Source organism: Mesorhizobium sp. WSM3868, assembly GCF_002294785.1.
Taxonomy (GTDB): domain Bacteria; phylum Pseudomonadota; class Alphaproteobacteria; order Rhizobiales; family Rhizobiaceae; genus Mesorhizobium.
On sequence record NZ_NSGB01000026.1, the window covers coordinates 1 to 57,671 of the forward strand.

A 57,671-nucleotide genomic window follows, 5' to 3' on the forward strand; every position below is an offset into this window, starting at 1 on the left:
CTGGGGCTCGATCGGGTCGGCCGCCACGACCACTTCTTCGAGCTCGGCGGCCATTCGCTGCTGGCGGTGCGGCTGCTCAGTGGGGCCTCAAATCTTGGGCTGCAATTCAGCGCCAGCGATCTGTTCCGGACACCCATTCTGAAGGATCTGGCGTTGAAGCTCAATTTGGGACCACAGCCGAGCAATTCAGGAGTGATCCCCATTCGTGCGACGGGATCGCAACCGCCGCTCTTTTTTCTTCCGACGGGGAGGGGCGATTGTTCCTACGCCGTCAAGCTGGCAAGCGAAATGGACATAGACTGTCCCGTCTATGCGGTACCATGGCCGGATTTCAATGAATTGTGTGCCCCGACTCTTGAAGAAATGGCCTCGCAGGCGATCGGGGTGATGAAAGAAATCCAGCCGACGGGGCCGTATCGCCTCGCAGCGTATTCTTCAGGCGGAATATTGGCCTACGCAATTGCGTGGCACCTGTGGAGGTTAGGCGAAGCTGTCTCGTTCATGGCCTTCATCGATGTTGCGCTACCTGCAAATGGCTCGACCATGTCATCCAACCAAATCGCCAACGAACTGGTTCTGGAAAGCCTCGAATGCTTGGACGACGAGCGCTTTGCAGAGCTCGAACGTTTCGCTGAACAAAGCTCGATCGCCCAGCTGCTCGAGAAAGCGCAGCAAATCGGAGCGATCCCGTTAAATCGTGATCTGCAAAACGATGCGGTGATTTATAAAAAAATTGCTCGGTTTCATGTAGCGCTGCAGGGGTATGAACCTCCATCCTTGCCGGTAACAATACACCAGTTTTATGCCACTGAAACTAACCTTCCCCGGAGGGAACACGCCAAGAACTCCACAGACCAATACGCAACGTCGCCAATGCGGGGATGGGACCGGGTTTTGGATGCGTCGGCCATTCATACCGTGCCGGTTCCAGGCGGTCACGAGAGCATGGTGGCGAACCCGGGAAACTGCAAAGTTTTGGCTCAAGCCATTTCAAAGGCCTTCGGCAAATCAGATCGGCAACGGCGCGCCATTGCACGCTTGCGGCCTCGGCCGTCTCCTGGGCAAACGCGGTGGCGATGAAGGCCGAGACGACCCGGCGCCCGCTCTTGCCGGCATGCGCCAGCACGTTGCGCATAAAATGCACGTTATGCCGACGTCGGCATAAGGTCCATTATGCCGATGTCCGGATTATGCCGACCTTGGGGGTGGATGTCGGCTTCGGAGGCGGTGATCGCTGCGATGGGGTCGGCATAATCAGAGCGCCTCGAGGAAAGCGAGAAGCTTGTCGGGCGGTCTGTAGCGTCCTGGCGCCGTGTTGGCCGGCGTGGTTTTCGCCAGGGTGCGTTCTTTAAGTTCCAGATCGGCGTGCAAGTAGATGTGGGTGGTCTCGATCTGTTCGTGGCCAAGCCACAGCGCGATCACCGAGGTGTCGACGCCGGCACGCAGCAGTCGCATTGCCGCGGTATGACGCAAGGTGTGCAGTGTGACCCTTTTCCGCTGCAGCGACGGCCAGTTTCTGGCAGCGATTTCGACATACCTCGCGAGCCGGTGCTCGAGAGCGTCGCGGCTGATCATCCTGCCGGTCTGTGTAGGGAAGAGGGGATCGGCCGGCTGCCCGGCACGTTCGGCCAGCCCGACGCGCAGCACGGCGGCCATGTTGGAGGTAAGGGGTGTGATCCGCTGCTTTCGCCCCTTTCCGATACAGCTGACATGAGCGCCGGAACCGAGATGGATATCGGCGCAGTGAAGGCCGATCAGTTCGGACGCCCGCAGGCCGGTTTGGGCGGCGAGCCGAAGCAAGGCGTAGGTCGACCGCGCGGGGGCGGACAGCAATACATCGAGTTCCTCCTCCGTCAGGAACGTCACAAGCCGTCGCTCAAAACGCTTAGGCGGAATCGCGAGCACCCCTTCGATTGTCGCGGCGTACTCGGGGTAACGAAGGGCGGCGAACCGGAACAACGACCGGATTGCGGCAAGCCGCGCATTCCGGGTCCGCGCGCTCGATATCGGCGTCGTCGAAGACCAGGAACGGCGCGTTGCCGCCGAGTTCCATCGACACCTTCTTGACGGTGACGGACGACTTCTGGATCAGGATCTGGCCGACCTCGGTCGAGCCGGTGAAGGTGATCTTCTTGACCAGCGGGTTGGCGCCGATCTCGCCGGCCCGCCGGTCAGGATGTTGATGACGCCTTTGTGGTGATCAGAATCGGCTCGAGCTTTGCCGCAGCTTGCCTTGTCGCGCGGCAGCTCTACACCGTCGGCCGGATTCCAGCCGATCTGCGCTCTCGCCAGCCGGGTATCCCGCGTCCTGACGGTTTGAATCCTTGGCCACGAGCACTTCCCCACTCGGCAAGGTTAGGTGGAGGCCGACGTGATCGCCGAGATAGACAACTCGGACACGCATGCGGAGATAACAATATCGCGCTTCTATGAACGTCTTTTCGCACTTGGCGCTTTCATGCGAGCGGAGCTGGACGGCATTATCGATCGCCTTGGCCTGCCCGCGCAGAGCGCTGGGTTTGGCTCGGTCTGGCTGATCTATTTCCTCAGCGGTCCCTACGGAGACTACCAGGACCTGCTGCGCAACGACGATGCCTTCGATCTCGCATTCCGCAAGGAGATGATAGCGAACCGTCTGATGGGTCAGCCGCTCCCGCTCAAGCGTCTTTAGCAAACGCGTGCCGCAGGTCGTGGAGCCGTGGTCGGCAACCTGCCGAGCGGGGGGCGATAACGACGCGACAGACGAGCTTCTGGAACGTGTTTTGAACGTTCACATAGAGCAGCCTCGTGCCGGCCGGTGAGACGAACAGGGCCGGCGTGTTCGGCGGCCGGCGGGGTCGATCGCGCCGGCGCAGATAATTGCCGAGGGCCGCAACAGTGCTCGGATGTAACGTCAACTCGCGGGATTTTCCGGACTTTCCGCGCCGAATGGTGAGGCCGCCGCCGACCGCATCGAAGTCGTCGCGGTCCAGGCCGATCGCTTCTCCAACCCGCATTCCGGTCACGGCCAGCAAGCCGATCAGGGTCCGGTAGGTTGCTTCCCGATGCGGCGTGCGCAAGGCCGCGGTTGCCGTCATCAAGGCGATGACGTCCTCCTGCGAATAGAGGTAGGGCGTCGCTCGGCAAGATCGCCCCGGCAGCAGATCACACGGCGGCACCTCGGTTGCCGGCTCGATCCCGCGCAGATGGGTCGCAAAGCCGCGAACGACGGAAAGTCGCGCCGACATCCAGCTTCGATCCGCGCCTGCCGGCAGCATCGCCCAAGCGAGGGCCGTCTTGGTGGTCAGGTGGTCTTCGCCTTGCGCCTCGAGATAGGTGAGGAACTGGGCAAGAAGCTTCTCGGACCGAACAAGCGTGTAGCCGAGGGCGCGACGCATGGCCAGGTAATCGGCCAGGGCCTGGCGAAGGCGCTCATGCCACCTCTCCCGGCCAAGGGCGGGCGATCGTTCGCAGGCTTCGCGATCAACCTTGGCATAGATCGCCGTTGTCAGGGCGCGGCGATGACGCAGGACCTGCCCGACCTCCGGTTCGACGCGCCGGCGCGCAACATCGCCGACGCCGCCGTATGGCGCAGGCGTGGGCGTGGATCCGGCCGAGCCCGGTGCGGCAATCGGCGGCGGCCACGATTTGCGACACGCCAGCGCTTGTGAGGGCATCGTGGGGCGCCCTGACTCGCACAAATACTGTCCGGCCCTGGGCGGTCCGGGGACGGCCGTGGCGCAGATAGGCCGCTACCGCTTCGCCGACATCGGCCGGCAAGGGAAGGTGTTCGATGCAGCTTCCTTTGCCCCGTACGAGAATCTCACCGGTCCGCCAATCCAGGTCGTCAAGCTTGAGCTTGGCGACTTCCCCCGCCCGCAAGCCGAGACGAACCAACATAGTCAGGACCGCGAAGTCGCGGCAGCCGTTCGACGTATCGCGGCCGCAGGACGTCAGCAGGCGCTGAACCTGGTCGCAATCCAGTCCCTTGGCAACCCAGCCAATCGCCGACCGGCGACCGAGGGCACGCAAGCGGCAAGAGATCGCGCGATGAGACCCTCGACATGAAGGAACGTGAGCAGCGACCGCAGCGCCGTTACAGTCAGGCTTGCCGCGCCGCGGCTCAGCTGAGGGGAACGTGCCACGACAAAGGTGACGGCTCGGTCGCGGCCAAACCCGCAAGGTCCAGGGCACGCCCGTCGGACGACAATCGATGACGCAGAAAGGGGCGCACCATCCGGGCATAGACATCGGCGGTCGCTATCCCCAAACCGCGCTACCCCGATCGCCTCCGTCATCTCGGCTTCCAAAGCCTCCTGCACGACAGTCTGCAATACCTTGCGAAAGCCGTCCTCATCTGACAACAGCAACGCTTTCAACTCGCCTCTGCTCAGTCTAATTTCTCGATTGGTCATGGCACTTACCCTTCCACGGGAATCGGTGATCGCAACGTCACCAGCGTGCCATGGCCGCCTCGCCTCAGGGCAAGGGCTGGTCTCTCTCCAGAACTTTTTGCAGAACCTTCAGGACACTATCTGTCTGAGCTTAATCCGGTCGACCCGCCCTGGGACGTGATCCGTGTATCCGTGGTGTGGGAGGGTCGGCGCGGCGAGGCGTCCCCCTATCCCGATCAACGGCCCCAAACGTAGCCGCTCAAAGACGCATCATTGGAACGTCTGCTCGTCGCGCATCCTTCCTGTTCCCAGACCGTAGAGATTGATCCTCACGGCTCATCGATCAGATCGAGCTCAAGACCCAGGGTTTCAGGTAGGGTGGAGAACCTTCCGCGGCACTCCCGCGCTTCCCGCCGCAATATCGCCTTGCCGGCTTCACACAACTTTACATTCGCCCGCAACAGCCGAAACATTGGGCTCTCAGATTGGCCCAGTCGCGGCAGAGATGCCGCAGTAGCGAAAGGACCATCATGACGTACGATCACGACACCACGCAGAAGAAGGGCTGGGGCAAGCGCATCGCCATAGGCGGCATTGCGATAGTAGCGCTTGCCGCCGTCGGCGTCACTGGCGCGCTCAGCCAGGATTGCGGGCGCATGCAGCGCTTCGGCATGGACGGGGGCCACGGCGGACCCGACATGCACATGCAGGCCAACTTCAGCTACGAAATTGGGTTGAGGCATCACTTAGAGTGCATGCTCGATGATATCGACATCACACCCGAGCAGGAAGACAAGTTGGAGGCGATCATGGACAAGCTCGATCACGATGTCCGCCCGATCATACGCGGCTTCCACCACGCGCAAGACGATTTCGCCAAGCTGCTCGGCGCCGCAACCCTCGACCGCGAGGCGGCGGAGGAGCTGCGCGCTGAGCGCGTCGCGGCGGTCGACGAGGCCTCGCGCAAGCTGACGACGGCGCTGCTCGACGCAGCCGCGGTGCTGACGGCCGAGCAGCGGGCGGAGCTGTTCGAACTCTTCTAGGATCGCAGCCACCGACGCTGGTAAGCTCTGTACCGGCACAGGTTCGAATCGGAGCAGACAAACGAGCATGGCGGACCAGGTTCTCATCATCGACGACGATAAGCGCCTGTCCGCCATGGTCGCGGAATATCTGACGGGCAACGGTCTTCGTGTGGTAACGGCGGATACGGCGGGCGCAGGCCTTGCCGAGATCGCGCGGCTGTCGCCCGATGCCGTGGTTCTCGATGTCATGCTGCCTGACATGGACGGCTTCGAGGCGCTCAAGCGCATCCGCGCGAAGTCCGACGTGCCGGTTCTGATGCTGACGGCGCGAGGCGGCGAAACCGACCGCATCGTGGGGCTGGAAATAGGCGCCGACGATTATCTGTCGAAGCCGTCCAATTCGCGGGAGTTGCTGGCGCGGTTGAAGGCCATCCTGCGCCGCCGTAACGCCGGCGCGAACACCTCGCCGCGCATCATGCGCTTCGGACGGCTGGAAATCGACCCTGCCTCGCGTTCGGCCCGCGTCGAGGGGCGCGACTGCCCGATGACCAGCTATCAGTTCGATCTCTTGGTGGCGTTCGCCGAAAGTCCCGGGCGCACGCTGTCGCGCGAGCAGCTCATGGACATTGTCAAGGGAGAAGCGTTTGACCGGTCGATTGACGTGCATGTCTCGCGCATCCGCGCCGCGATCGAGACCGATCCGAAAGATCCTCGCCGCATCATTACGGTACGCGGCGTAGGCTATGTCTTTGCCCGTTGCCAGGACGATGACAGATAAGCCATGCGCAACAGCCTTTTCGTCAAGATCTATCTCACCGTGCTCATCAGCCTCGCTGCAGTGACGATCGCCAGCGCGATCTTCGTAGAGGTGGGCCAGGAACTCGAAAGTGCCGCGTTCGGCCCGGCAGGCTTTTTCGCGCTGATCGCCGCGGTGATAGGGCTTGTCGCCTTTCCAGTCGTGCGTCATCTCACACGCCGCCTTGAGGCATTGCGCAAGGGCGCGGATCGCTGGGGCGCAGGCGCTCTCGACACGCGCGTCGCCGTGCGCGGTAGTGACGAGGTGGCGGCGGTGGCGGCGAGCTTCAACCGCGCCGCCGAGCAGATCGAGCGGCTGCTTGCCGCGCATAGCTCGCTGCTTGCCAATGCCAGCCACGAGTTGCGCTCGCCGCTTGCGCGGCTGCGCGTGGCGATCGACCTCATCGCCAACGAACAAAGCGGCCCGATGCGCGATGAGATCGTGCGCAACCTCGCCGAACTCGATGCGCTGGTGGAGGAAATCTTGCTTGCCAGCCGGCTCGACCACATCGAGAAGCTGGAGCAGGTGGAGCCGGTGGATCTACTGGCGCTAACGGCCGAAAAAGGCGCACGCTTCGGCGTCGACGTCTCAGGCGAACCTGGCGTCGTTGTGGGAGACCCGAAGCTGCTCATGCGGCTAGTTCGCAATCTCATGCAGAACGCGCAGAGACATGGCCGCCCGCCGGTTAGCGCGCATGTGGGGATCGAAGGCGGTTCGGTGGTGCTCAAGGTGTGCGATCACGGGCCGGGCCTGCCGGAAGGAACCGGTGAGCGTGTCTTCGAGCCCTTCTTCCGGCCACAGGGCAGCAGCGAGACGGCCGGCGGCTGGGGCCTCGGCCTGTCGCTGGTGCGTAAGATCGCATTGCGTCACGGCGCAACCGTGCACCACGAATCGCCCTCCGGCGCCGGCGCCTGCTTTGTCGTCACCTTTCCGGCGTATCTTGATATGGCGGGCGCATATCCTTGTGAAAGTGGCCGGTCAGCTTCCGCCCTTCCGTCGCTTAGAGAGTGAAGTGCCACCATGTCCGAACACCCCTTGCCGACGCTGCGATGTGGCGCGTCGATCACATCGAGCCCTCGCCCGAGATGCTGGCGCTACGCGCCAACGGTCCGATCCACCGCGTGCGCTTCCCGTCCGGGCACGAAGGCTGGTGGGTGACAGGCTACGACGAGGCCAAGGCGGCGCTGTCCAACGCGGCGTTCCGGCCCGCGGGAATGCCGCCGGCGGCATTCACCCCGGATTCGGTGATTCTCGGTTCGCCGGGGTGGCTGGTCTCGCACGAGGGGGGCGAGCACGATCGGTTACGTACGATCGTGGCGCCGGCCTTCAGCAACCGCAGGGTGAAGCTGCTCGCGCAGCAGGTCGAGGCGATCGCCGCGGAGTTGTTCGACAAGTTAGCTGTCCAGCCCCAGCCCGCCGACCTGAGGCGCCACTTCTCCTTTCCGCTTCCGGCCATGGTCATCAGTGCACTGATTGGCGTGCTCTATGAGGATCACGCCTTTTTCGCCGGGCTGTCCGACGAGGTGATGACGCACCAGCATGAAAGCGGTCCGCGCAGCGCATCGCGTGTGGCCTGGGAAGAACTGCGCGCCTACATTCGCTGCAAGATGTGGGACAAGCGCCAGGATCCGGGCGACAACCTGCTGACGGATCTGCTCTCGGCGGTCGACCAGGGCAAGGCGACCGAGGAAGAGGTGATCGGCCTGGTTGCCGGGGGCGCACACCAACAACAACACGTGAGCTGGCGCGCCCCGTCTGGGTAAGGGAGAGCGGCGAGAGCCCATGGCCTGCAAAGAAGCGATCAAGGATTGCAATCGTGGACCCAAGCTGCCCGGCCGCATCCGGAGCGCAGCCTTCAATATCAGCTCGCCTTGGAACCGGCCTTGCAGGAATTGGCTGAGCGCGCTGCGGAATCTGGCTGGGACCGAGGACGAGATAGCGTACGCGCTCCTCGAACTCCCCGGCCCACCTCACTGAATGCCAGCGACAATTTTGAACGAAGGATGGCGCAAGCTGCCGTCGCGGGTACGCTCCGCGATAGGCGATGTCGACGTAAACGACAGGGCTACACAATCGCGCACCGAGATGGGCGTTTCCGCAGCAGTGCCTTGGCGAACGGCGCATCGGGCGGACGATGATGTCTAGCGCGGCTGAAAGCCGGGTGGCCGTTTTCCAGCTCCAGCTGTAACGACGTTGCGGGAGCGGATCAGCTCATCGCCGCGCACCGGTGTGGATTATGTCGCCGATGATGGCCTGCGACAACGCCCGAAGCTTCCGCCTCAATGACAGCAAAGCCGGCGACGCTAGAGACCAAGTCCGCCGATGCAGACATATTTGGTGTCGAGATAGTCCTCGATGCCTTGATGTCCGCCTTCCTTGCCGAGGCCCGATTCCTTGACGCCGCCGAACGGCGCCTCAGGCGTGGTGATGAGGCCTTCATTGACCCCGACCATGCCGCGCCTTCTCGGCCATGCGCCGCGGCTTCGCCGCTTGCTCGCTCCAGCGCTGTTGAGGGCGCGCTCGCGAGCGGCTTCGTGACCGCCGAGCTACACCACGCGGTGGGGCACGACCTACAGAAGGTGCTCCAGCAAACTCCCTGGGAAGGCGATAAGGCTTTTATCGCCACGCGACTGCCACCTTCAGATGTCCGATCGGATCGGCAGCAGGCGTTAGCGTGTCTTTATTTCGTAGCCGAGCCGATTCGGTATGACAGGTGAACGCATGCCGGCCTATTCGACAAAGATCCTGCCAAAACTCGGTTGGGGCTGGCCGACGCGACGGCGCTGGACTTTGCAACTGGCGCGGCGCCTAAGAAAACGCCTGCCGGTGGCTTGGCAGATGGGGTGGTTGCCTTCCTCCCTTACGGTTCAATAGCGGTCGCGAGTAACGCCATCGACAGCTCCTGTCGCCTTTGTCGGGCCTGCGACATAAGTTTATTTAGCCAATTTAATATTTTCGCCAAATGTTAAATAGCTGAAAAGCAATCATAAAATTTCTTTTTCGATCCAGCCGGACAAATTGGCACGAGTTTTGAGACGATCTGTGCGAGGCGCCGGATTCTGCCGACCGGACTTCAAGTCGCGGGTAGCCGCTATGGATGGAAAGAAGGAAGGAAGCAACATGTCAGGTCTGCGTCAGATCGCATTCTACGGAAAGGGAGGCATCGGCAAGTCCACCACCTCTCAAAATACGCTCGCTGCCCTGGTCGACCTCGGACAGAAGATCCTCATCGTCGGCTGCGACCCCAAAGCCGACTCTACCCGCCTGATCCTGAACGCAAAGGCGCAGGACACGGTTCTGCATCTCGCCGCCGAGGAAGGTTCTGTGGAGGACCTCGAACTCGAGGACGTGCTCAAGATCGGCTACAAAGACATCAAGTGCGTGGAGTCCGGCGGGCCTGAGCCGGGTGTCGGCTGCGCCGGCCGCGGCGTCATCACCTCGATCAACTTCCTTGAGGAGAACGGCGCCTATGACAATGTCGACTATGTCTCCTACGACGTGCTGGGCGACGTGGTGTGCGGCGGCTTCGCAATGCCGATCCGGGAAAACAAGGCTCAGGAAATCTACATCGTCATGTCGGGCGAGATGATGGCGCTCTATGCCGCCAACAACATCGCCAAGGGTATCCTAAAATACGCCCATTCGGGCGGCGTGCGGCTCGGCGGGCTGATCTGCAACGAGCGCCAGACCGACCGCGAGCTCGACCTCTCCGAAGCGCTGGCCGCCAGGCTCAATTCCAAGCTCATCCATTTCGTGCCGCGCGACAACATCGTCCAGCACGCCGAACTGAGGAAGATGACGGTAATCCAGTATGCGCCGGACTCCAAACAGGCAGGGGAGTACCGCGCGTTGGCCGAGAAGATCCATCTCAATTCGGGCCAGGGCACCATCCCGACCCCAATCACCATGGAGGAGCTCGAGGACATGCTGCTCGACTTCGGCATCATGAAGAGCGACGAGCAAATGCTTGCCGAGCTTCAGGCCAAGGAAGCGAAACTGTCCGTCGCTCAGTAACCCCGCTACCAACAGGGGCGCCGACCATGACCTGGCGCCCCTTTCTGCGAAACAAGGCCTCGTTGGCGAGGCGTTACCCGAACCTTGAAAGGGGCAGGTCCCATGGGCCTCGACTATGAGAATGACGGCGCCTTGCATGCGAAGCTTATCGAAGACGTGCTGTCGCAATATCCAGACAAGGCGGCGAAGCGTCGCAAGAAGCACCTCGGTGTCGCAATGAGCAAGGACGAAGCCACAGCGGAGGACAAGGGCCTTTCCGAATGCGACGTCAAATCGAACATCAAATCCATTCCGGGCGTGATGACAATTCGCGGCTGCGCCTATGCCGGCTCCAAGGGCGTGGTGTGGGGTCCGGTCAAGGATATGGTCCACGTCTCGCACGGGCCGGTCGGCTGTGGGCAATATTCCTGGTCGCAACGCCGCAACTATTATGTCGGCACGACCGGCATCGACACGTTCGTGACAATGCAGTTCACCTCCGACTTCCAGGAGAAGGACATCGTTTTCGGCGGCGACAAGAAGCTGGAAAAGATCATCGACGAGATCGAGGACCTGTTTCCGCTCAATGGCGGCATCTCGGTGCAGTCCGAATGCCCGATCGGCCTGATCGGGGACGATATCGAGGCAGTGTCGCGCAAGAAGGCCAAAGAGCACGAGAAGACGATTGTACCGGTGCGCTGCGAAGGTTTCCGCGGCGTTTCACAATCGCTCGGCCACCACATTGCAAATGATGCGATCCGCGATTGGGTCTTCGGCAAGGAAGATGTCGAGTTCGAGTCCGGCCCATACGACGTCAACGTCGTCGGCGACTACAACATTGGCGGCGATGCCTGGGCGTCGCGTATCCTGCTCGAGGAGATTGGCCTTCGGGTGGTCGGCAACTGGTCGGGCGACGCCACGCTCGCCGAGATAGAGCGCGCGCCCAAGGCCAAGCTCAATTTGATCCACTGCTACCGGTCGATGAACTACATCTGCCGGCACATGGAGGAAAAGTACGGGATCGCCTGGATGGAATATAACTTCTTCGGCCCCTCCCAGATCGAAACTTCTCTGCGCAACATCGCCAAGCATTTCGGCCCGGAAATCGAGAAGAAGACGGAAAAGGTCATCGCCAAGTACCGGCCCTTGGTCGATGCCGTCATCGCCAAGTACCGACCGCGCCTCGAAGGCAGGACGGTGATGCTCTATGTCGGCGGCTTGCGCCCACGCCACGTCATCACTGCTTACGAGGACCTCGGCATGGTGATCGTTGGTACCGGCTACGAATTCGCCCACAACGACGACTATCAGCGCACCGGCCATTACGTGAAAAATGGCACGCTCGTCTACGACGACGTCACCGGTTACGAGCTGGAGAAGTTCATCGAAGGCATCCGCCCTGATCTCGTTGGCTCCGGTATCAAGGAGAAGTACCCGGTCCAGAAGATGGGCATCCCGTTCCGCCAGATGCACTCTTGGGACTATTCCGGCCCGTATCACGGCTATGACGGCTTCGCCATTTTCGCCCGCGACATGGATCTCGCCATCAACAACCCGGTCTGGGACCTCTACCGCGCGCCGTGGAAGAAGATGAAGGACGCGCCGCCGACGGCGCTCGCCGCCGAATGAGGACTGGCCTCCCTGCCAGGCAGGGAGGCCGATAAATGCTTGGGGCGCGCTCGATCCGAGGCAGGCCCTTAACGTCTTGATGTCCCTGTGCTGCCGCTTGGCGCGGCCAGATGGAAAGGTGACCACCATGCCGCAATCGGCTGAAAAAGTTCTCGACCATGCCCCCCTGTTCCGCGAGCCGGAATACAAACATATGCTCGCCGAGAAGAAACTGAATTTCGAATGTCCGCACCCTGATCAGATCGTCGCGGATCAACGCGAATTGACCAAGACTTGGGAATACCGCGAAAAGAACCTCGCTCGCGAGGCGCTTGTCATAAACCCCGCCAAGGCATGCCAGCCGCTCGGCGCGGTATTCGCGGCCGCGGGGTTCGAGCGGACCATGTCTTTCGTCCACGGTAGCCAGGGCTGCGTTGCCTACTACCGCTCGCATCTGTCGCGACATTTCAAGGAGCCGTCGTCAGCGGTTTCCTCCTCGATGACCGAGGACGCGGCGGTGTTTGGCGGCCTAAAGAACATGGTTGACGGGCTCGCCAATACCTACAAGCTCTACGACCCCAAGATGATCGCCGTCTCGACCACCTGCATGGCTGAAGTCATTGGCGACGACCTGCGCAGCTTCATCGAGAACGCCAAAAACGAAGGCTCGGTCCCGGGCGACTTCGACGTGCCTTTCGCTCATACGCCTGCCTTCGTCGGCAGCCATGTCGATGGCTATGACGGCATGGTCAAGGGTGTGCTGGAGCATTTCTGGAAGGGCAGTGAGCGCTCCCAAATAGATGGCACCATCAACATCATTCCAGGCTTCGACGGATTCTGCGTCGGAAACAACCGGGAACTCAAGCGCCTCCTCGACCTGATGGGTATCACCTATACCTTCATTCAGGACGCTTCCGACCAGTTCGACACACCGTCGGACGGCGAATACCGCATGTATGACGGCGGCACAAAGATCGCAGACGTGAAAGGGGCACTAAACGCGGAGGCGACGCTGTCGCTGCAGCATTACAACACCCGAAAGACGCTGGAATATTGCGGCGAGGTCGGGCAGGCGACGGCGTCCTTCCGCTATCCACTAGGTGTCCAGGCGACCGACGAGTTACTGATGAAGGTCTCGGCGATTTCCGGCAAGCAGATTCCCGAGACCATCCGGATGGAGCGCGGCCGACTGGTTGACGCGATGGCCGACAGCCAGTCATGGCTGCACGGTAAGAAGTACGCAATCTATGGGGATCCGGACTTCGTCTACGCCATGGCCCGCTTCGTCATGGAGACCGGCGGCGAGCCGACACATTGCCTCGCGACCAACGGCACATCGGCCTGGGAGGCCGAGATGAAGGAATTGCTTGCATCCTCGCCCTTCGGCCAGGATGCGCAGGTCTGGGCGGGCAAGGATCTCTGGGCAATGCGCTCGCTGCTCTATACAGAGCCGGTGGACCTGCTGATCGGCAATTCCTACGGCAAGTATCTGGAGCGCGATACCGGCACGCCGCTGATCCGGCTGACGTTTCCAATCTTCGATCGGCACCATCACCATCGCTTTGCGCTCATGGGCTACCAGGGCGGTTTACGCGTGCTGACGACGATCCTCGACAAGATATTCGACAAGCTCGATCGCGAGACGAGCGAGACTGGCGTGACCGATTATTCCTATGACCTCACCCGCTAAGAGCCGGTGCCGGCTTTCCGCCGTGGCCGCCCCGCCCAATGAGTTCGGAGATTGACGCAATGACCTCGCTCAGTGCCAAGATCCAGGACGTTTTCGACGAGCCCGCATGCGATAAAAACCGCGGCAAGGATGCCAAGGCGCGCAAGGAGGGCTGCTCGAAGCCGCTGACCCCTGGGGCGGCAGCCGGCGGCTGCGCCTTTGACGGCGCCAAGATCGTCCTGCAGCCGATCACCGACGTTGCGCACCTGGTCCATGCGCCGCTCGCCTGCGAGGGGAATTCCTGGGACAACAGAGGCGCAGCTTCGTCCGGGCCAACCCTGTGGCGGACAAGCTTCACGACCGACCTCACCGAAGTCGACGTCGTGATGGGGCATGGCGAGCGGAAGCTGTTCAAGGCGATCAGCGAGATCAAGGAAACATACGCTCCACCGGCAGTCTTCGTCTATTCGACCTGCGTGACGGCGCTGATCGGCGACGACATCGAGGCCGTGTGCAAACGCGCGGCCGAAAAATTCGGTCTGGCCGTGGTGCCGATCAACGCGCCGGGCTTGGCCGGCTCCAAGAACCTCGGGAACAAACTCGCCGCCGAAGCGCTGCTCGATCATGTCATCGGCACGGTGGAACCAGACGACGCGGGGCCCTGCGACATCAACATCCTTGGCGAATTCAACCTCTCCGGCGAATTTTGGCTAGTGAAGCCGCTGCTTGATCGGCTCGGCATCCGGGTGCGCGCCTGCATTCCGGGCGATGCGCGTTACATCGACGTTGCATCCGCGCACCGCGCCCGGGCGGCTATGATGGTGTGCTCGAGCGCGCTCATCAATCTGGCCCGCAAAATGGAGGAGCGCTGGGACATCCCGTTCTTCGAGGGGTCCTTCTACGGGATAACCGATACTTCGGAAGCACTTCGCAACCTGGCTGAGCTGCTAGTGAGGAAGGGCGCCGATGCGGAGATCCTCGATCGCACAGAGAGGCTGATTGCTGAGCAGGAGGCGATTGCGTGGAAGAAGCTCGAGGCCTACCGCCGGCGGCTTCAAGGCAAGCGCGTGCTGCTCAACACAGGCGGTGTGAAGTCCTGGTCGGTCGTCAACGCGCTGATGGAGATCGGCATGGAGATCGTCGGCACCTCGGTCAAGAAATCCACCGTCGAAGACAAGGAGCGGATCAAACGGATCCTCAAGGACGAAAACCACATGTTCGAGCAGATGGCAGCGCGCGATCTTTACGCAATGCTCTCAAAAGACAAGGCCGACATCATGCTGTCGGGCGGGCGCACGCAATTCATCGCGCTGAAGGCGAAGACACCCTGGCTCGATATCAACCAGGAACGCCAACATCCATATGCCGGCTATGACGGCATGGTGGAATTTGTACGGCAGATCGACCTCGCCATTCATAACCCGATCTGGGGCCAGGTGCGTGAGCCGGCGCCGTGGGATTGCCAGCCTGCCGTGAAGGACGATCTTTCGAGCACGAAGGACGGGACCGCGAGTGTGAACGCTTTCAATGAATTAACCGGCGCGACGGCTCAGCGCTTCGGCGAGCGTTGAGGACATCCGATGGTCCGCATCCTTCGCAATACCAAATCAGCGGCGGTCAACCCGCTGAAGTCGTCACAGCCGATGGGTGCCGCCCTCGCTTTTCTCGGAGTCGACGGTGCGATGCCCCTGTTCCATGGCAGCCAAGGCTGCACCAGCTTCGCGCTGGTGCTCTTTGTGCGTCATTTCAAGGAAGCGATCCCCTTGCAGACAACGGCGATGGACGAGGTGGCCGCCATACTCGGCGGAGCGGACCATCTGGAAGAGGCGATCCTCAATCTCAAAACCCGCACTAAGCCAAAGCTGATAGGAGTGTGCACGACCGCGCTGGTAGAGACCCGTGGCGAAGATTGCGCGAGCGATATTGCCAACATCAAGCTGAAGCATGTGGAAGAGCTCGCCGGTACTGAAGTTGTGCTGGCCAACACGCCGGATTTTGACGGTGCGATCGAAGCAGGCTGGGCCAAAGCTGTCGCGGCGATGATCGAAGGGATTACACGGCCGGGCGTACGGACCAGACAGCCAAAGAAGATTGCGATCCTGCCCGGATGCAACCTCACTGTCGCCGACATCGAGCATTTGCGTGACATGGTTGAAAGTTTTGGGCTCAAGCCGGTTATTTTGCCGGACGTCTCCCGCTCGCTCGACGGTACGGTTCCTGACCGCTGGGTAACGACCACCTATGGCGGCACCAGCGTCGAGGATATCCGGGAGCTGGGCACCGCCGCGCAATGCATCGCCACCGGCGAACACATGCGTCACCCGGCGAAAATGCTGCACGGGTTGACCGGCGTGCCTTACGTGGTGTTGCAGTCGCTGACCGGATTGAAGGCTGTCGACCGGTTCGTCTCGTTGCTGTCGTGGCTTTCGGGCGCGGTGGTGCCGGCCCGGGTGCGCCGTCGCCGGGCGCAATTGCAGGATGCGTTGCTCGACGGACATTTTCATTTCGGAGGCAAGAAAATTGCGATCGCTGCTGAACCAGACCAACTCTATCAACTCGCAACGTTCTTCGCCGGCATGGGCTCCAAAATCGCGGCGGCGGTCACCACGACCGATATGTCGAAGATTCTGGAAAAAGTATCGGCGGAGTGGGTTCAGATCGGCGATCTCCGCGATTTGGAAGCTCTTGCAGCGGGCGCGGATCTCCTCGTTACGCACTCCCACGGTCGCCAGGCTTCGCAACGCCTTGGCATCCCGCTCATGCGCGTCGGCTTCCCGATCTTCGACCGGCTCGGCAGCCAGCACAAGCTCAAAATCCTCTATCAGGGGACCCGCGACCTGATCTTCGAGGTTGCCAACATCTTCCAGGCCAATCAGCACGCGCCGACGCCTGAGGCGCTTGATCCATTCCGAAAACGAGAAATGCCAGATGAGCTACGTTCGTCGCCTATCACTCGTCACTGACGAGATTCACCCACGCATGCCTCGACGACGAGCAGGCGCATTACGCGTTGCCATCGCCACGCAAGACATGAAGAATCTCGATGCCCATTTCGGGTCGGCCAAGCGCTTTGCTGTCTACGACGTCACGCGCGAGGAGTGGCATCTCGTGGAAGCCGTGGCCTTCGATGACGTTTCCGATGAGAGTGGGGAGCATCGGACCGAAGGCGATGACCGCATCACGCCAAAGGTGGAGGCGCTGAAGGGCTGCCAGCTGCTGTTTTGTCTGGCCATCGGCGGGCCTTCGGCAGCTAAGGTTGTTTCTGCCAAAATCCATCCGATCAAGGTGCCGCAGCCACAAACGATCCAAGCGGTGCTGTTGCGCACGCAGATGATGCTGAGGACATGTCCTGCGCCCTGGCTGCGCAAGGTGCTGGCTGACGCTGGTTTCGCCGAAAAGAACCCCTCCTTCGAGGACGAGGACTGAAACGAGGAAGAGCAAAATGTTTGAAGTCGCCATCACCCCTGCTGTCAACGATGACCAGGCGGCCCTTGCCAGCCCGTTCGTCAAATGCCTCGTGCGACTGATCCGTGCGCAGGATTCCCACGGGTCCTGGGACGGCAAAGCGGACGCCGAGCTGCTGGCCGACTTCATCGTCAGCAAGGAACAGCGCCGTGCGATTCCAATCATCGGCGATCCCGATCCGGACGTGCTGTGGAGACTCGACAAGTTTTACACTGCCGTCGCCCTTGCGATCGAGGAGCGCTCCAGCCTGATGGCATCGCCGATGATCGAAATGAGTCATGAGGGCTTCGGGCGCGTGCTGTTCACCGCCGGGCGGCTGGTTGTTCTGTCGAAGACCCTGCGCGACGTCCATCGGTTCGGCTTCGAGACGTTCTGCAAACTCGCCGCGGCCGGTACAAAACTGGTCGACGATGCCATTGCAGCCATCGACGCCTATCCCGAGGTGGCACGCGCATGAACCGGATTTCGAGCAAGAGAAACCATGTCAGACGTTGAGGAGCCGCTTGGGCCAGCCCACGCGGCCAACGTGGTCGAGGCCAATTTGGTTCTCGGGGTAGCACCAATGAAGCCACTCGTCCTGATCTGTTCGCAAGATGCGGAGTTCTATCTGTTCCTCAGCCACATACTAGAGGTGGACGGCTTCGCCAGTGAGCTGGCAGGCGGCGCGAAGGAGGCGCTTGCATTGGCCGACGATCGGGAATTCCAGGCCGTGGTGCTGGACTGCGGTCCAACGAGCCTTACCGGGTCCGCAATCTGCGCCCGGCTCAAGCGGGAGCCCCGGACCGGCGGTCTGCTCATCATTGCCCTGATCGCGCCTGGCGCCGAGAACCAGCACCTCGATCTGTTGAAGGCAGGCGTTGAGAGCTTTGTGCGGCCGATCGACCCGGCCAAGCTGCTCGATTGTCTGCGGACGAGGCTGGCGCTGCCGAAGCCGGGTTCAAACGGGGTTGAAAACGGCAGCTGGCTCTCTTTTGGCAACGTTACGATGAATCTCGATGCCCGCCGGGTTTGCGGCAATGGCCATGACATTCATCTCGGACCAATCGAGTTCAACTTGCTGCGGCATTTGCTGGAAACTCCCGGCAAGGTCTTCAGCCGGGACGAGATGATCGCCGCGGCTTGGCCGGCCAATATTCATGTCGGTGAACGCACAGTCGATGTCCACATCAGTCGGCTCAGAAGGGCGCTGGAGACGGCCTCGACCGATATCGTCATCCGTACAGTGAGGTCGTCCGGCTACTCGCTCGAGAAGCTGGACGGCTGATCAAGTCGCTGGTGTGGTGCCACTCCCTTTTCCTCGCGCGGTGAGCCGGTCTTGCGGCCTGAAACGCCGTCAACGAATACTCAGGAAGAACTAGGAAAATGGCCTTTAGAACCGTACTCTGTTTGACCGGCGCTGACCATTCCGATCAGGACGTCAGAACTGCTGCCCGCTTGTGTGCGGAAATCGGCGCTTATCTTTCCGTACTGATTATACCCCATCCGACGCTCCTTATGTGGCGGATCGGAGATGGTGTCCTCGAGTGGCCGGTAGGACGTGGACTGGCAAGTGCCAAATTGAACAATCAGTTGCGGCAAATCGATCGATTTGCACAGGACGCGGTCAGGCTGGAAAAGCGCTCCAGCGATATCCAGAAACTGCTGGAATCTATGTCGCTCAACTATGACGTTGACACCGACTATTGCGATCCGGCCAGCCTCGGTGAAGCGGCACGACAGCGGGCGCTCTGCGCCGACCTGACGATCATCGGACCAGGGCTCCTCAACGACGAGAATCTCGGACCTCCTGTGGTCAACGGCTGCTTGTTCGAAACGGGAACGCCGGTGCTCGTAGTGCCTAAGGGTGCTGAGGCGACGCTGTGGCCACGGCGAGTCCTGGTTGGTTGGGATTCGCGAGTGGAGGCCTTCCGTGCGGTTCGAGAAGCGCTGGGTCTCCTATGCGTTGCTGAGGAGGTTCGTGTCGCCCTGGTCGATCCGAAGGTCGACTACAACGGCAATGGCGCGGAGCCTGGAGCCGACATCGCTGCCTATCTCACTCGGCACGGTGCTCGGGTGTCGGTTGACCTACTGCCAAGTGCCGGCAAATCGGCGGCCACGGTGCTTGCGCAGCACGCAATCGACATTTCTGCCGACATGATAGTCATGGGCGCCTATGGCAGCCGTCGGCTGCGTGAGCGGCTCTTTGGCGGTGTGACCAGATGGATCTTTGATAAGCCGACATTGCCGCTGTTTTTGGCCCGATGACGGTTCCGAAGCGGCACCGATGCTGTTCGAAGCTCCACTGTGCCTGTGACATTCGCAATGCCCAATGCGGGTCGCTGCGAAAATCCCGCTGAGTGGAAAACACTCCCAGAGGAGCAAGATAAGTGGAGTTCTTTTGCGTTGGTCTCGGTGCTGGCCCATCCAATTTGAGCCTTGCGTGGAAGATACTCGAAGAGATTGAGCAAGGGGCACTGATCCTGGGTCGGCACTTCGATTCCGCTGGCACCTAGGCAGCGCAATGAATGAGGCCAAGCGGCGGCGGTTTTCGAACAAATATCGTCACTGACGTGGGGCGGCTTAATCTGCTGGTGCGCCGCCTGCTCGACCTGGCGCGCCGAAAATCTCGCGCCAGTGGCGAAAGCACGTCGATTGGTGCCGGGCTGGCGCTGCTGCAGGCCCAGGACAGGCCGGCACTTCGCGTCGAGGCCGGCGGAGCGACCGGCCTGCGCATATCGGCCGAGAATGCGGATGTGCTCGCCAATCTCATCGACAATTCGGCGAGGCACGGCGCCACGCTGGTTTTAATCACAGGGGCGACGGGGACGGCAAGGCCATTGTCCTGGTGAGCGACGAGGGCGGCGGTATTTCGCCCAGCAACCGGACCCGCATTTTCGAGCCATTCTTCACCACGGTTTTCGGAAAAGGCGTGCTCCATTCAAATTAACCGGCAGGATGATCTCGAAGCGCGTAGCGCGCTCAACCAGGCGGTTCATGCCATCATGCGCCTCAGGAGGGCCAGCACGATGCCGAGGCAGGCATGCCGGTGCCGCAGGGCGACAGTGTTACCAGGGCAAAGCTCGACAATGGCGAGCGGCTCGACGCGGGCATCGTCGTCAACGCCGCCGGGCCGAATGCCGGCAAAGTTTCAGCAATGGCCGGACTGGCGCTGCCAGTGGAATCGCGCAAGCGCAATGTCTTTCTCTTCGAGGCGCGCGAGAAATATGACGACATGCCAATACTGGTCGATCCGACCGGCATCTAGTCAGACCGGAAGGCTCGGGCTACATCACCGGCGGGGCCGAATCGGAAGAGGGCGACGGCCCCGCCGACCCCAACGGTTTCGAGCCCGACTGGCCGCTGTTCGAAGAGATGATCTGGCCGGCGCTGGCGACCCCCATTCCCGCCTTCGAAGCCATTAAGCCGACGCGCGCGTGCCCTCACGACTACAACACGCTCGACCAGAACGCGGTGGTCGGGCCGGATGCGCAGGTCGACAACTTCCTCTTCGCCAACGGCTTTTCCGGCCACGGCCTGCAGCAGGCGCCGGCGGTCGGCAAGGCGCCGTCGGAGCTCATCGTGCATGGCAGCTATCGCACGATCGATTGCACGGCGTTCGGATATGAGCGCGTCGCGGAGGGGCGGGCGTTCAGGGAATTGAATGTGATCTAACACTGGCGGGACAGCACCTCCTCTGCCCTGCAGCATGATGCTGGGGAATGGGAACGCACCATGCTTGGGCACGAGGGCCCCGAGCCGACGCACATCGCGCCAATCGGCGTCGTCACGTTCGAGATTCAGCACCGGCTGCTCGGCGCTTTTACCGCGCATATGCGCCGGCATGCCGCTCGCGATTGCCGACGAGGGCTGCTCGTTCCACGAAAAAACGATCAGCGCGAGATTAATGGGCAACCTCGTCGGGACCGAAAAGAGCGCTAAACCGGGTTGCTAGATCAATCCAGGGTGCCGCGTCGCCTCTCTTTGAAGCTATTCGAACGACCGCCGCCAGATAGCCGGTAAAAGCCTTCAGTCTTAGGGCGCGTTGCTCTGAGAGGTAGTCAATAGCGTCAACCCGCTGGTGAACGGCAGCGAGCATATGTTGCACCAAAAGGAGGGAGGATGGGCAAGGGCAATCACTCTTGTTCGCGAGGCGCCTGCACTCGCTGCAAAGCGGCGGAATGTCCTCCAAGGCTAGGTCGCCGGAAAGACGTTGTACGAGATTGTCAGTGGCGTTCCACAAATTCGCTCGCGTGCAGTACGGAGTGCAGCGTGACGCCATGTTGGGCTAGCAGGGCCGTAGCTCCCTCGTCACGGTCCACGAGGCAAGCAGCGTCACCCACAATGCCGCCGACGCGGCGAACCTCTTCAATCGCCTTCAATATCGACTTGCCGCTTGTGGCAACGTCGTCAACGATTAGGACCACTTTTCCCTGAAGATCTTCTTTAGGCCCAAGACCTTCAATCACATCCCTTGTGCCATGGGCCTTTGGAGCCTTGCGAACGAAGATCGTGTTTATGGGATTGTTCATCACCGAGCTGACAGCCGCCATCGATCCGATTACGGGGACCGCTCCCATTTCAAGTCCGCCGACGTACTCTGCTTTCACTTGCATAGCTATTTTTAGGAACTCAAGAGCGGCAAGTTGCGCGCCTCGCGCCACCATCATGGTAGGCTTCATATTGAAATAGATGTCGCTCTCTATGCCCGACGAGAGCGTGTAGCGTCCGAATCGAAAAGAGCGCTCACGGACAATCTCGCGGAGTTCGTCCTTGTCGTGTTGGCCGGAATCAACTGGTCTGAATTTCGCCAGTGCCGCCATAGATCAGACCTCGCCCCTAGGGAAAATTTGGGTGCGGCATGCACCTAGTCACTACCGCTATGTGGCTTATGCAAGTGTTCGCGGGGAGTGTCAATTAATGTCAATACCGGTGCGACCGTTTCGCGCAGATTTTTCCATTATCATTATTGGGTGCCTAAAGCGTGATCACGGGCCTCGCCACGGTTGGGGAGCCTTGGCTACCCTTGCCCCGATCTCAGCCAGACACGAGTTTTCTCGACGCGCGCCGTCTCTTTAAGGATTTGCGCGCTTTCATCCTCGTCCCCTCGAGTCCGCCTCGCTCGGCTCCGTTGCGCCAGCTTCTTAACCAGGTTGCACATTTCGGCCGCCGTGTCGGCCCCCTTGTGGTACGATTGGGCAAGGCCGCGCTTTTTGTGCAACCTCCTCGTAAGGCGGTAAAGTTCGAGCCGGCGAGAATTTCGTTCATCGCACCGCGGCGCAAGTTGGCTCGCTTCGTCTGACGACCGATCAGCAGGTCCAACCTCGATTGGCCCGAAACAACGTTGTCTTTTTGGATCAGCGCCTGGTTATTCCTGCGTTCGCGGCCCAACCCTTCAACACTTCGCCTTCCCAAAATATCTCCTTGCGGACCCGCCTGGGGCAGCCTCCACAAAGCTGCGGATCGAATGCGTCTCGCTGGTCACACGAGCACCGTCAGGCTCGTGGTGCTGCAGGATGTGGCACACGGCCTCGACATAGTGTGACCGCCTTTAGCTGGGTTCTGCGTCTCAAAATCCGGATCTCTTCTCAATCTTCCGCAAGACGGGAGAGACCTCGTGGGACCCCGGCTTCCAAAGGCGCCTTTTCAGATTTCGGCCGCGAGAAGGGCAAGAGCCTTTTACCGCGCCACAGTCCGTGAACCTGGGTTGCTGGCCGTCCTGAGAGAAAATTCCGATGCGGAGCTGCCCGATTAACTAGCGGCTCATGGCAAGAGGACGGCGACGCGGCAAATCGGCCACCGGCGCAAGGTTTCCCGCCTCATTGTCGGATACCCGACAGGATCACAAACCCGCTAACCGTTGCTTCCATGAAAGTTTCCTTCTGGCACGTTTGATGCGGGGGATCTTCCGAAAAACATCAGCGGATGCCCTCCTATGAGCAGGCTCAATGTCGCCGCATTCGAGACCGCGCCCTCGCCGATCCCCAAGTCGGTCGAAGGAAGGCGTACCATTGTGGAGGCGGGCGGCTTTGCCGATTGAAACACGGAACAAGCCTCGAAAGCATGTCGCTGACCGAAACGCGATCATCGAAGCGGGCGGAGATACGTCGATCCCGTCCACGCCCACAAGTCGTGGACATAAGTGTCGATCGCATCACTTGGCCGGGATCCATGTGGGCTTCATACCCGACCATACGAAAGCGGGGACAAAATCCAGCAAATCCAGCGGCACCGAAGTCGAGATCGTCCGCGTGGAGACTGAAGCCGATGGCCAGAGCCGATATTCCTCGCGAACATCGCCTAGTTGGGAAGCACCTAAAGGAGCAAGACAAGTGGAGCTCTCTTGCATTGGAGTGGGAGCTGGGCCGTCGAATTTGAGCCTGGCGTGCCAGATGCACGAGCAAATGGGGCAAGGGGCACTGTTCCTGGATCGGCAAGTCCACTTCCGCTGGCACCCAGGCAGCGCATTCGATTCCTCGGAGCTCCAGGTCAGCCACTTCAAGGATTTGGTCACGCTGGTGAACCCGCGATCAGCCTACACTTTCGTGAACTACCTCCATGAGAACGGGCGTCTGTACCACTTCCTGAATGCACACTTCGAAGCCGTGCTCAGAGCTGAGTTCGAGCAATACCTGAACTGGGCCTTCCACAAGAACCCGCTTGTCCGCGGCGGCGAGACCGTGCGCGAAATCCGCTTTGACGGCGAGTTTCGGGTGCGCACCGATAGGGCGGTTCTCGGTGCCAGAAACGTCGTGGTCGGCATTGGCAAGCAGGCGCATATTCCGCGTCAGTTTCAGGGCTGGATTGGACGCAACCTGTTCCACTCATCTGAATTGCTGCACATCCATCCTGAGGTGCACAATAGCCATGTCTGCGTGGTCGGCGGCGGACAGTCCGGAGCCGAGGTGCTGTTGCACCTTGTTGGCCTGCCAAAAGGACGGCGGCCTGTCTCGATAACCTGGGTCTCACAGCGGGAAAACTTCCTTCCCATCGACAACAGCCCGTTCACAAACGAGTTGTTCATGCCCTTCTTTTCGGATCGTTTGGCGTCAATGCGCGAGTCGCAGCGCAAGCTGTTCCTGCGGCGCTTCGTGCTTGCTTCGGACGGCGTTGCGGAAAGCACGTTGCGCGCGATCTATCAGGCGCTTTACCGCCACGCGTTTCTAGAGCCAAACCGATGCGAAATCACTCTGCGGCCGGGCTGCACTGTCTCGCACTGCATCAACGCCGGCGCGGGCCACAGACTCACCCTGCAGCACGGCATGGAGGAGTCCGAAGACGTCACGGCCGACATCGTCATCCTGGCCACCGGGTACGAGAACGCGGTGCCAGGCTTCTTGGAACCGATCGCGAACCGGCTTGAAAAGATCGACAATGAATTGGCTATTCGCGAAGATTTTTCGGTGTGCTGGGACGGACCGTGTGACAGCCGCATCTTCGTACAGAACGCGAGCCTAGGGCAGCGTGGGCTGGCTGATCCGAATCTAAGCCTGCTGGCCTGGCGAGCGCGTCGCATCCTCGACAGCCTTCTGGGGCGCGCGCCGCGCGCCAACCCCGAGCATCCCGGCTTCATCGGCCCTACCTCAGTCGAGTGCTGGTCCGACACCGTTGCAGAAGAAATGGGCAGCGGGATATGACCGGCCGACTGCGGATCCTTGGCGGTGGCATCCAAGGAACGATCGACCGCCAAAAATGCGCGGAGCATTGCGTTCTGATTTGTGGCTACTGGAGTATCGCAGCCCCGTTACGACGCGTCGGCACGTCGGATAGAGGTAGCCACCGGCGTCCAAATTCCTACTGGCGCGCAGTCTTAGCCCGCCCCGGCTAAAGCCGGATTGTTCTCGCGGGGGCCGCCAACCGGTCCGGGCTGCCGCCTCTCTTCGCAACTTGCAGCAGAGGCTGTTGCGTTCGCAGCCGAAGATACCACTGCTTCAACGGCTGAGCTTCGTCATGCGCAAATACAGGTTTTCTCGAACGGAGCTGTCGCGTGCGTTCGGTATCGACATAGCCACGCTTGGAACGGGAAGCGCGGGCACCGGGTTTTCATTCGGCAAGGTGGCACCAGGGGTCACATCCGAGCCTCATCGGCACGACGAAATCGAGGCCTTCGTAGTCCTGTCTGGGGCGGGCAAGGTCAGGACCGACCTTGGGGAAATCCCGGTCAAAGCCGGCGACGTCGTTCTGTTCCACCCCTTTGAAGCGCATGTGCTGTGCAATGATGGGGATGAAGACCTAGATTTCGTCGATGTCTACTGGCGCGACGGCAAGGCCGCCCTCGAAGCTGCTGCACAGGTCACGACTCCCCGCAGGCCAATCTTCGTCTTCTCCACGCCGCCGACGCCCAGTGGCGATCTGCAGCTGGGGCATCTTTCAGGCCCGTATTTTGGCGCCGACGTGTACACGCGTTTCCTGCGCATGACTGGGGCCGAAGCCTACCACCTGACTGGGAGCGACGATCACCAGAGCTACGTCGCCACGCGTGCCGATGCCGATCAATCGACGCCCGCAAAGGTGGCGCGCCACTACGCCGACGAGCTCAGAGCCACGCTTGCGCTTCTCGACTGTGAGGTCCACAGCTTCCTGCCCACGTTGGGGGACGACGATTACGCAGAGTTTCAAGCCACGTGTTTCCGCACTCTTCTGAGCAGCACGGCGGTAGATCTGCGCCAGAGCCCTGCGCTATTTGATGCAGTGACAGGCGATTACCTTTACGAACCGGATGTAAGCGGCCTCTGCCCCGATTGCGGCAGCTCGGCTGGTGGCAAAATCTGCGAGGAATGCGGCGCGCCGAACCTATGTCACGACTTGGGTAGGGCCGGGTCGCGGCACTCGGTCGAGGCGCCGATGGTCGGCTCCGTGCGTCGCGCCGAACTTGCGCTGCATCGATGCTACGACGAGATCGACCGGCATTTAAGAGCGTCGGGCGCTCCCGCTCGGATTTTGGATCTCTTCGCGCGTGTACGCCAACGCGGCGACTTTTGGGTGCCCATCACCCGCCCCTCGGACTGGGCCCTGCCGGCCGAAGGGCTCCCGGGGCAGGTGATGTGGGTTTGGCCGGAGATGGCTTTCGGAATCCTTTACAACATCCAGGCGCTAGCTCGCTTGCTGGGGCGCGACTGGAATGCGGCGATGCCCAGCAATGACTGGCAGATTGTCCATTTCTTCGGCTTCGACAATTCCTTCTACCATGCGCTACTTTATCCCGCGCTTTACGCTGAGGTGTTCTCCCGCTGGACGCCGCGTATCCGGTATCATGTGAACGAGTTCTATCTGCTCGACGGCCAGAAGTTCTCTACCAGCCGTGGCCATGCGGTCTGGGGCAAAGAGGTTCTGGGCCCAAAGACAGTCGACGCCGTGCGTCTTCATTTGGGCCTGACACGCCCGGAAGGTGAGGGGACGAACTTCACACTGGACGCGTTACGCCGCACCGAGCACGAGGTGTTCCAAGGGACCTGGCTGAAATGGCTTGATGCGCTTCACCGGGAAATCCAGCAGGACTTTAGCGGCTGTGTGCCCGACGCAGGCGACTGGGGTCCCGCAGATCGCGCTTTCTTTACTCGGATAGAGTTCCATCGCGCGGCGATGGAACGCGCCTATTCGGATGATGGCTTCTCGGTCCGGCGCGCGGCCGCGCAGGCCTGCGATTTCGTGCGCGATTGCCTGATCTACCGTCAGGCGCAAGACTACGAAGCGGCGCGACGTCTCTATCCCGCCCGCACCCGGACCTCGCTCGCGCTTCAGGCTACAGCCGCTGCGATCCTGGCGCAGACACTCGCACCGCTGATGCCCCGATTTGCCAGCATGCTTGCGAGAGGCATCGGCGTCTCAACCGAAAAATGGCCTGCCTCCGTCCGGCGCCTTCCGCCAGGGACAATCTTTGATATCCGACCCGTACTGGGGTTCTACGGGAGCCGACAATCCTTTGCTCAATGAACCGAAGGCCTATAGCCCATCCGAATCTTGACGAGATCTGCGCGGCATAAGCCGACATCTCTACGGGCCGCCACCAGACAATTGAGACCAGACTGGCCCAGCTCGACCCTCCGATTCAGCGAAGCGGGCGCGAATGCCCGCAACAGCGGGTGGTCTACGCAAGAAACCTGCAATGCTTCCAAAGCTCTTTCACGAAATATCGGCTGGTGAATGCGGGATCAGCCGTCTCGCGAAACATCATAAGCGGTAACGGCGGCGGCTCGCAGTCTACGCGCTGGGCCTCACCGCCTCACCGACCCGGCCCAAGAAGGAGGCTCAGCCATCAGCAGGCCAGGACGCAGTGGCTGCAGGCGGGAGCCGGTCGTGGAGATCGCCGGCGCATTTTCGACCGGCCCCGAAATGATGCTGTTAGACGGGCCGACGCCGAACATTGCCCCAGGCGAGACAGCCAAGCTGTCTTCGGTTCTCAAGCGTGAAGCATCAGTGACGCGTGTCGAAAACCAGACAGCGGCAGGAACCATGTCGGGTTCAAAACAATCGACCGCCTTCTACGCCCAAAGGTTTTCCGAGCTAACCACACACTTACGCTCACTAAGCGGGCTGGCACGACCATTGCTGGTTGAGATGCGGCAACAATGGGTGAGGACTAGCCGCATGCGAACGCGCAAGACGAGTGCTGGTCACCGAACCGGTTTCTTCCATTTCTCAGAGGAGAACCGGCTCGTCAGAAACGCCCGAAAGGTGTGAGAATAGAGCTTTGGAGAACAATATGGTGTTGCATAAGGAGTCCCCGGCTCCTCCGATCAAAGTGGACGACTGGCTGCGTGGCGAGCCCCTCGCCAACTTTCACCCCGGCAAGGTGTACCTCCTAGAATTTTGGGCGACTTGGTGCGGACCCTGTGTGGCGGTGATGCCCCATCTGACGCAGTTGCAGGAGAAGTATCAAGACAGCGGATTTGAGGTCATCGGAGTCGCAGCTGGGGAAAAGGGCCCGACCGCGGAGGAGACGCGGACTAGCTTGGATGCTTGGCTGACAGAGAGGTTCCCGAATCTGAATTATCGCATCGCGTTCGATTACACAGGCGAAATGAATAGACTATGGATGGAACCCAGTTCATCTCTCGGGATTCCCGCCTCGTTCTTAGTCGACCGCGACGGCCTCATCGCTTTCATAGGACATCCGGCGGAACTCGATGACGTTTTGCCAAAGGTTCTCAACGGCAGTTGGCGCAACAGCGATGAAGCTCAACGCGCCGATGCAAGGCGGATCGCTACTAACCAATCCAAGGCACGCGAGCTAGCACTGACCCGACCGATTTACGCCAAGCTTCACCCGGCGATGCAGGCCGAGGATTGGACGGCGGCGGTCTCGGCCATCGAAGAAGGCCTCGCCTTAGTGCCCGATTATATCGGGTTCCGGGAAACGCACGCGAATCTACTGCTTCACAAGCTGCGCGACATGCAGACCGGCTTGCCCGTCATGCGCCAGTTGGTCGAGGACGCCATCGACAAAAAATTCGATGCCGTCTCTTGGATGGTCATGGCCCTGAACCAACTCTTCGATCCCGCGATTGACAACTCACATATCCCCCGTGCTGAACGCTTCGCGATGGGCGACGAGCTCTCGGAACAGATACTGACACTGAATCCCCCATACGGCGAGGGGCCTCTTAAATTCCGGTGGTACGTCCCGGTCGCTCAGTATTATTACGAGAGCGGCAACAAGGGTCGAGCAATCGAGTTGATCGAGGTGGCGCTGAAATCTCTGGGGAATCCAGGGATGATGCCGGACCATATCAAACAATACTACCTTACCGCATTGCTCCAAGCCCTGGCCAACTACACGGGTGAGAACGCATGCTCCGGGGATCTTTGCGTGGTTCCGCAAAACACGGCCGCTGAAAATCAAAGCGCAGTCGCCTGAGAGCGAAGAGACGACAAGTGAAAAAGAACCCTGGTCAATCCGCCAATTTCTGCAGCGCGCCCGCGGCAAGTATGTCCAGGCAGCACAGGGTTGGATCGTTTGCTCAACGTCAAGGCTCGAACCTGAGTACCTCTCACCGGATCGGCGCGGAAGAGATGCCCGAGCCGACTTGGGCCTATCGGAAGACGTCACGACCCGGGACGTGGTCAGCCCAGGGGAAGGCATCGACGTGGGATCCGCCCCGGCCAGGTCGGACGTCGGCTGCGCAACCGGGCCCGGGGTCGGCGAACCCGAAAGCAGAAATCGAGCACGGAAATCGAGGAAACCAAATGTCGCACGCGGCGCATCGCCCTGCCGTCAAAAGGACGGCGAGGCTCTCGCCCGCCCGTCCGCCTCCCGCGGTTAATCCGTGCTCGCCTTCAATGGCTCATGCCAAGAAATCGGACACCGGGTTGCTGGCCAATTTCATCATCATCAAGGAACTGCAGCGGAATATCCGATCATTGGCGATCCGGATCCGGTCGCGCTGGGCGGCTCGGCATGTTTTAGACCGTAGTGGAGCTTGAGATCGAGGAGCGCTCAGACGTGATGACATAGTCAACAACCGAAATGAAGACGACCGGTGCTCTTGGCGCGTGCTTTTCACGGTCGGGCAGTTCGTCGGTCTGTCGAGGCATCTATCGGTTCGGCTTCGAGAATCTCCGGAAACTCGTGGCTACCGCGGCGAAACTGGTCGGCGATGCGACTGCAGCTATTGCCTACCGGGACGTGGCGCGGCGTGAAGAAACCGATTTTCGAGGAAGGATCATGTCAAATCTGGATGAGATGACGAAAAAAGTCCGAAAGCTTCAACTGCGCGCGACAATCGCCAGGACGAATTTGGGCGACCTTGCCGAGGATCTCCCGGTCAAATGGATTGAGATAGAGGATGTCGCCGAGAGAAAGCACGCCGTTTACGGCGAGCTGGATGGTGCAGGAGAGAGCTCGCCAAAATGAAGACTTTGCGATGAGGAGCACATTCATCAGCCGCGACGGCTCCTTATGGGTGCCGCAATACCTGACAGCTATAGATGGCAAGATCTGTATTGGCTGCGGCCGCTGTTTCAAGGTCTGCTCGCGAGAGGTCATGCATCTTTAGCGTCAATGACGCGGGTGAAATCCTCGGCGCCTGCGACGGCAGTGACGACGATTTCGATGGTGAGCTCAATCGCATGGTCATGGTTGTCGACCATGCCGGCCGCTGCATTGGCTGCGGAGCCTGCAGCCGCGTCTGCCCAAAGAACTGCCAGACCCATGTCGCGGCCGACCAGATCGCAGCATGAGCTGCATGATTGACGAGACGAAATCAGGAGAACGGCATTGCGCTTCATCACCTTTTGTCGGCTCGCCGGGCTGGTCCTGTGCGGCAGCGCTATGACGGTTTACTTCGCCTCGCATTCGTTCCGTCTAGCAGTGATCACGACGCTGGGCTGTTCGCTACTTCTTCAGCTGGGCTATTTCGCAAGTGTGCTCTTTCTGATTTGGCGATCCAGCTGCGCGGGCAAAGCCCGGCAAGGGGCTGAGCTTTTCGATAGGTTCCAGGAGGTTCGGTGCCAGTCGGGCGACGATGAGCATATAAATGAAACTCAAGATGTGCCACAGCGCAATCAAACGCTCGGCATATCGCTGCTCCTCCCTTGAGGCGCCGCAACAAGATCAGAGCTCCGATTCGTCACTTTGTTTCAAGTTGATTATCGAGGTCAGGAGCACCGAAACGGCAAGCAGGGACGCATCGCTGACTACCTCGCCCACCGTCGTCGTCCTCGACGATTCGACTATGTCCCCTTCACCCGCAGCGGCGGGCAGTTTCTCTTCCATTTCATCAGTACGAACGCACATCCATCATCGTCACCACCGACCTGGCATTCGGCGAATGACCGAGTTCTTTGCCAGCGACGCAAAGATGACACGGCGCTGCTCGACCGCCTCACCCATCACTGCGAGATCATAGAGCCGGAAACGAACCCTGGTCGCCTGACAAACCGCGCCTGACGCGCCCACCGCCCAAACAATCCGCGCTCGCCGGGCTGCGCAACCCGACCAGCTCCGCCCGGCGATCGCTCCTCGTCGCGCTTATGCAAGCGGGGCTATTAAGTCGACGCCGATCAGGGTCAAAGTTCGGCGCCGATTGGCAGGTCTCTGCTACCGTGCGTCCCAGAACAGCTGTCCGCATCCTCGTCGACATCGCCGTACCGCCATTCGAGCCCTCCGCATTGCCATGTCGTGCGACGGCCCTGCTGTCGCCCGCTCGCCATCTCAGGCGAGGAATCTTTCACCCTATTTACCTCCGAGGCGACCTGACCCGCGATGCTTCCGAAGCCCGCCTGAGGTGCACTCGAGTGCCTCAATCCTCTAAGTCTGGGCCAAGCCGGAAAAACGCGTGTAACCTTCGTTCTTCGTGCGCTCGCGGCTTACTTGCTGGGCGTCACATCGCGAGATCCCCGGAGTACTGATTGGCCCACGGCGCGTCCATACCGATCGTGGCGATCGCGATCAACTGCCCGACCGCATTCGCCGCGCCATCTCTCGGGGCCGCACGCTGTCTCTTGAAGAAGATACAGACAGCTCCTCTTTAAAAGCGACATCCGCCCTGCCGTCAGCCGGCGAACAGTTCGGGTCTAAAACCTGTCACCACCAATTCGCCTGGTCGAAATGGCAGCGAACGATTTTGCGGGTGCGCTCTGGTTCAGACGTAGGTCGATGCCGAGATCACGTTCGGCATTGTCCGATAGCCGACAATGTCGGGTACGCAACGTGAGGAAGCTGGCCCTCGGGGTGTTTTTTAGGCGCTTTTGGCTTGGCACAGTAAATGCTCGCTATTGCGCAAAACGCTCGGATTGAGTGGTCCCACCGCGACGAAAGTCGCTAGCTTACGCCACCTCCCAAGGCGAACCCGGCCCGGCAGAGAGCTCCGTCTCTGCCGGGCATGCCAAATTTGGGCGGCGCAATTTCCGGGCTGAAGAGGATTGCGTCGAATGGAAAATGAAGGCCTTTCGAGGGCTCTCAGATGCATGGCCGGAGCGAGAAGGGAGTGTTGGCCCATGGGGGTGGGTTATGTTCAGCGTGTTCGTCGACATCCGACAATTGGGCCGGCTTTGTCGGTTTGACGACACAGCCTTGGTTGGCCGGCATCTTGGACGTTTTTGTCTAAGCCGCTGAAAACAATCCTACAATCTTTTCCGTTCCACCGTCACCCGGATTGGCATGAATTGCGCTTAATTCCCTTGAGAGGACGGGAGCTGCTTGCCAGGGAAGAGCGAAGAGATGGCTCGGCAAAATTGAAGGACGGGAGATCACAGATTTGTTGCGAATGAATACGTTGCCCGCTGGCGGCCATGCGTCTGGGGCTAGAGCATCCGGATGGGTTGAAGATGCGGCGAGGGACTGCAGTACGCGTCCCGATCCCACATGAATTGCTGTCGGGCCCAACAATGGGCGTTGCAGGTGTGCGTACGGTTCGGGGCCGGTTACGTCTTGTTCGTGATGGCATTCTTCGTCAGCGATATGACTGCGAACGGACAGGAGACCAGCCTTGTCGGCATTTACCAGGGTTCGGAGCTAACCGCGGCCGCCAACCATCTGGGACGAGGCGGATACGAGCTGTCGGACGGTACCAAAGTGTCTTTCGACAAATGGTACCATAGCAAATGGATCGACATGCGATTTGAAATGTTGACACAACTGTCGGATGATTTCGGTCTCCTGTGGGGCGCGAGCACCGGCCAACGTGCCGAAAAGGTCCGAATCGAGCCAAGTGTGAAACTCGGCTTTATTCTGCAAAAGCGACCGACGCTGTCCACCACGCTTTCTCTCACCGTCACTTCGATTTTGGGCGGGAACCTGACTGAACGACCTTGCACGGCTGACTATGGCGCCATCGGCGGCTTCCAGACAGTGAATTGCCGGCTGGCCGCCTCGCAACTCCGACCTGCGGACACGTTGAAATATATGGCAAACATAAATCCAAGCCGATTGAAACTCGATCTCCGGTTCACAGGTAAGTTCTAGCAATAGTGAAAGGCATGCGGGGTACGTTTCGTTGATGAAGAACAATCCAGACAGGAAGTCTATTGTGCACAAAACACAATTGTTCCCGGTAGGTCTCGTTGCCAGTTTTTTCATGTGCCTGCTGACGGCACCCAGTTTTGCTGGCGATCTCGATGCGAGGGTCAGCGGCAACGGGAGGGCCGGAAGGCCAACCACGGAAAGCAGCAGCGTAGGCTGCCCACAAAATGCCGATGGCACCTTTTCCTGGATGAGCCCGGATATTGGTGAAGCATGGGCATCGGGCTATACCGGTTCCGGCGTATCGGTGACCGTCATGGACGACTTCACGGGACAGCCATTTGATGCAGATCTCGGTCGCGGTCGGCAGACGCGACATGGAGATTGGGTCGCTGAAATTGCCGGCATGGTCGCCCCTGGCGCAAACATATTCAAGTATGGCTATCTCGAGCGGTCTTCGATCGGGCTGCAGGACGGCCTCAATATCATCAATGCGAGCCACCACATCATAGAGCCACTGAGCCAGCATCCGCGCGAGCAGGCGATTGTCGATGCCGCCTGGGCAGGCACTCCCATCGGCACAAAGAGTGCCGGCAACCGCAGCAACGAGGTAGGTAGGCCCCACGAGGGGCATTTCGATGGACTAACCCTCGGGCTGATCGGGGCGCCATCGGCAATTCGTGGGTGCGCTCGACCATAATGGCACTCCCGGCAACAAGACGCGGCTGGCCAGATACTCGAATTATCCCGGCTCAAACCCCGAGGTGCGGAACCAGTTCCTAACCCTGGGTGTCGAGGGTGACAAAACTGGCCTATACGGCACGTCTCATGCGGCACCTGTGGTTGCAGGCTATGCCGCCATCCTCGGGAGCAAGTTCACGTCCGCAACTCCGACACAGGTGACTAATCAGCTGCTGGATACAGCCAGGACCGATACGCTCGTCGACTACAATCCGGCGACTTATGGCCGCGGCGAAGCCAGCCTTTCGAGGGCGCTGGCACCCGTTTCGATTCACTAGACTGCCACCCTACCCTCATGCGTCCGAACGTGGGTGGATCGCGGCGCCCAGGCGGTGAATTGCCGTCCGTGGCGTCGCTGCTCCGGCCGGCGGACACATTCAAATACCTGGCGAACGCTCATCTGAACCTGCTGAACATCGGTCTTTGGTTCCGAGGTCGTTCTACCCAATGGTGAAATGCTTCGTCTTGTTGATGAAGAACAGTTCAAACAGGAGAGTTGAATGCAGATAAAGCGATTGTTGCCGGTGGCGTACCTTGCCAGTCTTGTCCTATGGACGTCGGCACCACCCGGTTTCGCCGATGACCTCCAATCCAGGCTCGCCGGCGATGGCGGGGCTGCGAGGCCAACCATGGACGGCAGCAGCTCGCGTTGCCCACAAAATGCCGACGGCACCTTTTGCTGGATGAGCCCGGACGTCGGCGCAGCATGGGCCTCGGGCTATAATGGGTCTGGCGTGTCGGTAACTATCATAGATGACTTCACCGGTAACATGGGACAGGTGGGGGATCTCGGCCATGGCTCCCAATGGCGGCGACATGGGCAGTGGGTCGCTCAAGCAGCCGGCATGGTCGCGCCTGGCGCAAACATAACCGAGCTTGACTATTCGGAACAAGTTCCGCTCACGCTGAAGCAGGGCCTCAATGTCATTAATCTGAGCTATGGCCTTGAGGAACCAGTGAGCGGGTACCGGCTTGAGCAGTCGATTGTCGATGCGGCTCGGGCGGGTGCTGCGGTCTTCACAAAGGCAGCCGGCAACGGGTCCGTAGCGGTAGATACCCTTGCCGATGGGGATATTGATTTCCTTGCTCTCGACCTGATTGGGAAGCAATCGGCAATCTTTGTGGGTGCGCTAGAGCGCAATGGCACTCCCGAAAACCAGACAAGGCTCGCCTCCTATTCGAATTACGCCGGTTCAGATTCGGAGGTGCAGAACCACTTCCTGACGGTGGGTGTCGAGAGCGACAAGACTGGCCTAACCGGAACGTCTGTCGCGGCATCTGTGGTTGCAGGCTATGCCGCCATCCTTGGCAGCAAATTCACGTCCGCAACACCGACACAGATCACCAATCAGCTGCTGGATACAGCCAGAACCGACACGCTCGTCAACTATGATGCGGCGACTTACGGACGCGGGGAGGCCAGCCTTTCGAGGGCATTGGCACCCGTCGTGATCAGGTAGACGAGCACTTCGATTGAGCAGCTGAAACTTCTGTGAGGCGTTGAGCGCCACAAAATCGCCTCGCAGAAATTCGGCTCGGCAACTGGGCGGTTACTGCCGGTCCAATCACAAAAAAGAAGCCATTGCTTTTTATCGAAGTCTGTTGATTTGGCGGTCTGGCTGCGCTCAGGTGCCGACCGGGTGCCGTCGGTTTCCTGGGTGATGGTCGGCTCACCCGCAGCATGCCGACATGTGGATCGCTTCGTCTCAGTCGCAAGGAAAGCGCTGGAAATCCCCAAGGCTCGGATGGGGGGTCGAAGAGCGCGGCCGACCAATCCCAGCAGCGCTTATGAGACGAGTTTTGCGTGGCTATTTCACCTGAATGATCATCGCCGGAGGAAATATGCTGGAAAAATTCGAGCGTTACCCGCTCACCTTTGGACCCACACCCATCGAGAAGCTCGACCGGCTCGGCGAGCATCTGGGCGGTAACGTGGAGATCTATGCCAAACGCGAGGACTGCAACTCCGGTCTGGCGTTCGGCGGAAACAAGCTCCGCAAGCTCGAATACATTATCCCCGACGCGATCGCATCGGATGCCGATACCCTTGTCACCATCGGTGGCGTGCAGTCCAACCACACGCGCATGGTCGCTGCCGTTGCCGCCAAGATCGGCATGAAATGTCTTCTGGTTCAGGAGAGCTGGGTTCCGCATGAGGATGTCGCCTACGACCGGGTCGGCAACATTCTCTTAAGCCGCATCTTGGGAGCAGAGGTGCGCTTGGTCGACGAGGGCTTTGACATCGGCAGTCGCCATAGTTGGGAAAAGGCGCTCTATGAGGTCAAGGCGAGGGGCGGCAGACCTTATGCGATACCAGCGGGCGCATCTGTTCACCCGAATGGCGGACTCGGCTATGTCGGGTTCGCCGAGGAGGTGCGCGCCCAGGAGAAACAGCTTGGGTTTGCCTTCGACTACATCGTCGTTTGCACTGTCACCGGTTCAACACATGCCGGCATGATCGTCGGGTTCGCCGAGGACGGTCGACGGCGCAACGTGATTGGTATCGATGCCTCCGCCACGCCTACAAAGACAAAGGCGCAGGTGCTTCGTATTGCCCAACATACAGCGAGGCTCGTTGAGCTGGGAACGGACCTCGTCGAGGACGACGTGGTGTTGCTCGAAGACTATGCGTATCCGCGTTATGGCATTCCGTCCGAGGAAACGAAGGAGGCAATCCGCCTGTGCGCTCGGCTCGAGGGCATGATTACCGATCCGGTTTATGAGGGAAAATCCATGCAAGGGATGATTGACCTCGTCCAGAGAGATTTCTTTCCAGGGGGATCGCGCGTCCTCTATGTCCACCTCGGCGGCGCGCCGGCGATCAACGGTTACGGCTATACCTTTCGCAACGGCTGACGCTCGACAGGTCTCGACGTGCCGTGTCTGCCGTGACAGCGCTGCGCCAAGCTTGTCCGATTGCAGTTGGAAACCCTGTGGGCTGATAACTGCCGCCACGACGTGGTGGTCGTGGCGCTGGCACGCTTACCACTTTTTGCTTGTGCTCAATGTGGGCTGGAGCCGCATAAGAGACAGCAGACATGGCCGTTTAATTTTTTTTGTCATTTAGCGGATGCGGCAATGATCGCCATGAATTTGATAAATTGCAAACCACGAAACTGTCGCGCAGGCGTTGAAGCATCTACTTGATCAGGTACCGAAGCTGTGGCCAAGCGTGCTCGAGTTGGTCGTGCTCGGCGAGCACATCGCCGGACACCCTGGCGCGGAGGTGAACCGGGCCAGCATGGGCGGGGGAAGAGGGGTCCCCCGCGAGCGTGAGAACAGGCAGGTCGATATCCGGCTTAACGGCTTAACGAGGGGTTGCTAATAGCTATTGCGAGCGAACAGACCGTCGTCCCTTCATCTGTCTTGACCGAAACGGCGCGTTCAGCCGGCGCGCGTGACCTTCGAGCAGATTCGTCCATCTGGCGCTCTTTTGGCACTCGGCGGAGCAGGGTTTGGGGCTACGACTTCACCGAGCCGCTCTGTGGCAGGGGCGCGCGAGCGGAGGCGACGATGAGGTCGAGTTGTCCCCCGATCGCCTCTAAGTAGCTCTCCGTGTCGACAGCACAAATATCGGCCATGCTCATCCCTCTTCGAGACCCAAGGTGATCTTAGAGTCGGAGACAATCTCTGCCTGAGCCTTCCCAGCCGCACGGCGCGGCTCGCCGAAGCTCTCGACCTTCGTCCTCTAACTCTTCGAAGCATGCCTCGACACGCTCCCGACACTCCACAGCGAGGCTGCGATCACGTCAAGCTTGCGTTCCATCATTTTCTTCTCCTTCTTCGCCTGGCGGCTGAGATCTCCCCCTGATAGCGTTTGTTCTATGGTGTGCTGATTTTGGCCCCGAACGGGAACTCGTATCGGGCCAATGCCATCACCCGCGCGCTCATCCGCGACGGCCGGCGCGGCCGCTTCTTCGACGCGACAACGACCGCACTGCTCTCCATCTCCCGCATTATTGCGAGATTATCGAAATCGGACATGAATCCTGGCGCTTCAAGAACCGCGGCTGATCCCCACACTAGTCCAAGACGATCCGCGCTCGCCGGGCTTCGCAACCCGGACCAGCTCCGCCCAGCGAGCGCTAAGCGCGAGGCGCTGCAGTCAATTTTAGTCGGGGATATTCGCTGCGGCCAAGCAAGAGGGATACCTTCTCAAAGCGAAACTGGCTTATTATCGGTGTAGCACGGCCAAGGTGCTCTTTGGGCGCATTTGCAGGGCGCGATTGACAAATCGTTTGGGACGAGGTGGGCCAGAGAGCGATATCCGCAACATCGCTTCGCCGCAGGAGCCTGCCCCCGCCCGGCTTACGCAGGCGCCGGCATGATTGCCGATGCGGTCGTCATTCGTCGCTTCAATGGTGCGGCCATGCTGGTTATGGACGTGTATCGACGATCTCCACATATCAGCAGGGTGGAGCATCAACCGCCTCTCGTCGAAACAGCACAACCTCTCCTTTTCTCGGCAGTACGCTCCACGCTCAATGCGACCGGGATCAAGAATAACGATCGCAGTCTGCTCGCCATGGTGCTGCCAAAACAGCGCCACGCGATCGGCGAAGATCATCAAGGTCGATGGTATGGGACAGCCCTTCGAAACGGCATCGAAGGCGCGTACCTGGTCGTGCTGAACACCACAAGAGGAGGAAACGATCTATGGAACAGTTGCCACCGTCGGTCTGGAACCGGGCGCTCACGTCAATTCATGGGAGGCCAAGGGTCCTTCTTTGGAGGATCGGAATTGCTCCCATCCTGCTGCGCGAAGATTACACTCGAAGCAGGTCCCGCAACCGAAACCCCAGCTATGTCGATGCTCGCGGTCTCCGCTATAGCAGGTGTGACTTTCTTCGCAGATGAGCTTCACCAGCGGCTCGCCGCCCAGCGAATCCGCCAGCGCCCAGGTCTGCGCCTTGTCCAGCCGCATAAGGGGTGTGTGAATGACGAAACGCGTCTCCATACCAAGGTTCAGGGCAAGTTGCATCGCTTTAACTGCGTCATTTCGACAATCCGGGTAGCCGAAACGATCCATCTCGGACACGCCGATCACGAGGTGTTTTGCGCCGATCCGGTAAGCTATCGCGGCCGCAAAGCCGAGGAACAGAAGGTTGCGGCCAGGCACGAAGGTATTCGCTAGGCCGTTCGCGTTCACTGCGAACTCGACGTCGCGCGTGAGCGCGGTATCACTGATTTGGCCGAGCACGGTCATGTCAATCATGTGGTCCTCGCCTAGTCGTCCACCCCAGGCCGGAAAGTCTTTTCGAATGCGCCCGAGCAGGTATGGCCGCACATCGAGCTCGATCCGGTGCTGCTGTCCATAGTCGAAACCGATTGTCTCGACGCGCTCGAAGTTCTCCAGCGCCCAGGTCAGGCAGGTTGTCGAATCCTGCCCGCCGGAGAAAAGCACGAGTGCGGTTCCCGAATCTCGTTGCATCAGGTCAACCCTCGTATTCAGCCCAGCACAGTGGCGTCTCATAGACCGTTACCGAGCACATCTGGCCAATAAGCGGCTTGGTTTGGTTCCAGATCCAGACCGCAATGTTTTCCGCGGTCGGATTTTCGAGACCCTCAATCTCATTCAGATACTGATGGTCGAGACGTTGCAAAAGCGGTCCGAACACAGCCTCAACATCGAAGAAATCGATGACAAAGCCCGTGTCTGGATCGACAGGCCCTTCCAGACGCAGTTCCACACGGTATGAGTGGCCATGCAAGCGGTGACAGCGGTGGGTCTCTGGCACACGCGGAAGACGGTGCGCTGCCTCGAAGGTGAACACTTGCGTAATTTTCATGGGATCCCGAGAAGCTTGTGGGTTTGCAGGCTCAAGCGCCAACGTGGGTTGGCAAGACAATAGGCCACTGCGGCGGCCGTGTTCGCATCGCGCCCTGGCCCGTCCATTGGCTGAAGCAAAAGGTGCTCAAACGAGAGAACTTCGAAATGTTCGGGCTCGGCGCCAATCTGAGGGTATACAAGCTTTAGCTCGTCCCCTGCCGTGACCACGAGGCGTGCATTGCATTTCGGACTGACGCACAGCCAGTCGATGCCGGCGAGCGTGGGAATGGTTCCGTTGGTCTCAACGGCAATCTCAAACGCCACGGAATGCAGCGCTTCCAGGAGTTGTTTATCGATCTGGAGGAGGGGTTCTCCTCCGGTGAGCACGACAAGACGCTGCCCAGCTCCCGACCCGCGCCAGGCTTGCTCGACCGCCAACGCAAGCTCCCGTGCGGTGGCAAAATGTCCGCCACCGGGGCCATCTACCCCAGCGAAATCAGTGTCGCAGAATCCGCAGAATGCTCTTTCCCGGTCGCCTTCACGTCCCGACCAAAGGTTACAGCCGGCGAAACGACAAAATACGGCAGCCCGCCCGGCATTTCGTCCTTCACCTTGAAGAGTGTAGAAAATTTCCTTGACCGCATATGACATTGCTTAGGCGGCCCTCGAGTGAGCAATGGAACATCTCTGCCGGCTTCTGAGACGCGGCAAAAGGTGGGAGATGACCCACCGCACGCTTTCCAGCTCGTTCCACCGTCGGGGCCCGATGCGGAATACCCACACGCCCGAACTCCGGGCGGAAGAAGGTTTCAGCGGGTGGAAGCGGTGGGGAAGGGTCTCTGGCTCCTCGAAGCCTATCATGATGAGAAATGGTTCGATCACGTCGCTCATGGCGATGACGCCTTGACGAGGACCACCCGTGAGAATCCTGGCGTCTCGTCGGAAGCCTGCCTCACAGCACGGAAGAACTCGCCCATCAGCCGCAAGCCGCGCTCCAGAATGAGGCGGTCGAGCGATGAGTATGTCGTGTGCGACGGCATAGCGCCGAGAAAATCCGCCATGTCCTCATCGGCGATCTGAAGGACTTCATCGATAGTTTTGCCGACGATGAATTCGGCAAGCGGCGAGGAAGCGGTTATGTCGGAGCCGCGGCCGAAGGTCTGGAACGTTGCGGCGGAGATCGTTTGCGTCTTACGGTCGAAAGCCATCGTCAATTTAAGCCCATCGCCGTAGGCGACGGCGCCGACCTTGCCGGCCGCTTTGGGGATGTCCAAAGCGCCGACATTGTTGGGGTTGATGAAATAGACCTTGTCGCTGGTGAGGCAGACGTTCTCGGTATCATCCCGCACGGCGCCGATCCTTGTCGTCATGGCGCCTTGCGGAAAGACTTGCCGCAGGCGCATTTGTCCCCAGTATTGGGATTGTCAAAGACAAAGCCCGAGGACTCCAGGTTGGTCACGAAGTCAACGGTCATGCCGGCGAGAAGGGGCTGGGAGCTTGCGTCGATGAACACCTTGACCCCGTTCGCCTCGATGAGGGCATCCCCCTCGCGCGAGACGCTTTCCAGACCCATCTGGTATTTGAGGCCGGCGCAGCCCCCCGGCTCGACCATGATGCGAAAGCCTTCCGCCGGTTCGTCTGCGCGGGAAAGCGCGGCCTTGACGGCGGCGACGGCGTTTTCAGTGAGTGTGATCATAGGAATATTCTCGCTGATGCGTTCGCAAGCCACGCTGCACAGAACGTGCCAGATAGGAAATTGGATTAAAAACAACGGGGTTGGCTGATTTGGCCCCGTGTCTCACATCCAACAATTTGTCGGATGTCCGACTGAAGTGAAACCTAGCGTACAAAAAGCGGCATCGGACAGATCGCCAATGTCGTCGCCTGAGCCAGCCTGCGTTTTCGATCATATGAATGTGAACCGGATGGGAACATTTCAGTTGTGCTGCGCTCCAAAGCCCCGCCGTCGTCACCACCGGTTCGGTGGCGAACACCGTGTTCGTCGATGACGCTTCGATCGTGCCTTCTCGAAGCAGGCGCCTTCCGCGTCAACCCGTGATGGCGAAGCACTCCCGTGCTCGGCCCGTGGCCGCAGTGCGGCCGTCGCCTCGCGAGGGCCGACTGAGGTATTGTAAATGGCGTCAAGCCAGGTGGGCCAACGCGCCCCCAAGGGAACGGTCCAATCACCGGCACGGCGACCACGGCTTCGAGTAGAGGGCGCGCCGGTCAGCTCCAATTCTATCGCAAATCGCGCTCTGGCTCCTCCCGCTCCAAAACGAAACTCGAGCGAGCACCGGTCTCGCCGTCACATCGAAGGAGAGACATCGCTATCTGTCACAGCTACTCGTGGGCAAGTATCCGTCACGGCCGACACATAGAAAAATACCCAAAGCATCGCGGTTTCAATCACGCTGGCAAACCGGGGTGGTTATGTCATTGGCCCCGCCAACAACCCCCCCGATAGAGCTGCCGCAAGGCGGGTGCCGACTGTCCGCCATCCCTATCCAAAGCGTTGCAACAGATTCTTCAAACAAGTTTACAGACTCTTTGCGAATGCAAGTCGCCGACCATGCTACTTCAAAGCCGAGATTGGCCGTAGCTAATCGTCCAACTCAACGGTTTGGAATGCGCGAACATAGAACCTGCAACGCTGATCGCAAGCCGCATACAGAGAGGCCCTTTAATGGATATCGAGATTTTTGCAGCTTACGAGTCTAACGTTCGTCGCTATGGACGATCGTTTCCAACCGTCTTTAAAAAGTCACTTGGGGCGACAATCTGGGACGAGTCGGGCAAGCCCTATATTGATTTCCTTGTAGGGTCCGGCGCGCTCAACTACGGTCATAATAACCCGGATATCATGGCGCCGGCAATCGAATATCTCGCCCACCAAAATATTGTCTTGTCGCTTGATATGTATACAGCCGCCAAGCGTGATTTCATCAAAGTTTTTGTTGAGTCGATCCTGAAGCCTCGGGGCCTTTCTTACAAGATACAGTTTCCTGGGCCGACCGGGACAAACGCCAACGAAGCGGCGTTGGCGCTGGCGCGAAAATATACCGGCCGCTCGAGTGTCATGGCCTTCACAAATTCTTACCATGGCATGTCGCTCGGCTCCTTGGCGGTGTCGGGTTCAGCGTCTACCAGACAGCTTGGCGGCGTTGCTCGCCACGATGTAATCCGTGTCCCTTACGAGAACTATCCGAACCAAACTTTCGATTCCGCGAGTTACATCGACCACGTGTTGGGCGACCCAGGCAGCGGGATAGAAAAGCCGGCCGCAATCATCCTGGAGCCCATCCAGGCAGAAGGCGGCATGAACACCGCATCAGCACCATGGCTCTCAGAAATTCAGCGCATCTGCCGTAAGCACGGCGTTGTTTTCATCGTCGACGACATTCAGGCAGGTTCGGGACGAACGGGCGATTTCTTCTCGTTCGAGTTCGCGAAAATCGAGCCCGACATCGTGTGTCTTTCAAAATCGCTAAGCGGTTCAGGCAACCCGTTGTCCATAGTTCTCATTCGCCCCGACCTGGACATATGGAAGCCGGGAGAACATAGCGGGACCTTTAGAGGCAATAATCTCGCCTTCGTGACTTCGGCGGCCATGTGCACAATGTGGTCCGATAGGCAGTTCACTACAGCCGTCGAGCGGACGGCCGTCAAACTGCAAGAACACCTTGATCGCCTCGTTGCGAAGTTCCCTAATTCCATTGAACAGAAGCGCGGCCGCGGTCTGATGGCCGGCCTCAAGTGCCGTTCACAGGCCCTTGTCGGCCGTGTGCACGATGTCGCGTTCGAAAACGGCCTGCTGATCGAATCATCGGGGCCAAATCGCGACGTCATCAAAGTCCTTCCGCCGATAACCATCTCAGATGACGAACTCGATCACGGCATTGCCATCCTCGATCAGGCTCTACAGGAGAAAAGAAATGGCTACTAACCAAGCACGTCAAACGCCGGCCATCTCGCCTCTTACGATCAAGGAACGAACCGGCTCGATCAGCACTGCGGAGATCATCTCGGTCCTGAAAGGTGAGATCACAGCTCTCCATATCAAGCAAGCTTTCAGCAGCGAAATAGCCGACGAGATCACCGCGAATTTTTTTGGCAGTCCTGGTCTTAACGAGCGCAAAGATGGCGTCCCCGGACAATATGTCGGCGCATCCCACTATAGGAAGGATGCAGCCACCTATTTTAGGCAGGCGGAAAATGCACGGCCGCATGTTGAGGCCCTTTTTGGCAATTTAGTTGACCCGGTCCGAGCAGTATTCGAAGCGTTGAAGCGCGAGCTTCACAAACAAGGCATCGAATTGCGGCTGGCGCGCTCAGAACACGGTCAGGCGAACGTTTGTCGGGCTCTCAGTTGGACCGGAAGCGGCGCATTTTCCTTGGACCCCCACGACGACGTCGCTCAAGTGCTACGTGCCGGGAACGATTACGAGCTCTCTGCGGTGGCGCACAATACCGTCGCCGCCCTCAACTTCTACCCCAGCATGTCCGAGGAAGGTGGCAATCTGCGGATCTGGAGCCACAAGCCGACAGTCGACGACCGAGAGTCGCAGGGCGTGGGGACCACGGGCTATCCCTATTCAGAAGTCTATCTAAAGGATGTGCCTTGTCGTGACATCCAGCTCAGGGCCGGGGACATCGCCTTACTTGACGGCGGTTTCGTCCATGGGGTCACCGGCCAATCAGGCAACGAAAAGCGTCGCGTACTGCTGAACTGCTTTTTCGGGTTTGCGCGGCCGGATCTTGTTCTCTGGTGGACCTGACGTTGAACCTTGTAACCGATTTGGTGGACGACCTGCCCTGAATCAAGACAGCCGCATCAATGGAGCCTCTCTATGGTCCGGGTCCTCGTACGGTGCTTTGCAGATATGTCGGCGCCACGATGAAGCTGGGAGCGCGTTGCGTCAATGAAGATGAGAATGCTGGTGGGTTGGAAAGCAGGCGTTGCCCGACTGGAGTTTCAACCCGCCAGCGGCGTGTGCAGAAAATTGCTTTCACCTCTACCCAGCCTGGCACGATTTTTGAAAAGCCCCTCGTGAGGCGGGAGGAGCTGGCGGCCGATATTCATTATGTCGCCGGTGAGATTACCACTGAGCCGAAGAAGGGAAAGCAGCATGTCAGGTCAGGCATCAAGTGCAGAGCGCAGCAGAATTCAGAAGGCGAAGTACGATTTCACGGCAACCTACAATCGCAAGTGGCCGCATGCCTACCTGCGAACATGTTTGTTCCTGGACTATATGCTCCCAGATCGGGCCAAGCCGATTTTCGAAAGGATTTTCGCCGATTATCGACGCGCTCGAAACAAGAGGAAGTTGAAGATAATCGATGTCGGTTGCTCCTATGGAGTCAACGCCGCCTTGCTGCGAACCGATCTCGACCTCGACGATCTGTATGCTGCCTATCTGGATCCCAGCGGGTCGCTGTCGCGCCGACAGGAGATCGAGCATCGCGCCTTTTTTCGCAAACAGGGCCTTGCCGACGAGATCCAGTTCGTCGGCGTGGATCCATCGTTCCGAGCTGTTCGATACGCGCTAAATCTGGGTCTGTTGGAGGCTGGCGTCACGGCTGATGTGGAAACTCGTGACTTGACGGGAGAGGAACGAAGCGCACTCGCGGATGCGGATATCCTCATCAGCACAGGCTGTGTGGGTTACGCAACCGAGGCAACCTTTGCGCGCGTGTATGAGGCGTCGGCGTCGTCACGCCCTTGGGTCGTCGCCTTCGCAATGCATCCATTCAGATACGACGACATCGCGGCGGCCTTTCGGGCTTTTTCGTTGGAAACACGGCTCGTAGAACGCTTCAGACAGCGCCAGCGCCGCTTCTCCACATCGGCGGAGCGGGGGGCGATCCTAAAGGCTATGGCCAAACTCGGCATGGAGGATCATTTAGAGCGCACGACCGGCTACATCTATGCGTCCTGCTACATCTCCGCACCGCCGGGCGAAACGCTCTGAGCCCTGTCGTGGACGAACTTATGTCCAGGAGAAGCGAGTTGGTCGCTGCAGCGCGGCGATCAGGACGAGATTCGGACTCGATCCAGTTCAGCGTCGACAGGGGGCGATGTAACACAGTCGCCATCTCGATCCGCCGCTCGTCCAATCCGCGATCTCGCGCCAGAAGGGGAATCTGAGGCCTCGTGGTGTCACACGGACGTGAAAAAACATGTTCGTTCCTTTGTTTGGGGGTAGCTCGGCACTCCCGAGCAGCCTCCGTTTGCTCTAAGCCTGCAAACACTAAGGGCGAGCCGCCCCTCACCACGTTATAACTTCTAATCGCCCCGGCTTAACCCGGCCGCCGCAGCTGAGAACGGCCATTGAGTTGGCGTACAGGCCACCCCTTTTTTCAGCCTGACGGCCGGCGCTTGTTGAAACAGGCAGCTTCCACGGCCGGCTCGAAAAAGCGCTCCTGGAACTCCATAAACCAAGCATGTTGCGCGGGGTCATGGATGTTCATCAGCCTGTTTTGCTCGGCAGGGGCCTGGGCCCCTGGTCTAACGTATTTTCCCGGGTCTTGCTGCCATCGGCGAAACACGGAGGGACTTGCCTCGGGATGAAATTGGAATGCGAAGGCCTTCTCGCCGTAACGGAATGCTTGGTGCTCAAATAGCTCGCTTTTGGCCAAGAGATCGGCGCCGGCCGGAATCTCAAATTGGTGATAGTGCGCCTCCGCGACATGCAGCCGTTCCGGAAGATAGGCCTTTCCGACCTCGGTTGCGACGATTTCATAGTAGCCGAACTCGCCCGGATCGCCAGGTAGAGGTCCAACCTTCGCGCCCAGGACGGTAGCCATGACTTGGGCGCCAAGGCAGATTCCAAGCAGGGGCACGTTCTGCTTCAGGCATTGCTCGGCCCATTCTTTTTCGTCCCTGAGAAACGGGTAATCGTGATCGTCGAATACGTTAAATTTGCCGCCAAAGATCACGCTGCCGGCGAGCGACCCATCCACATCGTCCAACCGCTCACCCAAGAATGGTCTGATCGTTTGGGGGAGGACGCCATGCGCCCGGAAGAATTCAACGACCCGGTCGTCCTCGGGATCATCTTCATGCCGAACCAATACAACACGAGCCACTATTGTCTCCGTTCAAACGCCAAGAATCCAGCTGACGTGATGGTAGTCCGTCGCAGCCCCCAAACGAGGTCCGTCATGCGGATAGGGTTTATGTGTGATGATGAGCGGACCAAGATCGCGCTCGCCACCACGACCAGGACAAGCAACCGCGCTAACCAGGTCACAGATGTGGTGTTGTCACCTTAAGTTCCCTATGCTTGAGAAGCCCCGGAGGGGCGACTTTAGTTTTCATCCCGGCGCAGACCGAATTCTCAAGCCGTCGAACGCCTGGAGGCGTCGCTTCTGATTTCCTCAAGAACGGTGGCCTGCTGATCCGCCGCGCGCCACAGTCTGAACTGCCTGCCAGCGCATTTTTCTTCGCCCGTATGCCAAATCGCCGCGGCGCGTCCGTCGCAGCAGGTTGCATGCGATCTGGGGTCCGAACTTGGCCGTCCAACGGCGGGCCATGGACGCGTCGATTCCGTGCTCGAGCAGCATTTCGTTAACTTCACGCAGACTCAGGTTGAACCGTAGGTACTGCCAGATCGCGTGAGCAACGATTTTGGGCGGGCACCGATGACTTTGAAGTTGATATGTGATATCTGTACGTTCAATCCGAAACGCAAGCGCATGCCGATTACGTGACAACACCGGCTTACTGCTACAATGCAAATAGCTCCAGTTGCAGATGACTACCGATGCTCGTAGCCGACTATTCGCGATTTGTCGGAAATGGTGTGATCGACCAATCGATTGAGTCGACAGCACGCTGAAGGATCGCCTCGGTCCGAGCAGGGCTGGGTGAAGCGGCGATGACATGTCCGATCCAGTCTCGGTAATCGCCTTTCCTGACGATCGCCGTCTTGGGTTTAAAATAAAACTTCACCTCGGCGACATCTGACAAAGCAGTTGACCGACTGTCGCTAAGGTTCCACTCAAGTATGCCATCGCGATCAGCAACGAGACGCCTCGCCGCGGCAGCCTGGGAATTCTTCCTGCGCAAATTCCATTCCTCCCCGATGGCAAGTTTGACGTGTTCGGTAATGAGGTCAACACCGTAAGCCAACTGAACCAGTTGAGGAATGGGCGTGCCATGAAGCCGTGGATTGACTTCGATGACGACAGGGCCACCTTTCGTCCACCGGAATTCAATGCCCGTCGGCCCCCACCCAAGGCCGAGAGCTCGCAAACAGCTCAGCGAAAGGTCGGTGATACGCTCACGCTCGTCATCATTCAACTGGGCTGGAATGGCGCACTCACGACAGGCGAAATGCGGTGGAGGGCCGTCAGCGGTGCCAATTCCAACGATCTGATCTCCCATTGCGTCTGCCCAATAAAGAGGGCCTTGTGCGAATTCCTCGACGAGTATCCTCGGCGGCGACCGCCAGATGTGTTTCCCGCTCAAGAGATAGGAGGTATGTTCGGCTAACTCATCAAGGTTTCGGCACAATCGGACACCGAGGCTCCCGCTGCCCATGGCCGGTTTAAGAATAACCGGCAGGCGGATCTCCGCGGCAGAGCTTTCCACTTCCGCGGCATTCGCGGCCAAACGATAACCGGGCATGGGAACGCCTGCCTGTGCAAGGAGCTGACGTTGGGTGAATTTATCGCAGCATCGTTCGATGGATTCGGGGTTCGGTCCGGGGAGATGGAAATGACGGCAAAGTTTGCCGATTGTTGCATAAAGTGACTCGTCGTCGCCAACAAATCCAGTAATGCCAGCAATCTCATATCGGGTACTTAGTCCGGTACATTCGCGGATTAGGGCATCGAGATTGTCTGTGTCGACCCGAATTGCCTCAGCCCGTTCCGCCGCAAGGTAGTCGTACTGAGACGGATCCACCGACAGGGTGATTGGATGAAGACCAAGTCGCCGGGCCGCTTTGACGTACAGCAGACCAGTGCCCCTTGAATGGCCTTCAACCAGGACGAGCACTCTTCTTGACATGTGTTCACTCCGACATTGCGTGTGCAGTCCGGGCGTAACAGGACATCGGTATTCTTTGCCGCGCCGAGCGTCCGTTGCGGTGAATATAGCTTCGTCCGCAATTTGTACTCGCAAAGTTTTTGTAAATTTGGATGAAGAATTTGCTTCGCCTGAACAATGAGGAAGTTCGATCTTCAGAGGCCTAGGCCGAGGTCGGGCTGCCTGTAACGGCGCCAACCAGAACGCCGTGGCCAGTAGACCGACCACCAATTTACTGGGGAGCATAGGCTTCTCAGCCAGTTGGTGATGATCCACGTGCTGCAGGCAGAGGATCGCCAGCCACGCCCATGCGATCACGAGTTGGCCATACGATCGTTGTCAATCACATGCCGAGGCCCGCATCGCCGCTAGGACAAGTTGTGGCCGGGGGCCGGGCGCCGCCCGCGACAGGATTGGGCCTTTCATCCCTCCGGCCGTCGTCACTGACCGCCGTATCTCGAACAGGCCACCGATCCTGGCCGGCGCGGTTCTTGCGCGCGCGCAAAGGCGTGTGATCGCCGCCTTACCGACGAATGACGAGGCCGAGAGCGTATTCCTCGACGCGAACAACAATCTCGTCGATCAAGGTGCGAATAATCCGCTTGCTGGTCTCTGGCGTCGCGCCAGAACTGTTCCAGACCCGCTCGACATCAGCTCCGAGTGCAAGCAGGCGTTTTCGTTCCATGGCGGAGCGGCCGTAAGTGTCGCGCTCATCTTCAACGCACCCGCCGCAAGGAGGCGCTCGTTGCAGCGGTGCTCGAGTTGGGCCGCCACAAGGAAATTGTTGGATCTACGACTTCATACCGCCGCCGCGCGAGGGCGGCTTCGTAGCGCGCTTGCTCAAGGGCGAGCTCGATTTGCCGCCGCTTCTCCGCGTTCTCGAGGCGGCGTGCCTCCACGGCGGTGATCGCTGCTTCGACACCGAATGGTTGAAGGCGCTCAATCGCCTCGGCCCTATGGCGCGATCACTCCGCATGCCGGCCAAACGAGATGTATGGCGCTACCATGGTGAGCTGCCGCCGCGACAATGGTAACGCCCCGAACTCCCGTTCTCGCCGCTGTGGGCGACATGGAATTTGCGGCCGCGATGACCACAACGAAGAAGATCGGCAAGCAGGGCTTCTCCGCGGCGCATGGCTCCGCGGCTCATGAAGCTCTGACCATTGGCATTGTCGGCGATCAGGCGCTGATTCCTCAAACTCGGCCCACTCAATATATCCTGGTCAAGGATCAAAGCCTACCAAGCGCTGCGCTCGCGTCGAAAGCCACGGACGACCCTCCTACCTCCAACTGCGATCGTCATGCGGCTTCCGGTGCGCCCGACCGCATAGGCGCCAGCGGAGATTGGGTGCGTAAGCATGTGATGAAGCGTGTTGTAGACGGGAAGCTTCCATGTGACGGTTCGCCCGTCGGGGCCGTATCCGATCGCCGGCAGCGGCAGGCGTTCCTGGCGCATCCAAAGAAGGACCTGCCGTGCGGTTTGGAACTCGGCGAATTTCGCGAAGACGAGCTTGCTTGCTTCTTGGATGCGTCGATCAGGATCCTTCTCGATCGGTCATGCCGCACCTTGAGGAACCCGACGGCGACGGTGAGAAAAAGCTCGCCTCTGCGCGCCTTCTGCTTCAAAGCGTCGAGCGATCGCAGACGAAAGTGTGAGAGTTCCATCTCGCTCGTCGTGCCCTTCATGCCGAGCAGGAGGCGATCGTTCGGACGACGGGGGTCATCGATGCCATCCTCACCGACGATCAGCCTTTCGACCATACCGCAGAACTCGAGGAGCGTGTGCCAATCTCGTCCGTTTGCGGGCGAGCCGAGATGCCTCGATCGAAACCACGGTGCCCATGCGTCGCTCGCAGATTGCAGCCAGCAGCTTCTCGAAGCCTGGCCGTGCGATCCCGAGCCGGAGCGGCCGACATCATCATCGATTACATTTTGACGACGCTCCATCCGAGAGCACGAGCACAATCGGCGAGCGCATATTGACATCGATCGCTTGCATGAGTGTTTTGGACCTGATCGGTCGTCGACTGGCGCAAATAAAGACGCGCTCCGAGCTGAGTGCTCAGACGTAATCTTGGTCATTGCCGTCATCCTCGCCGATCCGGTCTCCGTTCTCCTCTCGTGTCCCCTGACCTCGGCTTCGACGAGGAGAAGCTGGAGCCGCGGCGTAAGCGTCCTCCTCACCCCGAGCAGAAGCTCCGTCGGCAACGTGGTTGGTTCGAATAAATCCTCGGCTGCGTCTCTGCTCCTTCATCTGCGGCTCCTCGATGAGAGAGAGAATCCTCTCTGAGCCAGGTTACGTGCGCACTGACCAAAGCGTGGAGTTCGTTGAGCTTCTCAAGCGGAAGCTTCGGATGCTGGACAAGTCGCATGACAATCCAGCCGCGGTTGGCCATCGAAGCCAAGGTGCGATCCGTTGGCGGATAAAATGATCGGCGCCAGCATGCCGTCGGACTCCGATCACCATGATGAAATCTCCCGCGCGTGAATGAAGCGATATCTGGTCCGAACCTCATGCGCCGGACACCCTGCCCTATGAACCTGCTTCGACCGGCACCGGCTAAGCCACTTGGCGATCGTGCTCGCCGTCAAACTCGTCAAGGCCGCAAAGAGCGTCTACTTCTCAACGCTCGCCGACATCATCGCCTCGCTCGTCAAGCCCGAACGGGAGGGACAATTGCGCGAGCGTATCCGCTATCTGTGTCGCGCATCCCTGCTCGTGTCGACGAGATCGGCTATCTGCCGGTCGTGCCCGGCGGCGGCAATCTGTTCTTCCAGCTCATCAATGCCCGTTACGAGAAGGGTGCCATGATCCTCACCTCCAATCGCGGCTTTGCAGAATGGGGCGAAGTTTTTGGTGATCCCGTTGTCGCAGCCGCCCTGCTCGACAGGCTTCTTCATCATGCCGTCGCCCAGATCGAAGGATCCAGCTAACGGTTGCGCCAGCATGTTGATCTTGTTCCCGAGCATGTGCGCTCCAAAGCGCTCATCAATGCCGAAAAAGCGTGGCCGCCCAGCAGGACTTAACCGACAGATCCTGACGTCGGCTGATCACCGATCCCTTCACCCGCATGCAGGGAAAATTGGATGCCCATATCTGCAGCTTCTTTAGCCTGGCGTCCGTCGTTGGCGCCGACCAGACAGCCTGAGGTCTTTGGCCAGCGCCGTGATGCCCGTTGCCAACACAGGTGACGGCCTTGTATTCGCGGCATCATGCGCGGCGATCTTTCTCTCGGTCTCACCGGCACGGATGAGTGCCTGGTTCCAACGCGGTTCAGTTCCGCCGCGACCAGCCGATTATCGGCATCGGTCGCGTCATCTTGCCGTAAGGCCCGGTCAGCGGCGTAGCGGGCAGCCTCAAGGTCGCGACTGAGGGCCCGGACTCTGGTTACGAAGATCGGCAGCTTTCGCCTCAGCTTCGGCAGCGGCAGCAATCGCTCCGGCTCCACGACACGCAGGAGCGCTCCCTCAATCGCATCATCGACGACAGTCAGCCGAAGGCGATGCATCGCGGCTCACCATTGTCGAGCAGACGCCCGCCAGTAGGAACAGTACGGTATCTTCTGCTTGGTGCCGCACCGTGAGCTTGCGACCGCAGCGCAGGCAGCGGACAAGCCCGGCGAGCAGAGCGTCGCCGTGCTAGGGCGCCCGGTGATTCCGGCTCGTGGGCACGTTGTCGCTCACATCTTGCGGGTCGCCTCTTCCCTTTCCAAACTGACATAGCCTTCATGGGTGCCCCGGATCAGCGCCAGCCATTCCTCGCGTCGTACGTCGGATACCTGCTCGAACGGCGGATCGGCTAAATTCGAGCACCAGGGTAATGGATACCTGTACACGCCGATCAGGATCCTTTCTCAACGATCGCCGACCTTCGCGAAGCCGACAGGAGCTGCCAAGACGAGTTCGCCGCGCCGGGCCTTCTCGTAGCGTGCCGAAAGGGCGCGCTGCCGCAGAAGATCGAGCTCATATTCGTTGCGGCTCCCCTTCAGCCTAATAGCAGCCGATCGTTGCCTTGCCGCGGCGCATAATCCGTGTCCTGGTCGACCAGAAGGGTGTCGACGACGCGGCACATCTCTATGAGCTGCCGCCAGTCGCGGCTATTGCGGGGAAACCGAGACACTTCTCGCGCCGCAACCGCACCGACCTTGCCGAGGCCTCCGCGACCACCTGGTCGAAACCGGCACGCGCGACGCCGCCCGCGGCAGGAGGCGTCGGCTCAGCTCGTTCCAGCGATGCCAGGCAGGCAGGCGATCCATCTGGCTACTTATGTGCACGTTCCGCAACTGCTCGATCAGCGGAAGAAGTGCGGACCGCGCAAACGGCGGGATGAGATGGTGATCATCGTCTTCGATCAACGCGATCAGCATTCGGATGCGGGCAATCCCTTGTCGCGTTACAATGCCGAACTCCGCCAAGTGGCCGCGCAAGGCATTCACCAGCATTGTCCGCTGCCGGATCAAAAGCTCCCGGATCCGATGTAGCATCAGTACACTCTGTTGCTCCTCGCTGTCACCAGAACGAAGCGCAGCATCGGTCGCGTCACCGCCTCCCAATTCGCCACGGCATCGGTCGTGTCATTCTTCTGCCGCTTCACGTATGGCTTGACGGAAGACGCCGGCATCAGCCGTACCGCGTGACCCAGCGCACTACGAAGCCGAGCCAAGTGGTGTCCAGTCACGCAAGCCTCGACTCCGATCCGGCAGGCGGCAATGCCTTGAAGAATCCAACGACATCGTCGCGGCGCAGCTTGCGGCGGCTCACTATCGCGCCGGGACCATTGATCCCGCGAACCTGAAAGACATGCTCGCCGATATTCAGGCCGATTGTAGTAATCTTCTTCATGGACGGCTCTCCTCATGTGACTTTCGACAGCCACACTTTGTCACATTGCGATGCTGGGCGCGGAGGCCGTCCACCACTAAGGTCAAGCCCTGTTCGCCTCCTGCTTCTTGCCTGCGTTGCCGAGCGTCTACCCGAAGCAGTCGGCCAGATCGCCATCGATGGCGAACCTCACGCCGCGGCAGCGATCGCGGGCGTGGACAGGCGGCGCGCACCTCCCCCTGAAACCCGAGTTAACTTGATTACACCGCCTTGAGGCGTCGCCGGAGAAGACGAAGGTGACGTTGCGCATTATTTCGCTCGTTCGTCAGTCGCGAGTATGCGAAATGAACCGTTAGTTCCAAATGACCATCATCCTTGAACATTTCAAACGCGGCAAAGTTGAGACCCTCCGCGCCGCGTCCAGGCATCAAAATTGGTGCAACAGATCTTTAAACTAAATTCACAAAATCTTTTCGGCTCTAGGCCGCGATTAATAGTAGGGTCACCGCGGAGGCTGTGCGCAGGTTAGAGATAAGGCCTAATGCCCACCTACGCCCATATCCGCACAGCCCGAACTTAGGAGTCAACTGCCTTGGCAAGAAGAGCGCTCATCCTGATTGAAGGTTCACATTATAATGGTCCGTTATACGTCCAAGCGGCCCGGCGCCTTGGCGTTCATCCAATTACTCTCTCTGCTGATCCAGCTCAGTACAACTATCTTTCGGCTGAGAATGCGGAGGCAGTCCGGGTTGATACAGACAATGTCGATGCGCTGATCCGAGAATGTTCCCGGGTACGTGCGACATATGATATTGCTGGCATCACGAGTGCCCGCGAGGCGGCCTGTGCGACAGCTGGCAAGCTCTGCCGGCATTTTGATCTACCGGGGCCAAATCCCGAATCCATCGAACAATGCTGCAACAAATTCGTTCAACGTCAGCTCCTCGCGCGCGCTGGCGTTCCAGTACCTACTTACCACTCGGCGACAGATGGTAGGGAGATTGAAAGCTACGCCGCGGAGATCGGGTTGCCAGTGATTCTGAAGCCAGCGGCAGGCATCGGTAGCATGGGGGTCCGATTGTGCCGTAACGTCGACGAATTGGCCGAACATACGACCTTTTTATTAGGCGGGAAGCACATATGGCGAACTTCCCCGATGATCTTGGTCGAAGAATTCGTACAAGGCCCTCACTACATCGCTGAGATGATGGGAAATGAGGTAATTGCGATTGCTGAAGCGGAGTTTGGCTCTCCACCGCATTTCGTCTTTAGTGAATACAGCTTTCCGGCCCCCCTAAGACCTGACGAGTATAAAAGTATCGCCGATGTCTCCCTTAGCTGTTTGCGAGCTCTCGACCTTGGCTGGGGCCCAACGTGTATTGAGCTCCGGTGGTCGCATCGTGGCCCAGTCGTCATTGAAGTCAATCCGCGTATGGGGGCTGGAGATTCTCAACTGATTCAGCTGGCTTACGGCGTTGATCTCATAACCGAGCACCTCAAGCTTGTCATCGGCGAAGAATGTGACTCGCGCAAAAGGCATTCGCAGACCGTGGCCATGCGGTGCTTAATTCCTGATCGCGATGGCATCCTCAATTGGAATGACGACGGCAGCCGGGCGGCTGCCGTGCCAGGCGTGGTCGACGTCAATCTTGTTGTTCAACATAATACGCCGATCGTGAGGAAAGGCGATTACCGAGATCATCTGGGATCTGTCGTCGCGCTTTCGCCCAGCCTTCCTCAGGCCAAGGCGATCGTTCGGCGTGCCGCCGACTTAATTGGTTGGTCAATCACACCATTCCCGACCTAATAGCAACAAACAGCGATCAAGCTGCGTTGGTGGTAACGCAACTTCCTCTCGGCGCAACCTATCTTGGCGCGATAGGCATCCGGCGTCAGACCGAATTCGGTGCTAAGATGGCGTTTCAGGGATTTGAATTTCTTGCCGTCTTCGAGGCAGATAATGAAGTCCGGTGTCACGGACCTCTTCGGGTTGACCGCGGGAGTTTGCGGTTCAACGACAGGCGGGATCGGCGTGCCAAGTCCGGACAGCGAAGCATGAACCGATGCTATCACGTCCGGCAAGCCAGACACCGGCAATGGATTGTTGCTGACATATGCTGAGACAATGTCGGCTGTTAACTCAGCGAGTTCGGCAGGGCGGGTGTCGGATTCGATGGTCATTGATGGTCCTTTTGTCTGATTTATCCCCTCTCTATTGCTTGATGATCAACGACGCAACCGCCCTCCTAAGCCCTGGTCTATCGAACTGCAGTGGAGCGGGCGCAGGATTCATACGGACTTCGGACAACCCTCTGATAATATTTCAGAAGTATTCGCGACCGTAGAATGAAAGAGGTTCGCGGAGCGAAGTTGCCTACCCAGCATCCGGTTTGGCTGGGGTTCCTGGAAGCTTTTCGAACTTTTTGGGTCGCGCCGCACGCCGAATTGCGGCCGCTTATGGACACAGTAGGAGACTAGATTCGGTTTTTCGATAGCTTTGAAGGAACCCGTTGCGAAGGCCTGACTTGCTGAACGGTACCAATGCCGCTGGGCACGTTCCGTGTTGCCGTTGCATCGTGATGGGCCGCGGGCCTAGAACAACAAGGAACTGCTTGCGTTAGGCGTTAGCACCGGGGTCGGGACCGAAGGCTCATCCCGTTCTCCTTAAAAAAGGGCGGTGAGACAATCGATTTCTGTTGGATTCGATCGGCTCGTATTCCCGACCGCCAAGTTCGAGCCCGCGCTTTGTAAGGACGATGCTGAAGCGCTTGAACAGTCCGAAGAATTCTTCAAACGACAACTCAACCTCCACCTCACGAAGGCGCAGCTTTTCCTGCCGAGTAAGGCTGCCCTTGAAGGCGTCAAAACCGGCTGCCGGCGCAACAAGCGCGCGAATGGTAGGAGGGTTGGAAGGACCGCCGTGATTTTCACCAACCCAAATCTCGACGCCTACCACGAAGTCGTCCTTAGACAATACCCCTTTGTCGAGAAGGAAATTGTGGAAGGACTGGTCGTGACCGTCATCGGCCGCCGCTGTCCCCTCAAAGTCCCCATATTGGACACTAGCCTTTAGCTTTACCATCAATTCCTCCACGTTTGCTTCAGTTCGTCATCAAACCACATTTCTGTGTCGTAGTCTGGTCCCACGGCGGAGCGAAAGTTGAGATAGCCTGAATATCGGTTTGCAGAGAGCCACGCCATGAACGTCGAGAAGGATGGGTGTTCCCGTTCTTTCTCGGGAAGCGTGTTCGCCCATTGCGTAGCCAAATAGCGAATTGCTTTTTCCGATTCCGCCTTTTTCATCGCTGGCCGCTCCTTCAGGAAGCCGGTTTTGGCTTGGCAGTCTTCGTCGCCGGATGCTGTGCATCGAGCAGCGTTTTCGCCTGAGACATCCCAATCTGCAGCTGCTGGCGCGCACTGGCGTTGTTGGTGAGATCTGTCACCTGTTCGAAGCCGCTGCCTGGATTGGTGACGATCGCAAGTTGCGCATTTACTTGGGTCGGGTTGTCACCGAGGAACGTCATAGATATTCGGGAATTCGGCACGACGTTCCATTGCGACCCGAATACCAACTGTGCGCCGAAATTGTCTTTGGCGGGCCCGTCCATAACCAGTTGGAGATCGCTGTCGCGCACAATTTGGAAACCTCGCCCGAGGTAGGCCGACACAACTGCTTCTTTTGTCGCTTGCTTGCCGGCGTTGAAAGTAAAATTGTTTGGCGGCACTGGTCCCGTAGGCGCGGTCTGGCATCCCGCAATCAAGACGATTGCGGCAAGCGCAGAAACTGTTCTGAAGCTCATGATATCCCCCTTACCCATCGCCATGTTGCGGGTGAGCGATGCAGGACGTCAATTGGCTTGACGCGAGGGGAAATATGTTCCTATTTCGTTCTTATGCCGGAACCACATTAGCCAAAGACAAAAATCTGTCCGCTGTCAGCGCTCAATGGGACGCGGAGCTTGGTGCGTGTCACCTGTCGGTACTGCAAGAGAACGCCCAGACGACCTGATTCAGATTTTCGGGGATGTCGACTTTGACTCGCTATTGCGCCAGTTGCGCTGTGAGGCTGGCGACCACGGGCAGCTAGATGTGAAGGGCTTCGTTCCAAGCGGGAGTGAAGCCGCAGGACTGCGAATCCGGCGGCTGGTCTCGCTCAAAATCCGCCCCGTGCCTGTGTGGCGGGAGGACTAGTTCAAGATGTGCTGACCTATGCCGACTTGGTACCCGGATACTTTTTGGTTCCCGAGATCTTCGTCTCGCACCAAGGGCAATGGTTGATCGTGACGCCGCTTTCTCTTGCAAAATAACCGTCGCTAGTGACTGGCATCATATAAAAGGAGTTTGATCCCTTGCTGGCGAAATTGCTGACGAAGATGAACTTCTCTTCGTCTACGGCGCCCCTTAGGAGATCGCAGCAACTAGGCGCCACGTCCCATTCAAAATTCCCGCCGATGTGATCTTTGTTCTGATCGAATTCCATTCGGTTAGCCACCAATGATTCC

General features: G+C 59.4%; 46 protein-coding genes and 12 pseudogenes. 36 read left to right on the forward strand and 22 right to left on the reverse strand.

Translation table 11 applies throughout. The features are described from left to right. Nucleotides 1-621, forward strand: a pseudogene (locus CK221_RS30940) (thioesterase domain-containing protein); the annotation flags it as partial. Between the two features lie 385 nt (nucleotides 622-1,006). On the opposite strand, the pseudogene CK221_RS30945 reads toward CK221_RS30940, so the two are convergent. The 3 genes and pseudogenes from CK221_RS30945 to CK221_RS27660 all read right to left on the reverse strand — a co-directional run. After that, nucleotides 1,007-1,144, reverse strand: a pseudogene (locus CK221_RS30945) (IS256 family transposase); the annotation flags it as partial. Nucleotides 1,145-1,254: 110 nt separating this feature from the next. Further along, complete coding sequence (locus CK221_RS27655; protein WP_245322522.1) at nucleotides 1,255-1,959, reverse strand: tyrosine-type recombinase/integrase; 705 nt, start codon at nucleotides 1,957-1,959, stop codon at nucleotides 1,255-1,257. A gap of 37 nt (nucleotides 1,960-1,996) precedes the next feature. Then, nucleotides 1,997-2,193 (reverse strand): annotated as a pseudogene (locus CK221_RS27660) (aldehyde dehydrogenase family protein); the annotation flags it as partial. 178 nt (nucleotides 2,194-2,371) lie between these two features. Between CK221_RS27660 and CK221_RS27665 the strand changes: the two are divergent. Next, nucleotides 2,372-2,671, forward strand: a complete 300-nt coding sequence (locus CK221_RS27665) for a hypothetical protein (protein ID WP_176477790.1) — start codon at nucleotides 2,372-2,374, stop codon at nucleotides 2,669-2,671. On the opposite strand, the gene CK221_RS31300 is transcribed toward CK221_RS27665, so the two are convergent. Together CK221_RS31300 and CK221_RS27675 are read right to left on the reverse strand one after the other, a co-directional pair. After that, nucleotides 2,658-3,377 carry a tyrosine-type recombinase/integrase gene (locus CK221_RS31300; protein WP_095780065.1) on the reverse strand — a complete coding sequence of 240 codons (720 nt, stop codon included), beginning with the start codon at nucleotides 3,375-3,377 and terminating at the stop codon, nucleotides 2,658-2,660. The genes CK221_RS27665 and CK221_RS31300 overlap by 14 nt on opposite strands. An 85-nt stretch (nucleotides 3,378-3,462) precedes the next feature. Beyond that, nucleotides 3,463-4,230 carry a tyrosine-type recombinase/integrase gene (locus CK221_RS27675; protein ID WP_348628450.1) on the reverse strand — a complete coding sequence of 256 codons (768 nt, stop codon included), beginning with the start codon at nucleotides 4,228-4,230 and terminating at the stop codon, nucleotides 3,463-3,465. 673 nt (nucleotides 4,231-4,903) lie between these two features. Here CK221_RS27675 and CK221_RS27680 point away from each other — a divergent pair. The 4 genes and pseudogenes from CK221_RS27680 to CK221_RS27695 all read left to right on the forward strand — a co-directional run. Then, nucleotides 4,904-5,416, forward strand: a complete 513-nt coding sequence (locus CK221_RS27680; RefSeq protein ID WP_095780027.1) for a Spy/CpxP family protein refolding chaperone — start codon at nucleotides 4,904-4,906, stop codon at nucleotides 5,414-5,416. Between the two features lie 67 nt (nucleotides 5,417-5,483). Further along, nucleotides 5,484-6,176, forward strand: coding sequence for a response regulator transcription factor (locus CK221_RS27685; RefSeq protein WP_095780028.1), 693 nt, complete (start codon nucleotides 5,484-5,486; stop codon nucleotides 6,174-6,176). Between the two features lie 3 nt (nucleotides 6,177-6,179). Continuing rightward, complete coding sequence (locus CK221_RS27690; RefSeq protein ID WP_095780029.1) at nucleotides 6,180-7,205, forward strand: ATP-binding protein; 1,026 nt, start codon at nucleotides 6,180-6,182, stop codon at nucleotides 7,203-7,205. A gap of 9 nt (nucleotides 7,206-7,214) precedes the next feature. Continuing rightward, nucleotides 7,215-7,900: pseudogene (locus tag CK221_RS27695) on the forward strand (cytochrome); the annotation flags it as partial. A 597-nt stretch (nucleotides 7,901-8,497) separates the two neighbouring features. Here CK221_RS27695 and CK221_RS27705 read toward each other — a convergent pair. Next, nucleotides 8,498-8,650 (reverse strand): annotated as a pseudogene (locus CK221_RS27705) (aldehyde dehydrogenase family protein); the annotation flags it as partial. A 664-nt stretch (nucleotides 8,651-9,314) separates the two neighbouring features. On the opposite strand from CK221_RS27705, the gene nifH reads away from it, so the two are divergent. The 11 genes and pseudogenes from nifH to CK221_RS31305 all read left to right on the forward strand — a co-directional run. After that, a complete protein-coding gene (gene nifH / locus CK221_RS27710; RefSeq protein WP_095780066.1) occupies nucleotides 9,315-10,208 on the forward strand; it encodes a nitrogenase iron protein in 894 nt (297 codons plus the stop codon). A 102-nt stretch (nucleotides 10,209-10,310) separates the two neighbouring features. Further along, the gene (gene nifD / locus CK221_RS27715; RefSeq protein ID WP_095780030.1) at nucleotides 10,311-11,816 is read left to right on the forward strand and encodes a nitrogenase molybdenum-iron protein alpha chain; all 1,506 of its coding nucleotides are present in this window, start codon (nucleotides 10,311-10,313) and stop codon (nucleotides 11,814-11,816) included. Between the two features lie 127 nt (nucleotides 11,817-11,943). Next, nucleotides 11,944-13,485: a nitrogenase molybdenum-iron protein subunit beta gene (gene nifK / locus CK221_RS27720; protein WP_067322284.1), complete on the forward strand. Its 1,542-nt coding sequence runs from the start codon at nucleotides 11,944-11,946 to the stop codon at nucleotides 13,483-13,485. 59 nt (nucleotides 13,486-13,544) lie between these two features. Beyond that, nucleotides 13,545-15,035 carry a nitrogenase iron-molybdenum cofactor biosynthesis protein NifE gene (gene nifE, locus CK221_RS27725; protein ID WP_095780031.1) on the forward strand — a complete coding sequence of 497 codons (1,491 nt, stop codon included), beginning with the start codon at nucleotides 13,545-13,547 and terminating at the stop codon, nucleotides 15,033-15,035. A gap of 9 nt (nucleotides 15,036-15,044) precedes the next feature. Further along, nucleotides 15,045-16,427: a nitrogenase iron-molybdenum cofactor biosynthesis protein NifN gene (gene nifN / locus CK221_RS27730; RefSeq protein WP_095780032.1), complete on the forward strand. Its 1,383-nt coding sequence runs from the start codon at nucleotides 15,045-15,047 to the stop codon at nucleotides 16,425-16,427. Continuing rightward, nucleotides 16,393-16,890: a nitrogen fixation protein NifX gene (gene nifX, locus CK221_RS27735; protein ID WP_095780033.1), complete on the forward strand. Its 498-nt coding sequence runs from the start codon at nucleotides 16,393-16,395 to the stop codon at nucleotides 16,888-16,890. The genes nifN and nifX overlap by 35 nt, the downstream gene beginning before the upstream one ends. A gap of 16 nt (nucleotides 16,891-16,906) precedes the next feature. Further along, the gene (locus CK221_RS27740; RefSeq protein WP_095780034.1) at nucleotides 16,907-17,386 is read left to right on the forward strand and encodes a NifX-associated nitrogen fixation protein; all 480 of its coding nucleotides are present in this window, start codon (nucleotides 16,907-16,909) and stop codon (nucleotides 17,384-17,386) included. 24 nt (nucleotides 17,387-17,410) lie between these two features. Beyond that, nucleotides 17,411-18,193 carry a response regulator transcription factor gene (locus tag CK221_RS27745; RefSeq protein WP_095780035.1) on the forward strand — a complete coding sequence of 261 codons (783 nt, stop codon included), beginning with the start codon at nucleotides 17,411-17,413 and terminating at the stop codon, nucleotides 18,191-18,193. 98 nt (nucleotides 18,194-18,291) lie between these two features. Further along, nucleotides 18,292-19,173, forward strand: coding sequence for a universal stress protein (locus CK221_RS27750; RefSeq protein ID WP_095780036.1), 882 nt, complete (start codon nucleotides 18,292-18,294; stop codon nucleotides 19,171-19,173). A 260-nt stretch (nucleotides 19,174-19,433) separates the two neighbouring features. Further along, nucleotides 19,434-19,757, forward strand: coding sequence for a hypothetical protein (locus tag CK221_RS27755; protein ID WP_348626615.1), 324 nt, complete (start codon nucleotides 19,434-19,436; stop codon nucleotides 19,755-19,757). Nucleotides 19,758-19,960: 203 nt separating this feature from the next. After that, nucleotides 19,961-20,580, forward strand: a pseudogene (locus CK221_RS31305) (FAD-binding oxidoreductase); the annotation flags it as partial. A gap of 551 nt (nucleotides 20,581-21,131) precedes the next feature. Here the strand turns inward: CK221_RS31305 and pyrE are convergent. Next, nucleotides 21,132-21,728 (reverse strand): orotate phosphoribosyltransferase, encoded by a 597-nt coding sequence (gene pyrE / locus CK221_RS27770; protein WP_095780038.1) that lies wholly within the window; start codon nucleotides 21,726-21,728, stop codon nucleotides 21,132-21,134. 1,530 nt (nucleotides 21,729-23,258) lie between these two features. On the opposite strand from pyrE, the gene CK221_RS27780 reads away from it, so the two are divergent. The 13 genes and pseudogenes from CK221_RS27780 to CK221_RS27830 all read left to right on the forward strand — a co-directional run bounded on the left by CK221_RS27780 (nucleotide 23,259) and on the right by CK221_RS27830 (nucleotide 36,403). Next, entirely contained in the window at nucleotides 23,259-24,542 is a 1,284-nt protein-coding gene (locus CK221_RS27780; protein ID WP_280952197.1) for a SidA/IucD/PvdA family monooxygenase, read from the forward strand. A 313-nt stretch (nucleotides 24,543-24,855) separates the two neighbouring features. Beyond that, nucleotides 24,856-26,838 (forward strand): class I tRNA ligase family protein, encoded by a 1,983-nt coding sequence (locus CK221_RS27785; RefSeq protein ID WP_143749110.1) that lies wholly within the window; start codon nucleotides 24,856-24,858, stop codon nucleotides 26,836-26,838. A 363-nt stretch (nucleotides 26,839-27,201) separates the two neighbouring features. Further along, the gene (locus CK221_RS30015; RefSeq protein WP_143749111.1) at nucleotides 27,202-27,585 is read left to right on the forward strand and encodes a hypothetical protein; all 384 of its coding nucleotides are present in this window, start codon (nucleotides 27,202-27,204) and stop codon (nucleotides 27,583-27,585) included. A 22-nt stretch (nucleotides 27,586-27,607) separates the two neighbouring features. Further along, the gene (locus tag CK221_RS27790; RefSeq protein ID WP_179295218.1) at nucleotides 27,608-28,762 is read left to right on the forward strand and encodes a TlpA disulfide reductase family protein; all 1,155 of its coding nucleotides are present in this window, start codon (nucleotides 27,608-27,610) and stop codon (nucleotides 28,760-28,762) included. An 807-nt stretch (nucleotides 28,763-29,569) separates the two neighbouring features. Next, nucleotides 29,570-29,772, forward strand: a pseudogene (locus tag CK221_RS27795) (CCE_0567 family metalloprotein). Continuing rightward, nucleotides 29,769-30,084 (forward strand): annotated as a pseudogene (gene fdxB, locus CK221_RS27800) (ferredoxin III, nif-specific). Before CK221_RS27795 ends, fdxB begins: the two co-directional pseudogenes overlap by 4 nt. A 37-nt stretch (nucleotides 30,085-30,121) precedes the next feature. Beyond that, on the forward strand, nucleotides 30,122-30,442 hold the full coding sequence (locus CK221_RS27805) for an exopolysaccharide production repressor protein (RefSeq protein ID WP_095780041.1): 321 nt from the start codon (nucleotides 30,122-30,124) through the stop codon (nucleotides 30,440-30,442). A 63-nt stretch (nucleotides 30,443-30,505) separates the two neighbouring features. After that, nucleotides 30,506-30,793: pseudogene (locus CK221_RS30580) on the forward strand (ATP-binding protein); the annotation flags it as partial. 1,491 nt (nucleotides 30,794-32,284) lie between these two features. Beyond that, nucleotides 32,285-32,809 carry a hypothetical protein gene (locus tag CK221_RS27815; protein ID WP_245322532.1) on the forward strand — a complete coding sequence of 175 codons (525 nt, stop codon included), beginning with the start codon at nucleotides 32,285-32,287 and terminating at the stop codon, nucleotides 32,807-32,809. A gap of 31 nt (nucleotides 32,810-32,840) precedes the next feature. Then, nucleotides 32,841-33,506, forward strand: a complete 666-nt coding sequence (locus tag CK221_RS27820) for a hypothetical protein (RefSeq protein ID WP_245430757.1) — start codon at nucleotides 32,841-32,843, stop codon at nucleotides 33,504-33,506. Nucleotides 33,507-33,645: 139 nt separating this feature from the next. After that, nucleotides 33,646-33,825, forward strand: coding sequence for a hypothetical protein (locus CK221_RS30965; protein ID WP_245430761.1), 180 nt, complete (start codon nucleotides 33,646-33,648; stop codon nucleotides 33,823-33,825). Between the two features lie 222 nt (nucleotides 33,826-34,047). Beyond that, complete coding sequence (locus tag CK221_RS30465; RefSeq protein ID WP_170950394.1) at nucleotides 34,048-35,007, forward strand: S8/S53 family peptidase; 960 nt, start codon at nucleotides 34,048-34,050, stop codon at nucleotides 35,005-35,007. 382 nt (nucleotides 35,008-35,389) lie between these two features. Next, on the forward strand, nucleotides 35,390-36,403 hold the full coding sequence (locus tag CK221_RS27830) for a 1-aminocyclopropane-1-carboxylate deaminase (protein ID WP_095780069.1): 1,014 nt from the start codon (nucleotides 35,390-35,392) through the stop codon (nucleotides 36,401-36,403). A gap of 1,837 nt (nucleotides 36,404-38,240) precedes the next feature. On the opposite strand, the gene queC is transcribed toward CK221_RS27830, so the two are convergent. From queC to CK221_RS27870, 5 genes are all read right to left on the reverse strand, one after another. After that, nucleotides 38,241-38,978: a 7-cyano-7-deazaguanine synthase QueC gene (gene queC, locus CK221_RS27845; protein ID WP_095780045.1), complete on the reverse strand. Its 738-nt coding sequence runs from the start codon at nucleotides 38,976-38,978 to the stop codon at nucleotides 38,241-38,243. Nucleotides 38,979-38,982: 4 nt separating this feature from the next. Continuing rightward, complete coding sequence (queD, locus tag CK221_RS27850) at nucleotides 38,983-39,336, reverse strand: 6-carboxytetrahydropterin synthase QueD (protein WP_095780046.1); 354 nt, start codon at nucleotides 39,334-39,336, stop codon at nucleotides 38,983-38,985. Continuing rightward, complete coding sequence (queE, locus tag CK221_RS27855; protein ID WP_095780047.1) at nucleotides 39,333-39,968, reverse strand: 7-carboxy-7-deazaguanine synthase; 636 nt, start codon at nucleotides 39,966-39,968, stop codon at nucleotides 39,333-39,335. The genes queD and queE overlap by 4 nt, the downstream gene beginning before the upstream one ends. A gap of 236 nt (nucleotides 39,969-40,204) precedes the next feature. Beyond that, nucleotides 40,205-40,687 carry an iron-sulfur cluster assembly scaffold protein gene (locus tag CK221_RS27865; protein WP_245430758.1) on the reverse strand — a complete coding sequence of 161 codons (483 nt, stop codon included), beginning with the start codon at nucleotides 40,685-40,687 and terminating at the stop codon, nucleotides 40,205-40,207. Further along, a complete protein-coding gene (locus tag CK221_RS27870) occupies nucleotides 40,684-41,013 on the reverse strand; it encodes an iron-sulfur cluster assembly accessory protein (protein ID WP_095780049.1) in 330 nt (109 codons plus the stop codon). The genes CK221_RS27865 and CK221_RS27870 overlap by 4 nt, the downstream gene beginning before the upstream one ends. 987 nt (nucleotides 41,014-42,000) lie before the next feature. Here CK221_RS27870 and ectB point away from each other — a divergent pair. From ectB to CK221_RS27885, 3 genes are all read left to right on the forward strand, one after another. After that, nucleotides 42,001-43,260 (forward strand): diaminobutyrate--2-oxoglutarate transaminase, encoded by a 1,260-nt coding sequence (ectB, locus tag CK221_RS27875; RefSeq protein WP_095780050.1) that lies wholly within the window; start codon nucleotides 42,001-42,003, stop codon nucleotides 43,258-43,260. Next, nucleotides 43,250-44,092: a hypothetical protein gene (locus tag CK221_RS27880; RefSeq protein ID WP_095780051.1), complete on the forward strand. Its 843-nt coding sequence runs from the start codon at nucleotides 43,250-43,252 to the stop codon at nucleotides 44,090-44,092. The genes ectB and CK221_RS27880 overlap by 11 nt, the downstream gene beginning before the upstream one ends. 351 nt (nucleotides 44,093-44,443) lie before the next feature. After that, nucleotides 44,444-45,286 carry a hypothetical protein gene (locus CK221_RS27885; RefSeq protein WP_095780052.1) on the forward strand — a complete coding sequence of 281 codons (843 nt, stop codon included), beginning with the start codon at nucleotides 44,444-44,446 and terminating at the stop codon, nucleotides 45,284-45,286. Between the two features lie 388 nt (nucleotides 45,287-45,674). Here the strand turns inward: CK221_RS27885 and CK221_RS27890 are convergent, their stop codons facing one another. From CK221_RS27890 to CK221_RS30470, 4 genes and pseudogenes are all read right to left on the reverse strand, one after another. After that, nucleotides 45,675-46,403 carry a gamma-glutamyl-gamma-aminobutyrate hydrolase family protein gene (locus CK221_RS27890; RefSeq protein WP_210200045.1) on the reverse strand — a complete coding sequence of 243 codons (729 nt, stop codon included), beginning with the start codon at nucleotides 46,401-46,403 and terminating at the stop codon, nucleotides 45,675-45,677. Between the two features lie 414 nt (nucleotides 46,404-46,817). Continuing rightward, nucleotides 46,818-46,982, reverse strand: a pseudogene (locus CK221_RS30970) (IS6 family transposase); the annotation flags it as partial. 112 nt (nucleotides 46,983-47,094) lie between these two features. Further along, a complete protein-coding gene (locus CK221_RS27895; RefSeq protein ID WP_095780054.1) occupies nucleotides 47,095-48,330 on the reverse strand; it encodes an acetyl-CoA carboxylase biotin carboxylase subunit family protein in 1,236 nt (411 codons plus the stop codon). A 541-nt stretch (nucleotides 48,331-48,871) separates the two neighbouring features. Beyond that, nucleotides 48,872-49,033, reverse strand: coding sequence for a hypothetical protein (locus tag CK221_RS30470; RefSeq protein WP_179295219.1), 162 nt, complete (start codon nucleotides 49,031-49,033; stop codon nucleotides 48,872-48,874). Between the two features lie 384 nt (nucleotides 49,034-49,417). Here CK221_RS30470 and CK221_RS30475 point away from each other — a divergent pair, with 384 nt between their 5' ends. Together CK221_RS30475 and CK221_RS31310 are read left to right on the forward strand one after the other, a co-directional pair. Beyond that, nucleotides 49,418-50,284, forward strand: coding sequence for a hypothetical protein (locus CK221_RS30475; RefSeq protein WP_179295220.1), 867 nt, complete (start codon nucleotides 49,418-49,420; stop codon nucleotides 50,282-50,284). Between the two features lie 627 nt (nucleotides 50,285-50,911). After that, nucleotides 50,912-51,279: pseudogene (locus CK221_RS31310) on the forward strand (ATP-binding protein); the annotation flags it as partial. A gap of 1,274 nt (nucleotides 51,280-52,553) precedes the next feature. Here CK221_RS31310 and CK221_RS27925 read toward each other — a convergent pair. Continuing rightward, a pseudogene (locus CK221_RS27925) lies at nucleotides 52,554-53,190 on the reverse strand (IS110 family transposase); the annotation flags it as partial. A 571-nt stretch (nucleotides 53,191-53,761) separates the two neighbouring features. Between CK221_RS27925 and CK221_RS27930 the strand changes: the two are divergent. Next, a complete protein-coding gene (locus CK221_RS27930) occupies nucleotides 53,762-54,976 on the forward strand; it encodes an acetyl-CoA carboxylase biotin carboxylase subunit family protein (RefSeq protein WP_095780056.1) in 1,215 nt (404 codons plus the stop codon). On the opposite strand, the gene CK221_RS27935 is transcribed toward CK221_RS27930, so the two are convergent. The 5 genes from CK221_RS27935 to CK221_RS27950 all read right to left on the reverse strand — a co-directional run bounded on the left by CK221_RS27935 (nucleotide 54,973) and on the right by CK221_RS27950 (nucleotide 57,649). Further along, complete coding sequence (locus tag CK221_RS27935; protein ID WP_245430759.1) at nucleotides 54,973-55,350, reverse strand: MucR family transcriptional regulator; 378 nt, start codon at nucleotides 55,348-55,350, stop codon at nucleotides 54,973-54,975. The two genes, CK221_RS27930 and CK221_RS27935, sit on opposite strands and share 4 nt — an antisense overlap. Before the next feature lie 469 nt (nucleotides 55,351-55,819). Beyond that, complete coding sequence (locus tag CK221_RS27940; protein ID WP_095780057.1) at nucleotides 55,820-56,251, reverse strand: hypothetical protein; 432 nt, start codon at nucleotides 56,249-56,251, stop codon at nucleotides 55,820-55,822. Next, entirely contained in the window at nucleotides 56,251-56,472 is a 222-nt protein-coding gene (locus tag CK221_RS30020; protein WP_143749112.1) for a hypothetical protein, read from the reverse strand. The genes CK221_RS27940 and CK221_RS30020 overlap by 1 nt, the downstream gene beginning before the upstream one ends. A 14-nt stretch (nucleotides 56,473-56,486) precedes the next feature. Next, nucleotides 56,487-56,969: a hypothetical protein gene (locus CK221_RS27945; protein ID WP_143749113.1), complete on the reverse strand. Its 483-nt coding sequence runs from the start codon at nucleotides 56,967-56,969 to the stop codon at nucleotides 56,487-56,489. 407 nt (nucleotides 56,970-57,376) lie between these two features. Next, nucleotides 57,377-57,649 carry a hypothetical protein gene (locus tag CK221_RS27950; RefSeq protein ID WP_095780059.1) on the reverse strand — a complete coding sequence of 91 codons (273 nt, stop codon included), beginning with the start codon at nucleotides 57,647-57,649 and terminating at the stop codon, nucleotides 57,377-57,379. Nucleotides 57,650-57,671 lie beyond the last annotated feature (22 nt).

Bases quoted from the DNA above. Each gene is read 5' to 3' on its own strand.
- CK221_RS31300 (WP_095780065.1), bottom strand. From the start codon at position 3,377: ATGCGTCGCGCCCTCGGCTACACGCTTGTTCGGTCCGAGAAGCTTCTT.
- CK221_RS27675 (WP_348628450.1), bottom strand. From the start codon at position 4,230: ATGTCTATGCCCGGATGGTGCGCCCCTTTCTGCGTCATCGATTGTCGT.
- CK221_RS27680 (WP_095780027.1), top strand. From the start codon at position 4,904: ATGACGTACGATCACGACACCACGCAGAAGAAGGGCTGGGGCAAGCGC.
- CK221_RS27685 (WP_095780028.1), top strand. From the start codon at position 5,484: ATGGCGGACCAGGTTCTCATCATCGACGACGATAAGCGCCTGTCCGCC.
- CK221_RS27690 (WP_095780029.1), top strand. From the start codon at position 6,180: ATGCGCAACAGCCTTTTCGTCAAGATCTATCTCACCGTGCTCATCAGC.
- nifH (WP_095780066.1), top strand. From the start codon at position 9,315: ATGTCAGGTCTGCGTCAGATCGCATTCTACGGAAAGGGAGGCATCGGC.
- nifD (WP_095780030.1), top strand. From the start codon at position 10,311: ATGGGCCTCGACTATGAGAATGACGGCGCCTTGCATGCGAAGCTTATC.
- nifK (WP_067322284.1), top strand. From the start codon at position 11,944: ATGCCGCAATCGGCTGAAAAAGTTCTCGACCATGCCCCCCTGTTCCGC.
- nifE (WP_095780031.1), top strand. From the start codon at position 13,545: ATGACCTCGCTCAGTGCCAAGATCCAGGACGTTTTCGACGAGCCCGCA.
- nifN (WP_095780032.1), top strand. From the start codon at position 15,045: ATGGTCCGCATCCTTCGCAATACCAAATCAGCGGCGGTCAACCCGCTG.
- nifX (WP_095780033.1), top strand. From the start codon at position 16,393: ATGAGCTACGTTCGTCGCCTATCACTCGTCACTGACGAGATTCACCCA.
- CK221_RS27740 (WP_095780034.1), top strand. From the start codon at position 16,907: ATGTTTGAAGTCGCCATCACCCCTGCTGTCAACGATGACCAGGCGGCC.
- CK221_RS27745 (WP_095780035.1), top strand. From the start codon at position 17,411: ATGTCAGACGTTGAGGAGCCGCTTGGGCCAGCCCACGCGGCCAACGTG.
- CK221_RS27750 (WP_095780036.1), top strand. From the start codon at position 18,292: ATGGCCTTTAGAACCGTACTCTGTTTGACCGGCGCTGACCATTCCGAT.
- CK221_RS27755 (WP_348626615.1), top strand. From the start codon at position 19,434: ATGAGGCCAAGCGGCGGCGGTTTTCGAACAAATATCGTCACTGACGTG.
- pyrE (WP_095780038.1), bottom strand. From the start codon at position 21,728: ATGGCGGCACTGGCGAAATTCAGACCAGTTGATTCCGGCCAACACGAC.
- CK221_RS27785 (WP_143749110.1), top strand. From the start codon at position 24,856: ATGCGCAAATACAGGTTTTCTCGAACGGAGCTGTCGCGTGCGTTCGGT.
- CK221_RS27790 (WP_179295218.1), top strand. From the start codon at position 27,608: ATGGTGTTGCATAAGGAGTCCCCGGCTCCTCCGATCAAAGTGGACGAC.
- CK221_RS27815 (WP_245322532.1), top strand. From the start codon at position 32,285: ATGGCATTCTTCGTCAGCGATATGACTGCGAACGGACAGGAGACCAGC.
- CK221_RS30465 (WP_170950394.1), top strand. From the start codon at position 34,048: ATGCAGATAAAGCGATTGTTGCCGGTGGCGTACCTTGCCAGTCTTGTC.
- CK221_RS27830 (WP_095780069.1), top strand. From the start codon at position 35,390: ATGCTGGAAAAATTCGAGCGTTACCCGCTCACCTTTGGACCCACACCC.
- queC (WP_095780045.1), bottom strand. From the start codon at position 38,978: ATGCAACGAGATTCGGGAACCGCACTCGTGCTTTTCTCCGGCGGGCAG.
- queD (WP_095780046.1), bottom strand. From the start codon at position 39,336: ATGAAAATTACGCAAGTGTTCACCTTCGAGGCAGCGCACCGTCTTCCG.
- queE (WP_095780047.1), bottom strand. From the start codon at position 39,968: ATGTCATATGCGGTCAAGGAAATTTTCTACACTCTTCAAGGTGAAGGA.
- CK221_RS27865 (WP_245430758.1), bottom strand. From the start codon at position 40,687: ATGACGACAAGGATCGGCGCCGTGCGGGATGATACCGAGAACGTCTGC.
- CK221_RS27870 (WP_095780049.1), bottom strand. From the start codon at position 41,013: ATGATCACACTCACTGAAAACGCCGTCGCCGCCGTCAAGGCCGCGCTT.
- ectB (WP_095780050.1), top strand. From the start codon at position 42,001: ATGGATATCGAGATTTTTGCAGCTTACGAGTCTAACGTTCGTCGCTAT.
- CK221_RS27880 (WP_095780051.1), top strand. From the start codon at position 43,250: ATGGCTACTAACCAAGCACGTCAAACGCCGGCCATCTCGCCTCTTACG.
- CK221_RS27885 (WP_095780052.1), top strand. From the start codon at position 44,444: ATGTCAGGTCAGGCATCAAGTGCAGAGCGCAGCAGAATTCAGAAGGCG.
- CK221_RS27895 (WP_095780054.1), bottom strand. From the start codon at position 48,330: ATGTCAAGAAGAGTGCTCGTCCTGGTTGAAGGCCATTCAAGGGGCACT.
- CK221_RS30470 (WP_179295219.1), bottom strand. From the start codon at position 49,033: ATGGAACGAAAACGCCTGCTTGCACTCGGAGCTGATGTCGAGCGGGTC.
- CK221_RS30475 (WP_179295220.1), top strand. From the start codon at position 49,418: ATGGAATTTGCGGCCGCGATGACCACAACGAAGAAGATCGGCAAGCAG.
- CK221_RS27935 (WP_245430759.1), bottom strand. From the start codon at position 55,350: ATGACCATCGAATCCGACACCCGCCCTGCCGAACTCGCTGAGTTAACA.
- CK221_RS27940 (WP_095780057.1), bottom strand. From the start codon at position 56,251: ATGGTAAAGCTAAAGGCTAGTGTCCAATATGGGGACTTTGAGGGGACA.
- CK221_RS30020 (WP_143749112.1), bottom strand. From the start codon at position 56,472: ATGAAAAAGGCGGAATCGGAAAAAGCAATTCGCTATTTGGCTACGCAA.
- CK221_RS27945 (WP_143749113.1), bottom strand. From the start codon at position 56,969: ATGAGCTTCAGAACAGTTTCTGCGCTTGCCGCAATCGTCTTGATTGCG.
- CK221_RS27950 (WP_095780059.1), bottom strand. From the start codon at position 57,649: ATGGAATTCGATCAGAACAAAGATCACATCGGCGGGAATTTTGAATGG.